The 57,554-nt window shown below is 47.7% G+C and carries 45 protein-coding genes (1 of these 45 only partly in view); 21 read left to right on the forward strand and 24 right to left on the reverse strand.

All coding sequences use genetic code 11. From position 1 onward, the window contains the following. The 6 genes from tsaA to CUJ83_RS10575 all read right to left on the reverse strand — a co-directional run. Nucleotides 1-450, reverse strand: partial view of a tRNA (N6-threonylcarbamoyladenosine(37)-N6)-methyltransferase TrmO gene (gene tsaA / locus CUJ83_RS10550; protein ID WP_230742274.1) — the 5' portion only. The gene continues 123 nt to the left of window position 1, outside the view; 450 of the gene's 573 nt are visible here — the first part of the coding sequence; its start codon is at nucleotides 448-450; its stop codon lies beyond the left edge, outside the window. A 230-nt stretch (nucleotides 451-680) separates the two neighbouring features. Beyond that, nucleotides 681-2,399, reverse strand: coding sequence for an ABC transporter ATP-binding protein (locus CUJ83_RS10555; protein ID WP_369424168.1), 1,719 nt, complete (start codon nucleotides 2,397-2,399; stop codon nucleotides 681-683). Beyond that, nucleotides 2,399-3,328 carry an ABC transporter permease gene (locus CUJ83_RS10560; RefSeq protein ID WP_230742276.1) on the reverse strand — a complete coding sequence of 310 codons (930 nt, stop codon included), beginning with the start codon at nucleotides 3,326-3,328 and terminating at the stop codon, nucleotides 2,399-2,401. Before CUJ83_RS10560 ends, CUJ83_RS10555 begins: the two co-directional genes overlap by 1 nt. A 3-nt stretch (nucleotides 3,329-3,331) precedes the next feature. Further along, a complete protein-coding gene (locus CUJ83_RS10565) occupies nucleotides 3,332-4,327 on the reverse strand; it encodes an ABC transporter permease (RefSeq protein ID WP_230742277.1) in 996 nt (331 codons plus the stop codon). Further along, nucleotides 4,324-5,169 carry a class I SAM-dependent methyltransferase gene (locus CUJ83_RS10570; RefSeq protein ID WP_230742278.1) on the reverse strand — a complete coding sequence of 282 codons (846 nt, stop codon included), beginning with the start codon at nucleotides 5,167-5,169 and terminating at the stop codon, nucleotides 4,324-4,326. Before CUJ83_RS10570 ends, CUJ83_RS10565 begins: the two co-directional genes overlap by 4 nt. Nucleotides 5,170-5,174: 5 nt before the next feature. After that, nucleotides 5,175-6,812 (reverse strand): ABC transporter substrate-binding protein, encoded by a 1,638-nt coding sequence (locus CUJ83_RS10575; protein ID WP_230742279.1) that lies wholly within the window; start codon nucleotides 6,810-6,812, stop codon nucleotides 5,175-5,177. A 405-nt stretch (nucleotides 6,813-7,217) separates the two neighbouring features. On the opposite strand from CUJ83_RS10575, the gene CUJ83_RS10580 reads away from it, so the two are divergent. Further along, a complete protein-coding gene (locus tag CUJ83_RS10580) occupies nucleotides 7,218-7,973 on the forward strand; it encodes an ATP-binding protein (RefSeq protein ID WP_230742280.1) in 756 nt (251 codons plus the stop codon). 479 nt (nucleotides 7,974-8,452) lie between these two features. Here CUJ83_RS10580 and CUJ83_RS10585 read toward each other — a convergent pair whose 3' ends face one another. The 5 genes from CUJ83_RS10585 to CUJ83_RS10605 form a co-directional block, all read right to left on the reverse strand. Then, on the reverse strand, nucleotides 8,453-9,181 hold the full coding sequence (locus tag CUJ83_RS10585) for an FmdE family protein (protein WP_230742281.1): 729 nt from the start codon (nucleotides 9,179-9,181) through the stop codon (nucleotides 8,453-8,455). A 39-nt stretch (nucleotides 9,182-9,220) separates the two neighbouring features. Further along, nucleotides 9,221-10,081, reverse strand: coding sequence for a class I SAM-dependent methyltransferase (locus CUJ83_RS10590; protein WP_230742282.1), 861 nt, complete (start codon nucleotides 10,079-10,081; stop codon nucleotides 9,221-9,223). Between the two features lie 481 nt (nucleotides 10,082-10,562). Next, a complete protein-coding gene (locus tag CUJ83_RS10595) occupies nucleotides 10,563-11,702 on the reverse strand; it encodes an isocitrate/isopropylmalate dehydrogenase family protein (protein WP_230742283.1) in 1,140 nt (379 codons plus the stop codon). A gap of 14 nt (nucleotides 11,703-11,716) precedes the next feature. Continuing rightward, nucleotides 11,717-12,214 (reverse strand): 3-isopropylmalate dehydratase small subunit, encoded by a 498-nt coding sequence (locus CUJ83_RS10600; protein WP_230742284.1) that lies wholly within the window; start codon nucleotides 12,212-12,214, stop codon nucleotides 11,717-11,719. Nucleotide 12,215: 1 nt separating this feature from the next. Then, entirely contained in the window at nucleotides 12,216-13,493 is a 1,278-nt protein-coding gene (locus CUJ83_RS10605) for a 3-isopropylmalate dehydratase large subunit (RefSeq protein ID WP_230742285.1), read from the reverse strand. A gap of 539 nt (nucleotides 13,494-14,032) precedes the next feature. Between CUJ83_RS10605 and CUJ83_RS10610 the strand changes: the two genes are divergently transcribed. Further along, the gene (locus tag CUJ83_RS10610; RefSeq protein ID WP_230742286.1) at nucleotides 14,033-15,154 is read left to right on the forward strand and encodes an OB-fold nucleic acid binding domain-containing protein; all 1,122 of its coding nucleotides are present in this window, start codon (nucleotides 14,033-14,035) and stop codon (nucleotides 15,152-15,154) included. Nucleotides 15,155-15,222: 68 nt separating this feature from the next. Then, entirely contained in the window at nucleotides 15,223-15,654 is a 432-nt protein-coding gene (locus CUJ83_RS10615; protein ID WP_230742287.1) for a hypothetical protein, read from the forward strand. A gap of 13 nt (nucleotides 15,655-15,667) precedes the next feature. On the opposite strand, the gene CUJ83_RS10620 is transcribed toward CUJ83_RS10615, so the two are convergent. Then, nucleotides 15,668-18,133 carry a CHASE4 domain-containing protein gene (locus tag CUJ83_RS10620; protein WP_230742288.1) on the reverse strand — a complete coding sequence of 822 codons (2,466 nt, stop codon included), beginning with the start codon at nucleotides 18,131-18,133 and terminating at the stop codon, nucleotides 15,668-15,670. Between the two features lie 527 nt (nucleotides 18,134-18,660). Here CUJ83_RS10620 and CUJ83_RS10625 point away from each other — a divergent pair. The 8 genes from CUJ83_RS10625 (at nucleotide 18,661) to CUJ83_RS10660 (ending at nucleotide 27,253) form a co-directional block, all read left to right on the forward strand. Continuing rightward, a complete protein-coding gene (locus CUJ83_RS10625; protein WP_255668508.1) occupies nucleotides 18,661-19,344 on the forward strand; it encodes an ABC transporter ATP-binding protein in 684 nt (227 codons plus the stop codon). 42 nt (nucleotides 19,345-19,386) lie between these two features. Continuing rightward, nucleotides 19,387-20,370 (forward strand): COG1361 family protein, encoded by a 984-nt coding sequence (locus tag CUJ83_RS10630; protein WP_230742289.1) that lies wholly within the window; start codon nucleotides 19,387-19,389, stop codon nucleotides 20,368-20,370. After that, the gene (locus tag CUJ83_RS10635) at nucleotides 20,367-21,575 is read left to right on the forward strand and encodes an ABC transporter permease (RefSeq protein WP_230742290.1); all 1,209 of its coding nucleotides are present in this window, start codon (nucleotides 20,367-20,369) and stop codon (nucleotides 21,573-21,575) included. The genes CUJ83_RS10630 and CUJ83_RS10635 overlap by 4 nt, the downstream gene beginning before the upstream one ends. 811 nt (nucleotides 21,576-22,386) lie before the next feature. Further along, nucleotides 22,387-23,358 (forward strand): DNA repair and recombination protein RadA, encoded by a 972-nt coding sequence (radA, locus tag CUJ83_RS10640; RefSeq protein WP_230742291.1) that lies wholly within the window; start codon nucleotides 22,387-22,389, stop codon nucleotides 23,356-23,358. 625 nt (nucleotides 23,359-23,983) lie between these two features. Next, nucleotides 23,984-24,592, forward strand: coding sequence for a flavodoxin family protein (locus tag CUJ83_RS10645; protein ID WP_230742292.1), 609 nt, complete (start codon nucleotides 23,984-23,986; stop codon nucleotides 24,590-24,592). Between the two features lie 8 nt (nucleotides 24,593-24,600). Further along, nucleotides 24,601-25,173 (forward strand): archaeoflavoprotein AfpA, encoded by a 573-nt coding sequence (gene afpA / locus CUJ83_RS10650; protein WP_230742293.1) that lies wholly within the window; start codon nucleotides 24,601-24,603, stop codon nucleotides 25,171-25,173. A 63-nt stretch (nucleotides 25,174-25,236) separates the two neighbouring features. Then, nucleotides 25,237-25,899 carry a phosphoglycolate phosphatase gene (locus CUJ83_RS10655; protein WP_369424170.1) on the forward strand — a complete coding sequence of 221 codons (663 nt, stop codon included), beginning with the start codon at nucleotides 25,237-25,239 and terminating at the stop codon, nucleotides 25,897-25,899. A 187-nt stretch (nucleotides 25,900-26,086) separates the two neighbouring features. Next, the gene (locus CUJ83_RS10660) at nucleotides 26,087-27,253 is read left to right on the forward strand and encodes a PAS domain-containing protein (RefSeq protein WP_230742295.1); all 1,167 of its coding nucleotides are present in this window, start codon (nucleotides 26,087-26,089) and stop codon (nucleotides 27,251-27,253) included. Nucleotides 27,254-27,368: 115 nt separating this feature from the next. Here CUJ83_RS10660 and CUJ83_RS10665 read toward each other — a convergent pair whose 3' ends face one another. The 3 genes from CUJ83_RS10665 to CUJ83_RS10675 all read right to left on the reverse strand — a co-directional run bounded on the left by CUJ83_RS10665 (nucleotide 27,369) and on the right by CUJ83_RS10675 (nucleotide 32,078). Beyond that, complete coding sequence (locus CUJ83_RS10665) at nucleotides 27,369-27,857, reverse strand: carboxypeptidase regulatory-like domain-containing protein (RefSeq protein WP_230742318.1); 489 nt, start codon at nucleotides 27,855-27,857, stop codon at nucleotides 27,369-27,371. Between the two features lie 64 nt (nucleotides 27,858-27,921). Next, entirely contained in the window at nucleotides 27,922-29,808 is a 1,887-nt protein-coding gene (locus tag CUJ83_RS10670; RefSeq protein ID WP_230742296.1) for a hypothetical protein, read from the reverse strand. 2 nt (nucleotides 29,809-29,810) lie between these two features. After that, nucleotides 29,811-32,078 (reverse strand): type II/IV secretion system ATPase subunit, encoded by a 2,268-nt coding sequence (locus CUJ83_RS10675; RefSeq protein ID WP_230742297.1) that lies wholly within the window; start codon nucleotides 32,076-32,078, stop codon nucleotides 29,811-29,813. 218 nt (nucleotides 32,079-32,296) lie between these two features. Here CUJ83_RS10675 and CUJ83_RS10680 point away from each other — a divergent pair, with 218 nt between their 5' ends. From CUJ83_RS10680 to CUJ83_RS10700, 5 genes are all read left to right on the forward strand, one after another. Continuing rightward, on the forward strand, nucleotides 32,297-32,869 hold the full coding sequence (locus CUJ83_RS10680) for a type 1 glutamine amidotransferase domain-containing protein (RefSeq protein ID WP_230742298.1): 573 nt from the start codon (nucleotides 32,297-32,299) through the stop codon (nucleotides 32,867-32,869). A 2-nt stretch (nucleotides 32,870-32,871) separates the two neighbouring features. Continuing rightward, nucleotides 32,872-33,522 carry a phosphoribosyltransferase gene (locus CUJ83_RS10685; protein ID WP_230742299.1) on the forward strand — a complete coding sequence of 217 codons (651 nt, stop codon included), beginning with the start codon at nucleotides 32,872-32,874 and terminating at the stop codon, nucleotides 33,520-33,522. A 147-nt stretch (nucleotides 33,523-33,669) separates the two neighbouring features. Further along, nucleotides 33,670-34,869, forward strand: a complete 1,200-nt coding sequence (locus CUJ83_RS10690) for an ATP-binding protein (protein ID WP_230742300.1) — start codon at nucleotides 33,670-33,672, stop codon at nucleotides 34,867-34,869. Next, entirely contained in the window at nucleotides 34,850-35,737 is an 888-nt protein-coding gene (locus tag CUJ83_RS10695) for a prepilin peptidase (RefSeq protein WP_230742301.1), read from the forward strand. Before CUJ83_RS10690 ends, CUJ83_RS10695 begins: the two co-directional genes overlap by 20 nt. Nucleotides 35,738-35,766: 29 nt before the next feature. Further along, complete coding sequence (locus CUJ83_RS10700) at nucleotides 35,767-36,255, forward strand: hypothetical protein (protein ID WP_230742302.1); 489 nt, start codon at nucleotides 35,767-35,769, stop codon at nucleotides 36,253-36,255. Between the two features lie 8 nt (nucleotides 36,256-36,263). On the opposite strand, the gene CUJ83_RS10705 is transcribed toward CUJ83_RS10700, so the two are convergent. From CUJ83_RS10705 to CUJ83_RS10725, 5 genes are all read right to left on the reverse strand, one after another. Then, nucleotides 36,264-38,417: a histidine kinase dimerization/phosphoacceptor domain -containing protein gene (locus CUJ83_RS10705; RefSeq protein ID WP_230742303.1), complete on the reverse strand. Its 2,154-nt coding sequence runs from the start codon at nucleotides 38,415-38,417 to the stop codon at nucleotides 36,264-36,266. A 165-nt stretch (nucleotides 38,418-38,582) separates the two neighbouring features. Continuing rightward, the gene (glnA, locus tag CUJ83_RS10710) at nucleotides 38,583-39,914 is read right to left on the reverse strand and encodes a type I glutamate--ammonia ligase (protein WP_230742304.1); all 1,332 of its coding nucleotides are present in this window, start codon (nucleotides 39,912-39,914) and stop codon (nucleotides 38,583-38,585) included. Nucleotides 39,915-40,227: 313 nt separating this feature from the next. Continuing rightward, complete coding sequence (locus CUJ83_RS10715; protein ID WP_230742305.1) at nucleotides 40,228-40,923, reverse strand: hypothetical protein; 696 nt, start codon at nucleotides 40,921-40,923, stop codon at nucleotides 40,228-40,230. Nucleotides 40,924-41,117: 194 nt separating this feature from the next. After that, nucleotides 41,118-41,990, reverse strand: coding sequence for a hypothetical protein (locus CUJ83_RS10720; RefSeq protein ID WP_230742306.1), 873 nt, complete (start codon nucleotides 41,988-41,990; stop codon nucleotides 41,118-41,120). 17 nt (nucleotides 41,991-42,007) lie between these two features. Further along, nucleotides 42,008-45,376: a Calx-beta domain-containing protein gene (locus tag CUJ83_RS10725; RefSeq protein WP_230742307.1), complete on the reverse strand. Its 3,369-nt coding sequence runs from the start codon at nucleotides 45,374-45,376 to the stop codon at nucleotides 42,008-42,010. A gap of 420 nt (nucleotides 45,377-45,796) precedes the next feature. On the opposite strand from CUJ83_RS10725, the gene alaS reads away from it, so the two are divergent. Both alaS and CUJ83_RS10735 read left to right on the forward strand, forming a co-directional pair. Then, nucleotides 45,797-48,424 (forward strand): alanine--tRNA ligase, encoded by a 2,628-nt coding sequence (alaS, locus tag CUJ83_RS10730; protein WP_230742308.1) that lies wholly within the window; start codon nucleotides 45,797-45,799, stop codon nucleotides 48,422-48,424. Nucleotides 48,425-48,830: 406 nt separating this feature from the next. After that, a complete protein-coding gene (locus CUJ83_RS10735; RefSeq protein ID WP_230742309.1) occupies nucleotides 48,831-49,226 on the forward strand; it encodes a roadblock/LC7 domain-containing protein in 396 nt (131 codons plus the stop codon). 81 nt (nucleotides 49,227-49,307) lie between these two features. Here the strand turns inward: CUJ83_RS10735 and CUJ83_RS10740 are convergent, their stop codons facing one another. Then, on the reverse strand, nucleotides 49,308-49,805 hold the full coding sequence (locus CUJ83_RS10740; RefSeq protein ID WP_230742310.1) for a hypothetical protein: 498 nt from the start codon (nucleotides 49,803-49,805) through the stop codon (nucleotides 49,308-49,310). A gap of 195 nt (nucleotides 49,806-50,000) precedes the next feature. On the opposite strand from CUJ83_RS10740, the gene CUJ83_RS10745 reads away from it, so the two are divergent. The 3 genes from CUJ83_RS10745 (at nucleotide 50,001) to CUJ83_RS10755 (ending at nucleotide 53,377) form a co-directional block, all read left to right on the forward strand. Then, the gene (locus CUJ83_RS10745) at nucleotides 50,001-50,435 is read left to right on the forward strand and encodes a nuclear transport factor 2 family protein (protein WP_230742311.1); all 435 of its coding nucleotides are present in this window, start codon (nucleotides 50,001-50,003) and stop codon (nucleotides 50,433-50,435) included. Then, the gene (locus CUJ83_RS10750) at nucleotides 50,414-52,201 is read left to right on the forward strand and encodes a phospholipase C/P1 nuclease family protein (protein WP_230742312.1); all 1,788 of its coding nucleotides are present in this window, start codon (nucleotides 50,414-50,416) and stop codon (nucleotides 52,199-52,201) included. Before CUJ83_RS10745 ends, CUJ83_RS10750 begins: the two co-directional genes overlap by 22 nt. 132 nt (nucleotides 52,202-52,333) lie before the next feature. Further along, nucleotides 52,334-53,377: an EF-Tu/IF-2/RF-3 family GTPase gene (locus CUJ83_RS10755; protein ID WP_230742313.1), complete on the forward strand. Its 1,044-nt coding sequence runs from the start codon at nucleotides 52,334-52,336 to the stop codon at nucleotides 53,375-53,377. A gap of 1,115 nt (nucleotides 53,378-54,492) precedes the next feature. Here the strand turns inward: CUJ83_RS10755 and rnhB are convergent. Genes rnhB through CUJ83_RS10770 form a run of 3 tightly spaced genes read right to left on the reverse strand, consistent with a single transcriptional unit; the run spans nucleotide 54,493 to nucleotide 57,112 of the window. Beyond that, nucleotides 54,493-55,152 (reverse strand): ribonuclease HII, encoded by a 660-nt coding sequence (gene rnhB, locus CUJ83_RS10760; RefSeq protein ID WP_230742314.1) that lies wholly within the window; start codon nucleotides 55,150-55,152, stop codon nucleotides 54,493-54,495. A gap of 15 nt (nucleotides 55,153-55,167) precedes the next feature. Continuing rightward, on the reverse strand, nucleotides 55,168-56,277 hold the full coding sequence (locus tag CUJ83_RS10765; protein WP_255668511.1) for a DUF2117 domain-containing protein: 1,110 nt from the start codon (nucleotides 56,275-56,277) through the stop codon (nucleotides 55,168-55,170). Next, complete coding sequence (locus tag CUJ83_RS10770) at nucleotides 56,252-57,112, reverse strand: endonuclease III domain-containing protein (protein WP_230742315.1); 861 nt, start codon at nucleotides 57,110-57,112, stop codon at nucleotides 56,252-56,254. The genes CUJ83_RS10765 and CUJ83_RS10770 overlap by 26 nt, the downstream gene beginning before the upstream one ends. Between the last annotated feature and the right edge of the window lie 442 nt (nucleotides 57,113-57,554).

Consider the following 57,554-nt stretch of genomic DNA (forward strand, 5'->3'; position numbering starts at 1 on the left):
CGCGTCCAGCCCCGCGACTTCAAGCACGTTCCCTTTTCTACTTAAAAGCCTGACAACGGTCATGAGCACCGGGTTGGGCCTGGCAGGGCTGCAGGTCGAGAATATCCCTGTCAACGGGAACTCTTTTCTGCCCATTGGATGTACCCTGGTCAGGGAGCGGCTTTTTTCCGGGACTTTATGCGCCCAGTATAATACGACAAGGTGAGAGTATTTTTCTATGCCATAAAGGATGTCTGCCAGGTCTTCGTTGATAATGATCTCAGAAATATTCTCATGTGTTTTACGGATATTCTCCTGTGAAGTGTCTGTCTGTCCCTGCATGCTGATGCCATCGTCATCGGCGACCAGAATCGGTTCTTTAACACTGTTCTTTACAAATCCGACTGGTCTCAGGACTATGTTAAAGGGCGGCTTATTGCTGGAATCGGGTGACTGCTTCCATGTCTCCATAATATTTCTCCATTTTATCCGTATACTGGTGTAGCCAGTCTATTAATACAGGCAATATCATCTGTTTCACGAAATAATATCTGGCTGAATTTTTTTACTCTCTCACTTCATAAATGACGCCTCAAAAACCTGACGGATAGACTGTATTGTTTAGAAGCCATATCTGATGCAGGTATGTGAAATATCATTGCAGTGGCGTAACCACGGCTTTGCTGGTCTTATGATATACACTAATGACGATCATGGCAGCACAGCCCTATCCTTGAACCCACCAGCCTCTTTGTATAGTCTTCGTGCGGGCTGAGCATCACATCATGGGCGTTCCCGGTCTCTATTATCTTTCCTGTATCCATGACTGCTATCCTGTCCGCTATCTTTAGCGTTAGCGTCAGGTCATGCGAGATGTATATCATCGCAAAGCCTCTCCTGTTTTGGAGCCCTTTAAGGAGGCGAAGCACGTTCGCTGCTGTGGAGACATCAAGGGCGGAGGTTATCTCGTCCGCTATGAGCAGTTTCGGCCTCATGATAAGGGCCCGCGCCAGCGCGACCCGCTGTCTCTGGCCGCCGCTCAGCTCGCCGCAATACTTGTTGAGAAATTCCCCGGTCGACGGTAATCTGACCAGGGAAAGGACATCCATGGCCATTTCTATCCTTTCTTCGTGAGTACCGATGTTATTGATGTCCAGCGGCTCCTTTACGGCGTCCAGAACGGTGAACCTGCTGCTGGTGGAATTGAACGGGTCCTGGAAGACGATCTGTACGCCTCCGAACTTTGAGCTATGGCCATTTCCGTTCAATTTTGCATCCTTAAAAAAGACGTCCCCGTTTTCAGGTTTCATAACGCCTGCAAGTATGTGCGCGAGAGTGGATTTTCCGGAGCCTGTCTGCCCCACAATTGCCAATACCTCTCCTTCCCTGACTTCCATGTGCACGTCGTCAACCGCGCTGATCTTCCTGCCATCGGGCATATAATAATTAAACGCGAGGCACGAGGCCTTTAAAAGTGTGGCTATGCCGCCCCTGTGGCATGCGACCTCCCTGCCGCCATAGCCCTTTAGCTCTGGCGGAGCTTCCAGACATATGTCTATAGGCTGTGTGCACCTTGAATAAAAGGGGCATCCTTTATGTTTACCGGATGAAGACTCTCCTGGTATACCCCACATGTCCTTATAAATGAATATATCAGGCGTTGAATTTATCAGGCCCCTGGTATATGGATGCCTTGGAGAGTTGACCACGTCCCTGGTGGGGCCTCTTTCCACTATCCTGCCAGAATATAGCACCATCAGCCTCGACGCCATCGAGGAGACGAAAGTGATGTCATGCGATATCATTACCATGCTGTAGCCATGCTTTTTTTGCAGGTCCAGTAGCAGATCCCTGATTTCTTTCCTTGCGAAAGCGTCCAGGGCAGAGGTGACCTCGTCCAGTATCAATAGCTCCGGTTCGCACGATAGCGCCATAGCTATCAGCACTCTTTGCCTCATACCTCCGGATAGTTGATGCGGGTATGCGCCCATCCATACGGGGTCCAGTCCCACCATGCCGAACAGTTCGACGCACCTTGCCTCAGCATCTTTTTTGCTCAGCCTCAAATGTTTTATCATTGGCTCGCATACCTGCTGTCCAACCTTCATGACGGGGTTTAATACTTCCAGGCCGTTCTGGAAGACCATAGCTATTTCCTTCCATCTTACCCTGTCCTTCTCATATTCCTGCATCGAGGCGATGTCCTTCCCTTCGAACAATATTTTCCCCGAGATCTTCGTATTTCCAGGCAGGAGCCCTATGATGCCCAATGCTAAGGTCGTCTTACCGCTACCTGATTCACCCACTATGCCAAGGATCTCTCCCTTCTCTAACGTGAAGCTCACATGGTCTACGGCTATGACAGAGCTTTTATCCGACATGTATTCGCATTTTAGGTCTTTAAAGTCAAGCTGAGGCATCATCTATCACTCTTCTTTCTAAGTTTGGGGTCTATGATACGTTCCATGTCCCTTCCGATGAAGGCGAGGCACAGCAGTAAAAATATCAGCGCCACCAGGGGAGGTATAAGCCACCACTGCCAGTATGGCGTGAAATATATCGACCTGAAATGGGTCGCATAATACAGCAGCATCCCCCAGCTCTTGGAGGTAGGGTCGCCCAGCCCCAGGAAAGCCAGGCCGGATTCCGCAACTATCGCGTATGAGGACAGGTTCACTATGCTGACGAATATCAAAGGCAGCACTTCGGGCACTATATGCTTCCGTATGACGTATATCGGTCCTCCTCCATGCAGCCTTGCTGATATGACGTACTTTTGCTTTTTCATAGAAAGGGTCTGCGACCTTGCTATCCTTGCGGGCTTCGCCCATGAAAAAAGGACCAGTATCATTATCACGTTCACTATGCTGGGTCCCATGAAGGCGGCTATTACTATCAATAGTGGAAAGTTGGGCAGCGCCAGGGTGATGTCGATAGCCCTTAATAATAGCTTATCCCATATCCCCCCAATATATCCGGCAAGAATTCCGAGCACTCCGCCGCCCAGTCCGGATACCATAGCTACTGCGAGCCCTATTACAAGGCTCATCCTCGCGCCGTAACATATCTGAGACCATATATCCATTCCAAGCTCGTCTGTCCCGAGGATATGTTCCGGTCCCGGGGCCTCCAGGGATTTTCCCGATATTGCGGAGGGTTCGTAAAAAGTGATAAACGGGGCAAAGACGGCCATCAAGAATATCAGGAGTAAACCGACCACACCGATCTTTCCCGGTATGGTGAATTTATTTATTATATCCTGTATTGACGATATCTTTTTAATGGACCTGGAGCCGGCGTTTTTTAGGACGACTGCTTGCTTATTCGCTACAGGGTGCATCCCGGGCATTTTTTACACCTCTGCCGATTCTGTTCTCGGGTCGAGGCGCTTATACAGCGCATCCACAAGATAATTAGCGGTCAGTATGCTTATCGCCATGACCAGCATGATCCCCTGTATGAGCGGGTAGTCCCTAGCTATCACGGCATTTCTTAACAGTGTGCCGATGCCGGGATAGTTGAACACGTTCTCGACAAGCACTGCGCCTCCGACAAGCATGCCGAGCTGGAAGCCGACTCTTGTCACTACGGGCAGCAAAGCGTTCCGGAGCGCGTGCCTGTTCCAGACAAGCCGTTCGCCGATGCCCTTTGCTCGTGCAGTCCTTATATAGTCCCTTGTCATGACCGTGACGAGAGTATTTCTCGTGAGAAGGTATACGCCCGTAAGCTGCGTAAATGCGAGGGTTATCATCGGTAAAAACGCATGGTAAGCTATGTCCCATATCTGGTCCGGCAGGCCCGCATATCGTGCGAACGGGGTGATCGCGCCCGCCAGCGGGAAGATTTTCAGATAAACGGCAAATGTGAGCAGCAGAACAATGCCTAACAGGAATGACGGGATCTCGGCGAAACTTATCAGGCCGACGATCATGAGCTTGTCAGCGGCACCTTCTCTTCTTTTAGCGGAAAATATGCCTAAGGATATCCCTGCCAGAGTACTTATTATCGTGGCCCCGAGCACTATCAGCACTGTCCAGGGCAAATGGGTCCATATAGCCTGCAGCACAGAGACCTTATAATAAATGCTCATCCCGAAGTCGCCGGTGAACAGTGACATGACATAACTGATGAACTGCTCATAGACCGGCCTGTCAAGGCCGTAATAGCTAATATAGTACAGCCGCTGCTCTTCCGTGAGTATCGAGACCACTTCACCCTCCGCATCCCCCGAAAGGAGTAAGAACGGGTCTCCGGGCATCATCCGGGGGAGGAAAAAGTTAAGGATGAGTATAATGGAAAGGGTGATAGCGTATTGTACTATCATGCCCTTCCTGTCGCTTTTTTTCATTTGTTGTTTTTCTCCCAGACCATCATTCCCGTGACAGCGATCGTCTCGGATCGATATTTTCCATCATTGGACCGTTCCTGGAAGTATTCTCTCATGCGGCCTTTCATTTCCTCGTCTATGTCCTTCGTGCTGCTGAAGAACCCTGAGACGGTCTCGACCATGTCCTCTACGGTCTCATCGCTATTCCATATGTCCCTCTTAATCTTTATCTCGGGCCTGTATCCCATTGTGTAAAGGTACATGAACGGCAGGTAGAACCCATGAGTAATTTCCCTGAACTCCTCGTTGAAGAGCATTTTGTATAGTTCATTGTACGAGCTGTCCCATTTCCTGTTCACCCAGCCGCTGTAGTAGCATACTCCTTTCGAGGCATCGAGCATCATGTCGAACGTCTCCGGGCCGTTAATCCCGGGTGTCATTGACGCGATGACGAGGTCGAACTTACCCTTGAAGCCCATGGAATCGAGGTCGATGTCCTTCCATGCGCTGTGGATCGTCTTGATGTTAGATATGCCATCTTCTGCCGCGCTTTTTTCGAGCCTTTTTAGCATCTCTGCGGATATGTCCACTGCCGTGACCTTCGCTCCCATCTTTGCGAGAGGGAGGGCGAAGGTGCCCGGGCCCGAACCTATATCGAGTACCTCCGCATCTTCTATCTTCAAGCCGGTGCTCTGGATAAAATCCAGTACGGTCCTTAGTTTACCTTCTTTTCTGTCGCTGGAGACGTAGTCGCCATATTTTTCCGCTCTTTTATCCCAGAAGGATGCCTGTCTCGGTCCCCGGCCGATAGCTGGCGTCGCCTGATGCCAGTACTCAAACCAATTTTTTGTGTTCTCATCCATTATCGTCACACCCATGCGATCTCTGTACGGTCGAGATACGAGAGTTTGCTGTGTGTCACCTCATGGTGGTCGAACATGTTCATCCAGCCGTCATACACCGTCGGGCGGTATGCTTCATAGCTGGCTGTATAATACAGCGGCACGCTGGGTACATCTTCCGCCAGGACTTCCTGCAATTTGTAGATTATCTGTTTACGCTTCTCGGTATCAGTCTCTTTAAGCTGCTCGAGCGCCAGTTTGTCGACCTCGTCGTTCTGGTATCCGATAAGAGGCCTTCCATGGCTCGCTCCCTGCATACCGAAATTAGTGCCGCAGAACTTAGTCCTCAGATAGTCTGCGTCTCCGCCCCATCCTCCGTAGCCGTTTATGGCTATCTCGAAGTCGCCCTGCTTCAGTTTCGTGTCACGTGATTTGCTTTCCACTGCCTGGATCGTGACATCTATTCCTGCCTCCTTAAGGCGCTCTTTAACGAGTTCTCCTATTCTTGCCTCGCCACTCGCTAATATCAGGGTGAAGGATAGTTTCTTGCCATTCTTGTCCATTATGCCGTCGCCATCGCTATCCTTCCAGCCAGCGTCAGCCAGTACCTGTTTTGCCTTATTGGCGTCATGCTCGTACTGCGGTATGTTTTCGTTGTACCAGATATGGTCCTGCGGGAGTATTCCCATGCTTCCGGGCTTTCCTGCTCCCCTGCCGACCTTCTCGACAAGTTCATCTCTGTCGATCGCGTATGCGAACGCCTGCCTTACAGCCTTATCCTTAAGGATGGAGTTCTTGTTCTCGTTAAAGGACAGTTCGTATCCCCATATAGCCGGCTGCTGGAATACGTATACGCCCGGGTCACTCTTGAACATGTCAATAGTATCGGGGGATAGTCCCGTGAAGTCTATTTCGTTCTGCTGGAACGAGACCAGCGAATCACTAACGGGTACGAACTCGATGTTCTTCACTCTGGGCGTTGGCCCCCAGAAGTTCTCGTTCGCCACAAACTTGTATGTGCCGTGCTCCTTGCTGTACTCGGCAAGCTTGTACGGGCCGGTACCGATAACAGCCTCGGGTGCGCTGTAAGTGTTCGGGTCAGAGACATCACTCCAGATATGCTCCGGGATTATCTTGAATGAATAAAGCTGGTATATGAACGGTGCGATGGGCTGGGAAAGGGTCATCTTGATCGTATGGTCATCGATGACGGTGACGCTCTCTATGGCAGACAGGTCAGCTCCGGACACCGGGGGGTGCGCCGTGACATATTCTATACTAAATTTGACGTCATCTGCAGTGAAGTCCTCTCTGTCCTGCCATTTTACGTTCTTTCTCAGGTAGAACGTGTACTCTTTACCATCTGCGCCAATATCCCATTTCTCGGCAAGCCATGGCACAATGCCCTTATCGTCCTTCTCTACAAGGGCATCAAAGATAAGGTTCATCTTGAAACTTCCCGGACCCCTGGGATAGTGCTGGAACGGTGTAGGATATCCATAATCCCCGCCCGCCAGATGAATGGTATCCACTATCCCTGGCGAAACGAACTGGCTTCCTGTGCCCGGGTTCTGCGTCGGGGTGCCTGAAGGATCTGGCTGTGACCGGGTCACGCATCCGGAAAATATCATCGTTAAACATAGACAGGCCGCTATAAGGCCCATAAAAAAATTATTCCTACGAATTTTTACAAAACCTTTCAAATTTGGTCTCATCGAACTACCTCTGTCTAAAGGGCTGACAATCGCTAGTTGTCGGTAATTTATGATAATTAGTAATAATATTTAAAAATATCGTAACACTAAAAGAGTAAAAATATTAATTATTTAAGTGAGTAAATAATCTTTATAAAATTTATTTTTAGAAAATCTCTCATAATTATCGCTTTACATTAAGATTATTTAATAAATTTTCATGTTATAGGTGATGTCTTAATGACATTAAATATACATAAAATTCTTAAATTAATGAAAAGTATTTTGTATAATAATAGTTATTACATTTTTTAAAGTTTGTAATACAAATTTAGAAACATTACAAATTTTCTAAAATGACAACGGGCGTTAAACATGAAGATAGCAGTTTGCGGAAAAGGCGGTTGCGGGAAGAGCACCGTGTCGGCATTGTTGGCTAAATGTATGGCGAAAAAGGGGAATAAAGTCCTTGTAGTGGATATCGACGAGTCCAACTATGGGCTTCACAGTCATCTAGGGCTTGATATGCCTGAAACCCTCATTGACCATTTCGGCGGTAAAAAGGAGTACGGCAAAAAGATGCAGGCGGCCAGGGAGGAGCAGAGGAATAGCATCTTTGACCGGAAATGGAAGATAGGGGACATACCTTCTGATCTCATAGCGTCAAAGGGCGGTATTAAACTCATTTCAGTGGGCAAGATCCAGGATTTCGGCGAGGGCTGTGCATGCCCGCTGGGATCTTTATCCAGGCAGTTTTTCGAGAATCTCGAGCTAAATGACAATGAGGTCGTAATAGCCGATACCGAGGCCGGTATCGAACACCTGGGCAGGTCTATTGAGCGCGGATTTGATTTCATCCTTATTATCGTCGATCCTTCCTACGAGTCCCTGAGGCTTTCGAAGAAGATAGAGGATATCACGAAGGATAATGTGGGCAAGGCCTATATTGTTCTTAACAGGGTCGAAGACGGTGTAAAGGACATTATGATGGGATCACTGGACAAAGATAAGGTAGCAGCGATCATACCGGTAAACAAGGATCTTTTCAAGGCGTCTCTTGCCGGGAAAGAGTTCGATTCCGATATTAGGGAGATAGATGGCCTGGCCGAATTCTTGATAAATAACAATTAAAATATTAAGGCAAAAAGAATGCTTATTTTTGCCATTTACTTTTTATTATCATCTAAGATAACTTAATCATTACATTAATGAATCGATGAATAACCTTTAAAAATTTTACATTTTTTATTTATTTATCAGTAATATATATTAATTAGTAACACTTTTTTTGTTATTGATAAGAATGTGAAAAGGGGATATTGTCGCAGGTTTCCCCGGTTACCTGTTAAAATGTGGCAAAGGATGGTTTCCGGTTTAATGCATTCTTAGAAAACCGAAGACCCCTCTTCAGGGGTCTTTATCTTTTATGGTCTTGATCATGGATCGATGCCTTTTTATCATATCGTTCGCCAGGGGCAGTTTTATCGTAAAAGATATGAACGGGATAAAAGGCCTTTAGATGACTTCGTGTTACCGGATCAATAATTTATATTACTAATTATATATTATTTTTCAAAAAACAGGATCATGACGATAATAAAAAAGAAGGTTTACCATCCTCTGGTGTATTCCTCAAAGCATGGTATGCAGACAAATCCGCCGTCCTGTACCCTTGCGCGGGACTCCGAGACCATCTCGCCGCACTTTGAACATTTGACGGACCTGAATATCATGGCCTTTTTTGGCACTTCAGCTTCGACATGCCTGATGTCGAACAATCTTTCCGCAGGAAGCCCCATTATCCTGCTGCAAACGCCCTCCTTACGGCGATCGAACTGGTACTTTTCGCTCTCGTCGGCCTCTCCGGACATGACCTTGCTCCTGAGCCTGCCCATTTCCGGGTCGATCTCGTCGATGCTGAACGTATCCTTCAAGGCTATCCTGACGGCCTTATCGTTCTTCCTGTCTATGAAAGTATATACGTTCTTGCCGTGATCCTTGAATATCAGGTTTCCTTTTCCGACAGTGCATCCAGTGACCACCTGGATTGCGTCAACTCCGCACGCGTCATTCTCGACGATGGCCACAAGGTCCTCATCGATATCTCGTTCCGCGGAAAGCTCTTTAATTGCGGTCTCAGCTGCCCTATAGCCTATGGTGAGGCCGGGGCAAGTGTGTCCATGGAACTCTACGACTTCATGAAAAGACTTTATTTTCGGCCCATGGTGATGATGTTCATGTTCATGTTCATGTTCATGTTCATGCTCATGGCTATGTTCATGGCTGTGATCGTGATCGTGATGATGGTGCTCGTGTTCATGTGAATGTTCTTTATGCATATTTTCACCAGCTTTTTTCATCCATTATTTATTAAATATCTATGAGGCATTATAGCCGATATTCTTTTCCCGGCTGACATCCCAGTGAAGGACGCATACAGTCCTTACCTTGCCGAGCTCATATTTTCCGTTAACCGAGCGGGAATGGATGAAGTCCCGCACTTTATTCACTTTTTCAGCGTCCATGAGTGTGAACGCACCGAAATACCTGACGAACTCCTCCGTCACTTCCTCTGCCGGGGCTCGAGAGCCCGACCTGTACCTGAATACCTTCAGCTTCGGATCCCTTCCGGAGTCGCACAGGACATTATAAGGATAAAGGATACGGAAAGCGTCGATGGTATAGCTTTTTTCCATGACCTCATTCCATAATCCGACCAGAAGCTCGAACTGAGTAAAGTCACCCGCGACATAGCAGCAACTTCTTCTTGAGAACTTTTCCATCCTGAAAAGAGAATACGTATCGTTAATACCCGGGCAAAATGCTGAAAAAACAAGATCATACTTCTTTTCCAGATCAAAAGTTTCCCATCTTGACTGGACCGGGCTAATATTCGTGAGACCGTTAACGTAAGCGGCCGATAACAGCTTTGAGATCATCATGCCGGACGGATCGAGTCCCGTAACATGGCTCGCATCCCGCGCAAAAGGAATTGCGTAAGTCCCGGTGCCGCATCCAATGTCCAGGACGGTATCACGAGGCTTGAACATCCCTTCTTCGTAAAGATAACGAATGACATCGTCGTTCATCGGGTCGCCGCACATGACCGGCTCGCAACACATTTCTGCGATATAGTCCCAGTATGCGTTCCATCCTGCTCCGATATCCCTATAATGTACGGCCGGAGATATCGTTAATGCGTTATCCCAGGCTTTTTTCCAGTCGGTCAGTTCAAGCATGCAGCTCATCCTGAATTTTTAAATTGAAGTAAAATTGAATATGTCGTGTTACTATTTAAAATTTGTTTAACACTTATTATTCAAAATAATTTTAAATATTATATAATATTAAATGCCGGGCATAATAATATACAAGAGGTGAACACTGATATTGATGATAATGCCCGGCTTTTAAAGGCGGTTACTTTACCACGTTTTTAGTGCATGCGTTTTGATAGGAGGGTTAAATTTGTCTTTTACGCATGTTTTTTACGTTTTAGTGGTTTGCTTTGTACTATTGGATCTCTCTGAGGATTCTTATGCATCATATTCTGATGCAATACAATAATTATCATATATAGTATTAATATTTTTCTTAAATGTAACACTAAATTTTAAAAATTTAATTATTCGTATAAAATTTGTTATGTACAATACAACAAGTATACTTTTAATGATAAAAATTTGTGATCAGAATAAATAAAAAAAGAATGGCCGGGGCTTATATCTGCCCCTGTACCTTCACTATCCTGGCGATGTCCGATCCGACATCGGAAGTTCCCGCTGTGCCGCCCAGGTCGTATGTCCTGACCTTTCCTTGCTTCAGGTTGGCCTCTATCGCCTTGACAATGGCATCAGCTGCCTGCTTCTCGCCGAGATGGTCGAGCAATAACGCGCCTGCCCATATCGTAGCTATCGGGTTGACCTTGTTCAGGCCCTTATACTTCGGCGCCGAGCCTCCCATGGGCTCGAACATGCTCGTGCCTTTCGGGTTGACGTTGCCGCCCGGGGCAAGTCCCAGGCCGCCCTGTATCATGGCGCCAAGGTCTGTGATTATATCGCCGAACATGTTGGGCGTGACCACTACGTCGAAGAACTCCGGGTTCTTGACGAACCACATGGTGACCGCGTCCACGAAATTAAAGTCGGTCTGCACGTCCGGGTAATTCTTCGCGGTCTCGGTGAACACGTCCCTCCAGAGGCCATAGCATTCCGTCATTACATTCGCCTTGTCCACGCTTGAAAGATGCTTGCGCCTCTGCCTGGCCAGGTCGAACGAGTATTCCATGATGCGCTTGGCGCCTTCCCTGCTAACAACGCCTATCTGGTAACCTATCTCGTCGCTGTCCGTCTCGATGTCGAGATTGAACTTTACGGCATAGATATCTCTCTTCAGCTCAAGCTCCTGCTTCTCCGCTCCCTTCTTCACGCGGCCGCCAAGGCCGACATAGAAGTCCTCGGTGTTCTCCCTGACCACCATGAAGTCTATGTCCTTTGAGGTCTTGTTCTTCAGCGGCGTCTCGACGCCATCGAGAAGCTTCACCGGCCTGAGATTGATGTACTGGTCATAGTAGAACCTCATCTTCAGCAGGACGCCTTTCTCAAGTATGCCTGCCTTGACCTTTCTCTCGTCGCCGAGCGAGCCGAGATATATTGCCCTGTATCTTCCAAGCTCTTTCAGCGACTCCTCGGAGATCGTCTCCCCTGTCGCGACATAGTGGTCTGCGCCGAAAGGCATGTGTATCCAGTCTACGTTAAAGCCGTATACTTCCCCGGCCGCCTCTATTACCTTTTTACCCTCGGCTATGACTTCCGGTCCTATGCCGTCGCCCGATATCACCGGTACTTTGTAAGTTGCCATTAATGATCCTCCCTTTAACCCCTGTTTTTCCTCTCCACAATCTTCCTGGTAAACTCTATGAGCCCGCCGCTCCTGACTATGTCCATCAGGAAATCGGGTATGGGAGTGGAACTGTATATCTCGTTCTTTGTGACGTTCTTTATGATACCTTTCTCCATGTCGACCTCGAGCATGTCGCCTTCGGCTATCCTGTCAGCGTCCTTGCATTCAAGCAGCGGTACGCCTATGTTCACAGAATTCCTGAAGAATATGCGCGCGAAGGATTTTGCTATTACGCACTTCACTCCTGCTCCCTTAATGGCTAAAGGCGCATGCTCTCTGCTCGAGCCGCAGCCGAAGTTCTCCCCGGCAACGATGAAGTCCCCTTCCTTTACGTTATCCTTGAACTCGGGCCTTACGCCTTCAAAGGCGTGCTTCGCCAGGTCCTTCGCGTCATTCAGTATAAGGAATCTGCCCGGTATCACCGCGTCAGTGTCGACGTCGTCGCCGAACTTCCATGCTTTTCCTGCCATCTTAAACACTCCTCGGGTCAGTTATCTTTCCTTTTATCGCGGACGCGGCAGCCGTCGCAGGCGAGCTAAGATATACGAACGCATCGGCGCTACCCTGCCTTCCCTTGAAGTTCCTGTTGGACGTCGCGATACAGACCTCTCCCGGTCCCAGCAGGCCGAAAGATCCGCCCATGCATGGTCCGCAGCACGGCGATTCCACCAGAGCGCCAGCGTTCATGAACTGCTCAACAAGGCCGGCCTTCAACGCCTTCATATATTCAGTCCTGGACGCGGGGATCACCAGCAGGCGGACGCCTTTAGCGACAGGCCTGTCGCCCATGATATCCGCTGCGATCTTTAGGTCCTCGAACCTCCCGTTCGTACAAGATCCCAGCAGCACCTGGTCGATCTTCTTACCCTCGACCTCTGTGACGTCCACGACGTTGTCCACATTATGGGGGCACGCTACCTGCGGCGGCATGTCGCTCACGTCATATTTCCTTATATCAGAGTAATTCGCGCCATCGTCGCTCTTAAGGTCCGTGTCCAGCTTATATCCCGGCACGCGTTCCTTTATGTACTCTTCCGTGATGCTGTCGGGCTCGATGATGCCGGCTTTTCCGCCCATCTCGATCGCCATGTTCGAGATGGTCATGCGCTGCGAGACATCCAGCGATTTTACGGCATCTCCCGCATATTCGCACGCCTTATATCTAGCTCCGTCAGCTCCGATGTCCCCGATTAGCTTTAAAATAATGTCCTTGGAGTAAACGCGCTCACCTAAACGGCCGTTTACCTCAAACCTGATGGTCTCAGGCACTCTAAACCATAACTTCCCAATAGCGAATACAGCTGCCATATCGGTGGAACCAATTCCGGTTGCGAACGCACCAAGGGAACCGTATGCACATGTATGCGAGTCGGAGCCCACGACGAGCTGTCCCGGTAACACGTGACCTTTCTCGGGCATGACCTGGTGGCATACGCCCTCGAAGATGTCATAGAAGTTCTTGATATCCTGCTCGGCCACGAACTTCCTTAACATGATGTGGTTCTGCGCCGCGTTAAGCGAATCCGCGGGCACCTGGTGGTCGAATAAAATGACTATCTTATCCGGGTCCCACACCTTCTTTTCTTTCTCATTCCTCATTATTTCGTAAAAGCCTTCGACAGCCAGAGGCCCCGTTATGTCGTGGGTCATCGCGCGGTCTATGTTAGCCAGCACGAAGTCCCCCGCCTTAACGGGCCTCTCTGCAGCCCGGCTGAAAATTTTTTCTGTTATGGTTTGTTTATCGGACATATTTATTCCAACCCATAATCTGCAGAACTCCTTATAAAACTAACCGTGCTAACATATAGCTCGGTCCTGAAGAAAAAGAAAATTAAGTGCCTGTTTTTATATCAATCAGGACTCCAGGCAGTCATCCTTTAATTCTTTTTTGATCAAGCCCAACACAAAGGCAACAAAGGACACGGTTTTCTTCACCACGAAGCGCTCGATGGGCTCAAGGGTACGCCATTTTTCACCACGAAGCGCGCAAAGGCGAGTAAGGTATACTAATTTTTAAAGTATATGATGATCTTCTAAAAAAGTCCTTTGTGAACCCTCGAGCCCTTAGCGCCCTTCGTGGTGGAAACTGGTGGTCCTTATTCGCCTTCGTGCGCTTTGTGGTTAAGAAAACCGTGTCCTTTGTTACCTTTGTGTCAAACTTGACCAAAGATGAACCAACATATATATCAAAAAATTACAGGACAGAGTGATTTGTAGATCCTTTAAAGTTTTCATGTCCCAAACTTTTAATATGGTTTAAGCATTAACTCTGGAAGAGCGTGCTAAGTATGTCTGACATTCTTGATATATACGAAAAAATAGGCGGAAAGGTCACCCAGAAGGAATTTAATAAGCTAATAGATGAAAAGATGGAGATAATGGGCGGCCTGTGCGATGAGCGCACGGCGGCGCTGCTCGTTGCCCATGACCTGGGTGTGGAAGGCGTCAACGCCATAAAGATCATCGACATTTCACTCGACAAGAAAAACGTGGAATTTTTAGGCAAGATCATAAGCGCATTCGAGCCCCGCGAGTTCAACAGAAATGACGGCACGGTCGGAAAAGTATGCACCATAACCGTCGGGGACGAAACGGGCGATGTACGGGTAACGCTCTGGGACGAGCTTGCAGAGGCCGTGAAGACCGGCGACCTGAAAGAGGGCGACGTAATAAGAGTAAAAGGATATGTCAAGGAAGGCCAGCAGGGGCTGGAAGTTCATTTAGGCAGGGGAGGCGGGATCTCTAAGGAAGAAGGTGAGACCGTCAACGTCAAGGACCCCATGATAAGCATCGGAGAAGTGCAGCTGGGAATGGGTAACATGTGCACCCGCGGCGTACTGCTCTCGAAGCAGGATATACGCACGTTCAACCGCAAGGACGGCTCCACCGGCTGCGTGACAGGCATCATCATAGGGGACGAGACGGGTAAGATAAAGGTCACCCTGTGGGACAATAAAGCCAAAGAGATCGACGGGTTCGAACCAGGGGACTCTATAGAGCTGCTGCACGGCTACACAAGGGAGTCCTTTGACGGCAGCGTAGAGATACAGGTCGGCAACAGGGGCATGATCAGGATGTCCGAGATACCCGTGAGATATGAAGAAAAGGTCACAAAGATCGGTGAGATAGAGCCTGACAAATTTTACAATATAAAGGGCATTGTGACGGGGATCGACGGAGTAAGGGAGTTCACTACCAGGGACGGAAAGCCCGGAAGGCTCTGCAGCGTTCATATCTCCGACGATAGCGGCCGTATAAGGGTCGTGTTCTGGGGAGAGCACGCAAACTTCGCAGAAGCGCTTTCAATAGGCGACGAGATACTCGTCACGGACGTCCAGTCAAGAGTGGGCTTCAGGGACGAGATGGAATTATCCGCGAACTGGCGCAGCACCGTAAGAAGGCTGAAGTGAATATGTTGCCCGGGCATATCGGGCTCTCATTTTTTCTGTAGAACAAACTATTTATTTTCAGTCGATCGATGAATAGTGTCATGATCGAGTCCCTGCCCTCATGGTCCGTTTACCTGTTCATCATACTCATATTGATAATAGACGTCATATCGTTCCTCGGCATAGTCCTGACCGGCGTGATACTGGTAGGACTGTTCACGGGCAAGATAGCATACGGCGTTCTGGAAAAGACTATATATTCGGCTTTGAACTTCGCCCTTTGCACGCTTGAGGACGCTCTTGAGGATTCCAGATATGGCGGTCTATCGATCTTTATCGTGCCGGTCGTTGTGGCGATTAAGATCGCCTACGGGATAGTAAGCGCCATAAAGAACTTATTCGAGGGGCTTCTAGGGCTGGGAGCAGGCATCGCCGGGATCGCTTTTATCGTTATCAACATCCTGGTGCTCGTCGTTATAAACGGGGCTCTCGTATGGCTTATCCTCAACTATGCGATCTGACGCTTTCGGATGATCAACAGTCTTCATGTGGTTGATTTTTATATTTTGTCTCTTTGAACTCTATTCTGAACTCCGTACCTATGCCATTGAAGAATTCGATCTTCCCGTCAAGCTGGTCGGTAAGGGTATATACCAGTTGAAGCCCAAGCGACCGGGAATTTTGAATATTGATATCTTTAGGCAGGCCTATCCCATTGTCTTTTACCATAAGCCTGTAATGCTCCCCGTCAAAATGTAGCTTTACTGCGACATCGCCTTTTCTATCGTCGGGGAACGCATGTTTCAACGAGTTCGATACAAGCTCGTTTATTATAAGGCCGCATGGTATCGCCGTATCTATGCTTAGATAGACATCGTCCACATCTACGTTTATCGATATGTCCCCGGAGTTTATCTTATACGAACGGAACAGGTGTGATACCAGGCTTATCACATATTCTCTAAAGCTTATCTTTGACAGGTCCTTAGACTGGTAAAGCCTCTCATGTAAAAGGGCCATCGACTTGATCCTGTTCTGGCTCTCGATGAACATATCCCTTGTACTTTTATCGGCAATATTGTTTGACTGCAAGTTTAAAAGGCTGGAAATGATCTGCAGATTATTTTTTACACGGTGATGTATTTCCTTCAAAAGGACTTCTTTTTCAGTCAGGGATCTCTTTATATGTTCCTCGGCCCGCTTTCGCCCGGTTATATCTCTCACAATTATCTGGATCACGGGAATGTCCTGATAGTAGAATGGCGTGGCAGAGATCTCGACATCGATCGTACTCCCGTCGGCCCGCTCAAGCTTTTCTTCAATTGACTGGATAGGGGTCATGTCCTCTTTCAAATTTTTCATCATTACATTACATTTTATTTTATCTACCGGCCTGATGAAGTCAAACATTGACTTACCTATTATTTCATCCGGGGAAGAACAACCTAAAAGCTTAGCTCCGGCATGATTTATGAATTTTATTTTCTCTTCGCCGCATATGGCGATCATATCCGGCGACATCTCTACAAGACCGCGATACCTCTCCTCGCTTTCCATTATGGCAGTTTCCGATATCTTGCTGATGGTGATATCCTGGATTATGGTCACAAAATGATATAGCTCAGTGCTGTATGCAGTTACCGATAACCATCTTTCCAGGCTCTCGCTGTAAGCCGTAAAACTTATGCCCTTTCCTGTCAGCGCGACCTTGCCGTAAGTCCCTATCCAGTCAAAGGTCTCATCTTTTATCCCTGGAAAGACCTCTGACGCTTTTTTACCTATAATGTCCTGTTTATTTCTGCCCATAATTTTTTCAAAAGCTTCATTGGTGTCAATGAAAATCGAATCGTACGGGCGGCCTATCTCGTCCAGCAATATCCTGTTATAGGAGAATCCATTAAGCATGTTCTGGAATAGTGAACGGTACATGAGCTCGCTTTTTTGAAGACTGTCCTTAGACCTGTTCAACGAGCCAAGCATGCCGTTAATATTACCGGCAAGTTCCGATAGCTCATCATCGCCCGGGATAGATACCCTGGCAGAGTTATTGCCCCTGGCCGTGATTTCGTTCACGCTCTTACTCAGGGCGTCAAGCCTTGACAGTACGGTCTTTTCGATCATGAACATCATCACTAATCCTAATACGAGACATACTGAAGTTATAGTGATCAGGAAAAAGATATTCGCTTCCTGGCCTTGATCGTAGATAGGTCTGGACGCGTCTACACTCAGGACGATCGCAGGAAACCCGTGAATATCATCCATCACTTTATATCCGTAGACCCGATCCGATGAAGGTATGTTCACATGGATCGGTTTGTCATGATCGATACCGGATATAGCGTCTTTATAGTCTTCAGGCAAGTCCGATGCGCCGAGAGTGTACATATTTACTGACAGGTGGACGATCCTGGATAGATCATTGATCTTTTTATCATCGAAAAACCGTCCCATTATAAGGGTGCCGGCCGGGGGGCCGGTCATATCACTTTTCAGGATGGGTCTGGCGATGACCGATGTAGGCATATCCTGCAGGACGATAAAACCGGATACCCTGCTATCTTCATCATCGCAAAGAAGAGCATCGTCATTGTATATGCAATCGACAAGGCCTTTAGGCACAGGGATCTCTTCTTGTGCGTTTAAGTCATAGGCCTTACTATATACTATATGTCCAGAACTATTTACATATACCATGAAGTTGACTTTTAAAGACTCATAAGTCGTGTCCTCCATATTTGATTGTAAATAATCCAGGTTCCCGTCCTCCATGAATCTATGAGAATCATCCCAGAATGCCCAATCGCGAACGGTATTATCCATGTTTGAAATATCATTTTCAAACAAGCTTTCTGCCTGATTGACCTTTTGAGAAATATCATATTCTTCGAGTGCCGTGAAACTGCCCAGTAAAATATACGTGGTGAATACATGGACTAAAATGGTCAAAGCTATCAGTGTCAATGAGAAAATGATTAGGGTCTTTTTTCGCAATCTCATCGATAAGCCTCTCTTCTGACACCTCTGAAGACCAGTTTCCTGACATCGCTATTATTGCTCGTTTATCACTGTAGACCAGGATTACTAGAAGCTATGGCTTAAAACATCGAAAATTTCGCCGTTTTAAGTATTATTATGATTGATTTGTGGAATATTCTGAAAACTGTTAGTATTCATTATATCTTAAAAGTATCCTATAAAATTGGTAATCGCATGATTATTATAATAGTATCCTCCTGATAACTAAAGGCTGACTGATGAATGCCTGCAGCGCTTTATTATAGCCCGCTATGATGTCCGGTGATAACCGGCTTACACTATTCGGTCTTTTCACTCGGCAACGGTAATATCAGTCCCTGGCATTACCATTAATTGAATAAAACCTTCTAAACTGTAAACTATAAAGGTAAGGTATAAATTAGACAGATAAAAATAAATATATTAATAATTAATTTATGGCAGCATCGCTTTTAGCTCTTGAGCTTATCTCTCATGTATCGGTGCTAAAGAAAAGGGGGTCCCGGGTAATGAACTCGATCGTATCGCTAAAAGGTGTAAATAAAAGTTACCTGATGGGCAAGCATGAGCTCCAGGTGTTAAAGAACATCGATCTTGACATAATGAGGGGGGAGTTCGTGAGCATCATGGGCCCTTCAGGGAGCGGTAAAAGCACTCTCATGAACCTCATCGGACTTCTGGACCGCCCCGGAAGCGGCGAGATAGCCATTAACGGAAAGGTCATTAATGGCCTGAACGACGTCGAGCTGTCACTGTTGAGGGGTAAGGAGATCGGGTTCATATTCCAGTCCTTTAACCTTGTCTCAAGGATGACGGCGCTCAAGAACGTGGAACTGCCGATGATATTCCAGAACATCGACCGGGCGCACAGAATAGAGATAGCCGGTAAGATACTGAATGATGTGGGGCTTGGAGATCGTATGGCCCATCGCCCCAGTGAGCTGTCCGGCGGCCAGAGGCAGCGTGTGGCTATCGCCCGCGCCCTGGTGAACGATCCTGCCATTTTACTGGCGGACGAGCCCACCGGCAATCTTGACACGAAGACCGGCGAAGAGATCATGCAGCTATTTACAGAGTTGAATAAAAAAGGCAGGACCATTGTAATGGTCACGCATGATCCCGACGTAGCCTCGTTCAGTAACAGGATAGTGAGGCTGAAGGACGGAGAGGTAATAGGAGACGAAAAAAAGTAATGTGGATGTCATTAGCTGATCAATATCATGAAGGAGATCATTATGAAGTTTGGTTTGAAGTGTTTTAGTATTTTTGTATTATTAGCGGTTTTATTATCAGTCCCCGCATTCGCGGGATCGGTCAAGCCCACGCTTGCAATCGTGGGCGATCCTGTAGTCGATCCCGGGTCTCTCATGGCAGGGGATACCGGAGAAATAACATTTACGATCACCAACTCATTAAAAACTGTGACAGGGGGAGAAACCACTACTGTCACAGATACGTACAATTATGGCTCCGGCACTTCCAATGGCCTGACTACGCCGTCGCATACCCAGACGACAACGACGACAAACTCGGACCTGCCGGATCCGATAAAGATCGAAAAAGTGTCTTTGATATCGGAAGCTCCAGTACGGGTCATCTCAGCCCCGTTCGAGAACGTCGGCTGTCTCGGGGCCGGTGACATAGCAAAGTTCACATTCCTGGTAAAGGCCGATGACAACGCCCCTGACGGCGTTTACTTCCTGAAGCTCATGGTCACGACCGATAACAGTGATGTATTCTTGAATTATCCGGTTTATGTTAAGGTGGATAATTCGGGTGTCAAGATGGTTTTGAGCGAGTCTCCGAAGGCTTTCACCACGGTCAAGAAGAGCGTAGTGTTCGACGTTTTCAACCTGAGGTCCAACACTATCAAGTCTGTCAGTGTCGTACCGGTAGGTGACGAGTTCGCGTTCAAGCCTGTCCAGGAGTACATTATCGGGGATATTGGCGCCGGAGAGATGTACACCGTGCAGTTCGACGTGTCAAGCAAGAACTCCTCCTACAACGGAAACCCGCAGTTCAAGGTAGTATACAAGAACGGTAACAACTGGCACGAGTCAGAGCCGATGACAGTATACGCAGACTCAGTAGATACGCAGAGCACCGCATCAAACGCGAATGACCAGACACTGTTATACGTGCTCGGGTTCATCGCTGTGGCCGCTATCCTTTTAGGTCTTGTGTACTTCTTTATGAGAGGTAAGAGGTCTAAGAAGTGAAAGCGCTGGATATTCTGGGTTACGCGTTCGCGGATTTCGCGAGCAACAAGTTCAAGACGATGATGAGCAGCCTGGGTATCATCATAGGTGTCATGGCGATAGTGGTAATGCTGACTTTAGGGGACGGCCTGTACCAGGGCGTAAGCCAGCAGTTCGGCGACCTTGAGCTTGATACTATGGCAGTGATGCCGGGGTCGATGTTCATGGGGCAGGAAATGAGGGACGTCGTACAGAAGCCGCCGGCCAAGCTGACGGACAGGGATGTGAGCGTCCTTTTAAATACTCCCGGAGTGCTTGAAGTATCTCCTCTGATAAGCGCGAGCTCTGTCGCTACGTACAAAGAAGAGAACAGGACTGTGTCCGTATCTGCTGTGATCCCTCAGTATGAGACGCGGCTTGCAGATAGCGTCGATAAGGGCAGGTTCCTGTCGCCGTCGGATAAATATGTAGTCGTTCTGGGAAGCAAGGTCGCGAACGGCACGTTCGGCAAAGTGATTCGGCCGGGCTCGTACATGACACTTACAAACCCGTATACCGGTAAATCACAAGATTACGTCGTTGCCGGCGTCTTAAAGGAGCGTAACGCCTCCATTCTCGTAGGCGACCCTAACTCTGCCATTTACATGACAATGACAGGAGTAAAGGGAATATCGGACCAGAGCACCTATAGCTACATAGGCATACGTGCCGATAGTGTCGAAACCGCTGAAGAGACGGCGGACAACGTAAGGGATTCCATGAAGAGGCTGCACAGGAACGAGGACTACATGGTCATGACGCAAAAGATGTTCGCGGACGCGATCAATGAAATATTTAACCTGATTAAATACACCCTGGCGGGCATCGGAGCCGTATCGCTTCTCGTAGGCGGCATAGGCATCACTAACGTCATGATGCTCACCGTGAAAGAGCGAGTCAAGGAGATAGGCCTGATGAAGGCTGTCGGCGCGACCACGGCGAACGTCCGCATCATATTCCTGACAGAGGCCGGACTTCTCGGCTTTATCAGCGGCGTTATAGGGATAGCTCTTGCATGGGCTATATCCGCCATCGTCGGAAACCTTGCGCAGCTGCCGATGGACATGTCGATACAGAATATCCTTATCGGTATCGCTTTCGGCCTGTTCACTACGGTCATCGCAGGAGTATACCCGGCGAACCAGGCGTCTAAACTGGACCCGATAGAGGCGCTGAGAACAGAGTAAACGGATTTCGAACCTGATATTTTTCAGGTTCAATTTTTATATGGTTAAAAGGTATTGTGTTATTTTTTTATTCTTCGTTTTTAGAGTGATGCTCTTGCGTTGTTCCTGTCGGATGGCAGGTAGACACGTAACCTCACAAAAACACAGAACCACAAAATTTTTTTATATGATTTTTAAGTGCACGAAATCTCAAAGAGTTTACTCACTAAATCTCTAAGGGCTCTAGTATCACCGTCAATGCACAAACAACTCGAATGCACGGCTCAACGCACTAACCTCTCTAAGTCACCAACGCTAAAACAAGGCCCGAACATTCTCCAAATCACGAAAGTTTAATATCCCGGTTTGTGTTCCCCTTGACCTATAGCAGGGATATTTGTCGTGTAAGCGTCAACCGTGCAGTTAAAATTTAGTGTTTTTGGAGAATGTTCGGGGTCTTGTTTTAGCGTTAGTGACTTAGAGCACTTCGAGCATTAAGCCGTGCATTTGAGACTTTAGTGCGTTGACGGTGATACTAGAGCCTTTGTGATTTGGTGAGCGAACCTTTGGGTTTTTGTGCCCTTAAATTCTAAAAAAAATTTTGTGTTTCCGTGTTTCTGTGAGGTTACGTGTCTACCTGCCATCCGACAGGAACAACCTAAAGATCATAGAAAAATCAATTTTCATCTACGAACTGAAAAGATTTAATCTATTATGTTGAAATCAACATCTTAGTACAGCGTTTTTCTAATTCCGAATATTACTTTCAATCCGCTTCCGATAACGTTGTATATATACAGAACTATTATAAAATCAGCCGTGAGGTATCAAAATGGCAGAAAGATTAACAATAGAGGATCTACCAGGCGTGGGACCTGCTACCGCCGAAAAGCTCAAAGAGGCAGGATATACATCAGTCGAAGCGATCGCTGTCGCATCGCCAGCAGAGCTTGCAGCCGCAGCGGAGGTCGGTGAGAATACCGCATCCAAGATAGTGGCGGCCGCAAAGAAGTGCGCGAACATTGGAGGGTTCGAGACCGGGGACACGGTCTTCGAGAGACGCAAGGCAGTAGGAAAGCTCAGGACCAATAGCAGCTCGCTGGACGAGCTTCTCGGCGGAGGAGTCGAGACGCAGTCTATAACCGAGTTCTACGGAGAGTTCGGCTCCGGTAAGACACAGGTCGCCCATCAGCTAGCCGTTAACGTACAGCTTCCCCCCGAAGAGGGCGGACTGAATGGCTCGGTAATAATGATAGACACCGAGAACACATTCAGGCCCGAGCGTATAGCCCAGATGGTAAAGGGCATCAAGGGCGGAGAGGACCTCGATCCTGAGGATTTCCTGAAGAATATACACGTTGCGCGCGCATACAATTCCAATCACCAGATATTACTTGTCGAGAGCGCTTTAGAGCTTGCAGAAAAGATGAGGGACTCGGACAAGCCTGTCAGGCTCATGATCGTGGACTCGCTGACTGCGCATTTCAGGAGCGAGTACGTGGGCAGAGGTACGCTGGCAGACAGGCAGCAGAAGCTTAACAAGCACATGCACGACCTTATGAGGTTTGGAGACCTGAACAACGCCGCCATAGTCGTGACGAACCAGGTACAGGCGAAGCCGGACGCGTTCTTCGGCGACCCGACGAGGCCCGTAGGCGGACATATAGTCGGACACACAGCCACATTCCGTCTGTATCTCAGGAAATCCAAGGGCGAAAAGAGAATAGCGAGGCTTGTTGACTCGCCGAACCTGCCAGAGGGAGAGGCAATATTCTCGGTCACGACCGACGGGCTAAGGGATTAAATACTTTAAACCCTTCGTCCTTTTTATTATTTCTACATCATTCTGGCATATAAGTGCCTCTATCTCACTAAAAAGGTCACCAAGGACACGGCTTTTCACCACGAAATCTTTGATGAGCGGTGTTTTGCTCAGGTTTTAAGGATGAAAAGATCATTTTGTGGTCCATAGTCTATATTGTGTTTTTTGGCCGGTTTTAATCGAAACTTTAAAAAGTTTTTTCATGGAAGGTCACTAAGGCGAATAAGGATTACCAGTTTCCACCACGAAGCGCTCAAAGGCGAGTAAGGTACACAAATTTTTTCATATGATTAATCTTCTAAAAAAAGTCCTTTGTGAACCCTCGAGCCCTTAGCGCCCTTCGTGGTGGAAACTGGTGTACCCTTGTGCCCGTTGTGCGCTTTGTGGTGAAAGCTAGTGTACCTTGTTCGCCTTCGTGCGCTTTGTGGTGGAAAAAACCGTGTCCTGGGTGACCTTTGTGGTTAACAAAGAGATCGATTATATGGAGTAAACCAATATGCAATGATCAGTATGTTGACACCAGGATCCCGTCCTGCATCAGAATATTATATCATGAGTTTTTATACATATAGTGAGGCAAATTTTGCGCTTATCTAAGGGAGATAATATGAAGGTATTCGGCATAAGCGGAAGTCCAAGGGAGGGCGGTACGCATTTCGCGGTCAACTACGCTCTCGACATATTACAGGAAAAAGGGTGCGAGGTAAGGTATTTTTCGGCCAGGGCGAAGGACATTAAGTTTTGCATACACTGCGATTACTGCATCAGGAAAAAAGAGGGGTGTGTGCATAAAGACTCGCTGCTTGAGTTTTATGAAGGTATGATCTGGGCGGACGGCATCATCATGGGAACTCCTGCATACCAGGGTAACCTTTCAGGCCAGCTGAAGACGATGATGGACCGGTGCAGGGCAATACTCGCAAAGGATCCTCTCATACTAAAGGGCAAAGTAGGCATGGGGCTTGCGGTCGGAGGGGACCGTATGGGCGGACAGGAGCCCGCTATAAGGACTATCCATGATTTTTACATCATAAATGAAATGATACCTGTCGGCGGCGGCTCCTGGGGGGCTAACCTCGGGGGTACGCTGTGGTCAAAGGATAAGGGACAGGAAGGGGTATCGCAGGACGAGGAAGGGTTAAGGGCTTTAAGAAAGACTGTGAAAAAATTCTATGGTATGCTAAGCGAGTTAAAAAGTGACGATGCATCGGAATAGGTGATACTATGGTCAGGATAGCATGGGGAATAACCGGATGCGGCGATAAGATCGAGCAGATCGCTAAGATCATGATCGAGATGAAGAAAAAACATGACCTGCATGTCGATATCTATTGCTCTAAAAATGCGGTCATGGTGCTTAAGTGGTATAAGCTCTGGCAGCAATTGCAGGACGAGTTCTACGACCTTCGGGTGGAGGTCAATCCAAACGCGCCTTTCCTGGTAGGGAAGCTGCAGACGGGGCATTATGACATGTTCCTGGTGGCGCCGATGACGGCCAACACGACTGCAAAGATAGCCTATGGCATATCCGATACATTACTGTCTAACGCCGTGTCGCAGGGAGCAAAGGCCCGTGTCCCGATATATGTTTACCCGCCGGATAACAAGAAAGGCGAACTTGAGACGATCCTTCCGGGAGGAAAAAAACTGACGCTTTACATCAGGGACGTCGACGTCGAGAACGTCGATAAGCTCAGAAAGATGGAGAGTATCAGCGTGCTTGAGAACGTCGATGACATCCAGAAGGTAATAGAGGAGCATGTGGCTAAGGAAAAGGCCATGATGAAAACGGAATGATTTATTTATTTTGACCATGTTTTTTGTCTGGAGGCTTTTTCCATTAAATACGACATTAAAGCCATAGTTGTAGACATCGACGGTACGATAACGGATATGAAGAGGCACGTGAGCCTTGACGCGGTAAAGGCGATAAGAGCGCTTCCCATACCTGTCATTCTTGCCACCGGCAACGTGATATGTTTTGTCCGTGCGGCTGCAAAGCTCATCGGGGCCAGCGATACGATGATAGGGGAGAACGGCGGCGTCATACTGGTGGGATATGATTCCGAGCCCATGGTGCTGGCCGATATAGGGAGATGCAGGCAGGCAAGGGATCTGCTCATGAAAGAGTTCCCCGGCCTCACCCCGCTCGACGAGGCCTATCGTAAGTCTGAGCTGGCTTTTAGAAGAAATATCGATGTCGAAAGAGCAAAATCCCTGGTCTCGGAAAAGTTCAGCGACCTGGAGATCGTGGATACACAGTTCGCGCTCCACCTTAAGAACAAGAACGTGAATAAAGGCACAGGCCTTAAAAAGATAGCTTCGATCATGGGGCTAAAGCCGGAGAACTTTGCCGCCATGGGCGACTCGGAGAACGATCTGCCGATGCTTGAGACGGCAGGCGTAAGCATTTCGGTAGGCAACGCTGCACCGGAAATAAAGGGGATCTCTACATATGTATGCAGAGAAAAATACGGTGAAGGCGCAGCCGAAGGTTTTGAGTGGCTAAAAAGACAATTATGATCAGGCTCATCAAATTATGATGCTCGAACATTTTTAAGATTTTTACATTGTAATATGGAATGCAATAATCGACAAAATCCCTGTCAGGCTACTTATAATAAGGGGCGTTTTATTTATTAACTTATAATTTATTCTGTAAACGCCAAAATATTTATTACTTAGCCAACAAACCATATAAGCCGATATTATGGAAAACGTGCCTGAAAACCTAAAAACTTTTAAGAATGCCATACTCTTTTTGATAATATTTCAATGCCTGATAGTCATGGGCATGGTCACGTTCCTTCTATATTCTTTTGTCGGAGAGTATCTCAGTATAGTGACGGTAATATCCGCCATGCTTTTATTAATGGTCTGCCTTCCTGTCTCGATACACCTTTACCTGTCCGCAAAAGAAAAAGACCTGAAGACTTTATTCAAGTATATGGTACTCAATTTTCTCCTGCTTTCCATATCCGGGATAATATGGTACCTTGTTCCTGCGTCTTTTAACTGGCATCTATTACCCTATATTGGAAAAATGTTGATGCTGATAGCCTGCGGTATATTGCCTCTCAGCCTATTAATCATAATCAGGCATCCTCAGATCGACATAAGGCCCGTTCACAAGTATATCGCCGTCCTGCTCAATATAGCGGCAGGGATCGGGATATTGTATTTCATAATGGCGAATATCGGCGGGAGCGGGAATTATTATGACATTTTCATCTACGGCCTGTGCATATTTATCGATACAGGCATATTGATATATTCCGCTTTTTTAATAATGGCATACTCGACGCCAAAGTTCAGGTATGCGTTTTTCATCTGGTTCCTATTCTTCTTTTTCAGCATCATAGGGGATTCATTTAACTTACTGGGCTATATGGGGCTGTATGATACTTTAGAGTACTCTCAGATCTTTTATGACGTCATGCTTATCCTGGGCTCCGCCGGACTTATTTTATACTCTATGGCCTATGCTAGGCCCAGGGCGCTTGCATGCTTAAGCAGGAAACATGACCGATCCGCGGATATGGGCTATGAAAGGGTCTTAACAGTCCCGGGGTCAATGTGTGTATGTGACCATGGTGGAAATGCAGTGATGATGAGCGACTCTTTCATCGACATGTTAAAACTGTCCGGGAACCGCCGCCAGATGTTCAACATTCTCATGTACGCCGGAGCATCTATCGACGGCCAGAAGGCGATAAAAAGGATCAGAGAAGGAGATGCCGTAACGATTAACGGCATTAAATACTTTGATGAAAAAGACGGCTCAAGGATCCTATCATTGAAAGTATTTCCAATGTTCTCGAACGACGGAAAAATATCAAGCTACATAGCCGTGGCCGAAGAGAATAAAAAATCATAGGAAGGGACATATGATCGTTATGCTGCCCGAAAGCACTGTAAGACGGCTTTGGGGTTTTCAATATCGGATATAATGAATGTAAAATTAAAAAATAATATTTTATTGATCCGCAGCATCAATCCACTCGGATCACTGCAAGCGCATTCTCGTTCTTATAGTTATAGAACCCGGGCGCAGTGATCTCCATTGTCAGATACCCGGAATTCTGGTTCGCGTTCAGTTTTATGGCATTTGTATTGTTTATTTTTGCGATCCCGCTCTTATCGGTATCATCCGAACCCGCCCCCGACAGCCCGTGCAAGATGACGCTCGCGCCGCTGACCGGCGCTCCATCGCCGTCGGTCACCTTAACGACACAGCTCCATGTCTTTTCCACTACCCCCGCTCCCGATGACGATACGCGTAGAAGGTTGCCGTCCTTGCTGTTCACGCTTATCACCGATGCCGTCAATGTTTTTTGAGGCTTGAACCCGTTTATCGCGGAAACCATCGCCGCAAGGGCTACTACGCCGACAACAAGCACGACGATCAGGTGTACCGGTAATCCCTCTACGCCCCTTTCATCATCGAATAATCGTCTTCTGTCTTTCACCATAATGCTCACTTTCAATTTATTGAAAATAAGTAATCGCTTAACATATAAATAATTTTCACTAAAATGAAAAATACTATAGCATGCCTTGAAACAGCGTTCCAGCCATGGCAGTCGTCAGCGTGAATACGGTTATTGATATGGGCAGAGTGTTCCCCAGGCTATACATGAACTCATACCGGTCATCGCCATGCTCTATGCCGTTGACGAACCTGAGCAGTATTATGACTAAAAATATCAGGTATATGCCTACGATCAGGACGAATTCGTCCGGCGAAACCAGCGGTGCGCTAAATTCCGGCACCATGGGAAAATAGGACCTTGCGCTTTCCGGTATTCCCTGCATGTTCTTTATCGTGTCTTTTACTACGTTCGTCACAGCTTCGGATAAGGCGAGAGTGATCCCCCCTATGAACGGCGCGAAGATCACGCATGTGGTCTTTAACATGCCCGTCATGGTCATAAGCATCTTTTTGATCTCATCCTCTATTGACTGAAGCTCCTTCAGGTGATCAGCGAGCCTTATGACAGAGTTCCCGGCCACATAGCCGCTTTTTCCCGCGCTCTCAATAAGCATGCTTATCGTCGTTTTGATCCTGTCCGAATATATGCGGGAAAAAGCACCATACTCCGGGTCCAGCACCGCGCCATTCAGCGTCGTTCTCAGGCATCTTATGTTGAACGATGCCCCGAAATAAGCATTGCCTATGGCAGTGCCGGAAAATATCTTTGATGTATACGCAAATGCTTCTTCAGGAGATCTTCCCTCCGATATACGCCTTCCCAGGACAAAGAGCGAGTCAGCGAAATCGGCTTCCATCGCAGCTATATTGTCCCTTATCCTTTTATACGGCCCGTAAACGGCTATGCAATAAACGAATATCCCTGTGCCGATGCCCCATACGATGAATATCGAGTTAGGCAGGGGCAGCAGGCCTTGAGGTACGAGCAGGTACAAAATGCATACGCACGCTCCGCAAATGACTGAAACGATTCCCCATACTATACGGGGAAGCCTGGATATGTCAGGATGGCTGTCCGGTATTTCGGGCGGGGAAAATGCCGCAGGGCGTCCCATAAGGATGGAATGGGCGTACAGTAAAGTTATGAGGGGAAAGATAACATCATATAAAAGCACAAGCTGAACGGAATTCACACGAAAGCCGACGACAGCAGCCGCAGGAAGCATTGCGACCATTGCCAGCGGTATCATGACGAATATCGAATATAATATAAGCGTGGGCGAGTGAAGCGAACCTGAAAACTTTTCCATCAGCCCCTTTGTACCAGACAATACGACTTCAAGTGACCTGTTAAGCGATATTGTTCTCATCGCCTCGCTTTTTTCACATGTGGAGCTCTTTATCAGGAATATAGAACGCTTAAAATGCTCACTATAGCTGCCCCAGTTTCCCGCGAAGGCCGTGAGCGCATCATCGATACTGTCGTACGCCCTCATCTGGATATCCCACATTAGTTTTTTAACGTCTCTGGCAAGCTGTCTTTTTGAGTTACTTGCCGCGAAAGTAAGGGCAATTTCCAGGTTAGGGTTTAGTTTCATGGACATGACTATATAGCTTATCACCTCCGGAACGTCCCCCAGGGAGTGAACCTTCATGTATGCCGCTTTTCGCTTAGGGTACTCTCCCGTATATATGAATGCCAGCAAAGGCACGATGCCTGCGCACAGGGCCAGTACTATGGAGGTCATGCTGTCCATCATGCTAAGGAAAAACGCTCCGATCCCCGCGGCCACTACAAGTAAAAAAGCCATAACAGAGCAGATGAACGCGAAAGACAGAACCTCCCATGGCTCGGCCTCGATGCCGGCAAACCTGAGCGAAGCGCTCATTTTATCGCTCGTATTGTCCATAAAATACTTTTTTATTTTTTCCGGCTCGATCAGTTTGCACAATAATTTAAATGATGACCTGCAGGCGAGAGTGTAAGTATCCTCCGGCATGCTCACGCCCCGTTAAAAAATGTTCGGGAGAACCACTTTTTCCATTCTTCTTCAGCTTTAAAGTGATCGATATTTCCGTCCGCGTCTCTATTCCTGTCGCAGGACACCCTGAACATGTTCAAACATCTGGAATAGTTATGAGCTTCCATGACCTGCGGAAGCATGGAACCGGCTTCCGCTATATGGCTCTTCATCCTTCCTCTGTAAAGGATCTCTTTACCCGCCTCTTCGAGGCTTATTCCCCATTTTTTTGCGATCTTCTGTATAGACTCCGAGCGTCCCGTATCGATCCTGTCGCTTGACATCAGCTCATCCGAAGACGGATCGTACGTCATCAGATCATTGAAAACGCTTTCGGGATCATCATTTGACTGGCCTTTGATGACTTCCGCGACCTGCAAGACCCTTCTTTCTCGCGACATGCTTCCCCCCGGCCTTACCGTGGAACAGATCACCACAACGTCAGTGGACTTAAAAGATGCGGGCGGGACGCCTATATCATGCACGACTCTCTCATAAACGTCCCTGCATGAAGCTCCATGTATGGTGCCCATGACAGAGTTTCCCGAGGCCCCCACCCTCATTGCCTCATAAAGCGACTTTGCTTCCAGCCCTCGTACTTCGCCCAGTATCAGTGCCGACTCACCCAGCCTCAAAGCAGCTCTCAGGGCATCGGAGGCCTGAAACTCAGCTTCCGAGCCCGATACCGCAGCCCTCGTATTAATGCTTTGAGCCTTCCACCCGTGCCTTTGCATGTCCTCTACCGGGAGCTCCGGCGTATCCTCTATGACCAGTATGCGATAACACTGGGGTATTTCCAGCATGAGCGAGCTTAACAGCGAAGTCTTTCCGGCGCCTCTTGACCCTGTTACAAGCATGGAGGACTGCCCGTCCACAAGGAATGATAAAAGCCCTGCGGTATAGGGTGATAGCATTTTCAGGCTTATTAGCTGGGGAAGCGTCCAGGGCGTCTTCTTATGCCGCCTGAACGCATACGCAAGGCCCCTGGTCAGCGGGCTGCCTATGACCGACACTCTCGTATGAAAATCCCCGAGGTCCATATCGAGCACGGGATTAGCTTCCGAGAACGGCCTGCCCGATATGGCCCTCAGCCTGGATATCATAGACTCAACGTCGCTCTCGGATAAAAAAACGTTACTTGCGCACTCTTCGCCATCAACGACTACGTGAAGCGGGTTCAATCCGACCGGAGCGTTGACATATGCATCCTGTATATGGGGGTCGTTAAGGATGTCTTCCAGTATCCCCAGGCCGCTCGTATACTTGACCAGCACAGCAGTAAGGCTTTCAAGCCTCGAGACATCCATTTTGATATTCCTGGCCATTGCCTCTTTAGCCAGAGATGTCTTCGCATGCCTGGTAAAAAAAGGCCTGACATTAGAGCTGTCCAAAAAGTCGATAGTGTCAGGGCGATGTTTCAGAAGGCGGTCCCTGGCACCGACTATGAGGGCCAGGTCGTTTTCATCCATGGCATATTCCCATGGTACAACGAAATATAGCTTCTCCAGGCTTCCCGGGAGCTCATAGATCGACACATGAAGCGGATGCGCAAGGTTATCGCCTTCGACGTCGTATGATCTGATAAAGACGGATTCGGCCGGAGGCTCCATAAGTATTTTCGTGTTCGAGAAACGCGGCATGACATACGGTACGGGTTTCTCGCGGGGGAATGAACGATCCCGGCCCACAATACCGGATATCTTGATCAATTCTCTTATGAACGCGTTGTATCTTTCAACACAATGGCTGCAATGCCCGGATCCCTGGATGGGATCAATATCTCTTATCAGGGATCTTATAAGTCCCTGAAATTTTATCGGGTCGTCGCATGACGTTTCGAGGATATCCATAATGTTATGATGTCTGGAGGCATCGCATTTGCCGCACCCGTATTTTGACATGGTGGATAAATGAAGATCAAGATCGTCTTTGAACGAGACGATACTTAGAATAGTGTCAAGGGAATCTCCGCTATACTCCCTCACAAGGTTCCTTTTCAATAGCAGCCTGTCAACACCGCCTCTTCCTGAAAGGCTCTTGATCATTCCCCTCCTGCAATTATTGTCGTCAAAGGTGGACCTGTTTTTACATAATGAACAATCTATCGTGGCATCCATACCCCGATACCCTGCGTTAAACCGTACCGGACAATATGATTCACAGCGCTTATTTTGTCTATCAATTCCCAAAAGCCGCTCATATGTCCTTGCTATCCGCTCGTACGTCACTGCAGGGCTGATATGTAACATAATTACACCAAATTGCAACTAAGTAAATTAATGTCTTATGATAAATAATTTATCTTAAACAGCCCTAAAAGATGGATCAGAATATAAAATCATTAATATGCGGCCCATATTTACAAAAAATTGTTTAATATTTTAATATCGTTAATATATCTGTAAGTTTTAAAGTCCTCCGATAATGCAGTAATCTGTTTTCAATGGTCTCTAACGGAGGACGGTCCATGGATGAACTTAAAGGTGTAAAGATATGTTTCATAGCAGATGACGGGTTTGAGGATACCGAATTAATGTACCCGCTTTTAAGGCTAAAGTACGAATGCGGTGCTGACGTGACGATCGCCGGAGTGAATAAAGGCGAGACCATCAAAGGAAAAATGGGGCTCGTAGTAAATACAGATATGACCTTTAAAGAGCTAAAGCCGGAAAAATTTGACGCGCTAGTGATCCCCGGCGGTCAAAGCCCTGACCACATTCGAATCTATCCCGAATTGATCAAGTTCGTACAAAATTTTGATAAGACAGGAAAGCCTGTAGCGTCCATCTGTCACGGCATACAGGTATTGATAACGGCGAAGGTACTTGAAGGAAGGAAAGCTACGGGCTGGAAATCCCTTGTAGTGGACATTGAGAACGCCGGGGCAAAATATGTCGATAAGGCTCTTGTCATGGATGGCCAGTACATATTTTCCAGACAGCCATCAGACCTGGGATATTTCTGCGATGCTATTATCAGCTCGCTGGTGAAAGCGCCGAAACGTGAAACCGAGAAAAGAAAGATCGCGATAAAGAGATGATCATGTTCTTCATTGACCGGCGCGATGCAGGAAAAAAGCTGGCTGAAAAGCTATCGGTATACAGGGGCGAGAAAATTTTCGTAATGGCGATACCCAGGGGCGGAGTTCCCATAGGTTATGAGATATCCAGAAGACTGCAGGTCCCTCTCGATCTTATCGTGCCAAGAAAATTACCGATACCATGGAGCCCCGAGGCAGGATTCGGGGCAGTGGCACCTGACGGCACTGTCGTTTTAAATGAAGAGCTTTTAGCCGGCCTGGGACTGACCGATAGGGAGATCTCGGATATCGCCGAAGAGGTTCTTGGGGAGGTTCGAAGAAGGCTAAGGACTTACCGTGGGGACAGGCCTTTTCCGGACCTCTCCGGAAAGACTGTCATAGTCGTGGATGACGGCCTGGCGTCAGGATATACGATGATAGCGGCGGTAAGGGCTCTAAAGAAACAGGACCCGAAAAAAGTGATCGTAGCGGTGCCTGTAAGCCCGGCTTCCGCTGTAAAAAAATTGTCGCAGGAAGCAGATGAAGTCATCACTCTACATACTCAGCCATTCGGCCCGTTCGCCGTGGCCAGTTTTTATGAAAGCTTCCCGGACCTTACTGATGAGGAAGTGATGGACCTGATAAATGAAAGCCTCTCTATGGCACGATCCTGAACGCTATCTCGATCACTCTGTCACGAAGGCGGATATGAAGGACATTATTTTTTCACATCAAAGGCAAGTAATGGGCATAAAGTGAATTTATTGAATATTTGAATCTGATGGATAACTTTATTTATTTTCAATATAATGTAATTAAATATGCTGTACGGCGATAAAAGGTATCTTCTAGGACGAAGGGACGGAGGATCTGACGGACTGTTGTTCCTTGGAAGGTATCTGGCACTTGATGGCTCGTCAGGGTCTCCTGTATTTTTGGATGTTTTAAAGCCGCATGCCATTCTCATTTGCGGAAAAAGGGGTTATGGCAAGTCATATACCATGGGGACGATTATAGAGGAGTTCGCACGCCTTCCCGCAGGGATAAGAAATAACTTTTCTGTGATCGTGGTCGACACTATGGGAATTTTTACATGTATGGGTTCCCCGAACCTGGCAGAGAAAAAATACCTTGAGAGCGAAGGCTTATCCCCCGAAGGATTAAATATCAAGATCTTCGCCCCCGGTATACATACCGGACGATATGATGACGTCGATGCGCTTACTTTTAAGATACCATCATCTTCATTATCGCCATATGATTATTGTGAGCTACTGGGTGTCGACCCGCTTAGCCCGCATGGGGCTGTACTTGCAGGTGCCATATGTTCCAGAAATAAATTTTCGATAGAGGACCTGATCGCAGAGATAAATTCTTCCGATGCGACCGATGATGTCCGATCTTCTTTGAACGGGCTGCTGACGATGATCTCAGCGTGGGACATCTTTTCCGCAGATGCCGATTATTCTCAGATAATGGAACCGGGGTCGGTGAACATTATCGATCTTAGCGGATACGGGCACGAGCCGGGGATAAAGTCCTGCATAGTGGCATCATTGTCCAGGGCGCTGTATGACATCAGGGTGGAAGCGAGGAGAAAAGAAAACACGGGATATCGAAGGACTCCACTCGTGTGGATGTTCATCGACGAAGCCCATATGTTCATGGATACCGGTGCGGGCAATGTGCTGATAAACGAGTGGCTCAGGCAGGGAAGGCAGCCGGGTCTATCATTGGTGCTCGCGACGCAGAGGCCTTCCGCTTTAGGAAGGGATGTCCTGTCACAGGCGGATATGATCATTTGCCACCGCCTGACGTTAAGGGATGACATCGAAGCGCTGGAAAAAGCAAGGCCATCATATGTAAAAGAGCCTGTGAACGAAGCATTATCAAGGCTTGGGGCAATAAGGGGCGCAGCAGTGATCGTGGACGATACCACCGAGTCGTATCATGTAGTAAAGGTCCGTCCGAGAGTCAGCCTGCATGGAGGGGGAGAGCCAATTGTTCGCAACGTGGATTGACCTGCTTTCTATATCCCTGGCATTTTTTTGCATGGCTATAGCGGCTTATGTAGACTGCAGGACTATGAGAATACCGAACAGGCTTACATTGCCTTTCATATTATCTGGCATAGGGCTTCTGGCATTTAGATGCTTTTTCGGTTCGTCAATCATTGAGGCTTTCTTGACCTGCCTCATCTCTTATCTCTACGTATACGCGTTATGGAGATGCGGACTATGGGGAGGCGGCGACGCAAAGGCGACACTGGCGATATTCCTTTTACTATCCCCTGTGTATCCGCCTTTGATGTTCATGGCCGGATTTTCCGTATGCCTTTCAATAGCGCTGTTTACCAGACACTTCCTGATAGAGGCCATTTATGCGATGGTCCGTGGAAAGTTAAGGGCCATATTTATAGCATCGCTACCTGTCAGTATCTTTCTAATATCATTCATTCTCCTTTCACCGCATGGGTCATTCATTGCATTTATCGGGAGCTTTTTAGCGATCGCTATTATCTCCGACGTTATGTCAGCATATATCCCTTATTCGGAAAGAATAGTGTTAGATGCAGGGCATCCGGAACAGGCGTGCGGCAGGGTACTTGCCGAAGATATCTACCTTATCGGAGATACTATGACGAGAAAGTCAAGACCTCCGGGATTTTTTCACGCTGCCATTTGTCATATACTCGACAGGCGCAGCGAGCTAAAACCGCTATTGCCATGCAGGAAAACCGGCCTGACAAAGGACGATATATGCATGTTGAACAAATATACGGATAGCGTAGAGGTGATCATTCAGCGCCCGATGGGCCCTGCGTTATTATTCTCGCTCCTGCTTTCTCTTCCATTCACCTGTATTTTTCCGGGGTTGATATTATCCTGACCGATGAAACAGGGGTCGATTCATTTCCTGTGGAGATGGCGGGATGCCTGATATTGCTGGCGCTGATCATGAGCCTTACCCTATACGGTCTTAACAATGCCGTGATCCTGGCAAATACGGCATCGGTAGATGCCCAGCTACTTAAGTTAAAAGATGAATGCAAGTCAATGTTGTTGTCCCCTGCAGGAAATGTAATGGATACCACTTCAACTCCGGGCCTAACAAGGAAGGTATCCCTCACTCTCCCGGATAGTGTCGAATACGTCTCTTTCGGGTTCGATCCATGTTCGGGGAATTCGCATGAAGGGACTATATACTATAATGTCGCCGGCACGAAAAAAGCGGTGATAGTGGATGAAAGAGTATCTTTTAGAGAATCGTCCGAAGAAGGCAGTAAAATGCCATCGCAACGATATCTGATGATCACTTCCGGGGGCAGATATGAGATAATCTTTGAGCTTGTTTACGATCCAGCTTCAGGTAAAAAATATCTGGTCTCATACGATATGAGCTATTAGCGCCGCTATTATTTTTTCGTTTCCTGGAAAGTTATTATGAATTCCGTGCCATTTTCTCTATTCAGCTCTATGGTCCCGCCTAGCTGGCATGATAATGTATTTACGAGCTGAAGGCCAAGGGTCTCTGTGTTCTTGAAGTCCAGGCCGCCGGGGAACCCGATACCGTTGTCCCCGACTTTTAGTATAAATGTGATGCCTTCCTCGGTGTAATCACGGTTCAGCTCTATCCAGACTTCGCCGCTTCTTCCCCGGGGGAAAGCATATTTTAATGAATTGGACACAAGCTCGTTGATTATAAGCCCGCAAGGTATCGCGGTGTCAATGCCCAGGGATACTCTGTTTATTTTCGTTTTCAGGGTGATGTTGTTCTTGTATGCACCGTATGAATGGAATAAGTTATTTGTAAGGCTGCGGATATATTCGGCGAAATCTATCTTTGCCAGGTCTTTGGAAAGATATAGTTTTTCATGGATAAGGGCCATGGACTTGACGCGGTTCTGGCTTTCCCTGAACATGCCGAGAGCTTCCCTGTCCTTGACATATCCCGACTGGAGGTTGAGCAGGCTCGATATTATCTGCAGGTTATTTTTAACGCGGTGATGTATCTCTCTTAATAGCACCTCTTTTTCCTTCAGGGACTCCTTTATCATATCTTCCGCTTTTTTCTCGATCGTTATGTCGCGGAGCAGCTCTATCGCACCTATTATTTGCCCGTTAGCATCTCTTATCGGGGCGCTGCTGCCTCTTACGATGATGACATCGTTATCCTTCGTGGTGGCGGTCGTCTCATATCCCCTGACAATGTCGACCTTTTTCCAGCAATCGTCGCCCAGGCAATAGTTGTGGCAGATAGGCATCTTGAATATGTCATAGCACTTCCTTCCTATCGCCTCATCAAGCTGATATCCCGTCAGCTTGGCAGCGGGCTCGTTAAAAAATGTGATGTTCCGGTCGTTATCCACTACGAACATCGGATCGGAGATGCCTTTCAGGATAGACTCATTATAGTTTATACGGTACTTGATGTTATTCACCATGTAATGTACCATCTTTTTGATGGCGTTGCTGAGCTCTCCTATCTCGCCGCCTTTAGCGTCCGTCTCGACCTTGACATCCAGGTCTCCTGCGGCTATCTTGTTAGCGATGATCACAAGCTTGTCTATGGGTTTTGTGACCCTTGTGACTACGGCATAGCCTATGCCGACCGAAAGCATGGATGCGATTATCGCAATGGCCGCCGCCTGGACCTGCATGTTATTGAGCTCTACAAGCCCGGGCCCTATGTCATACCCTACGAAAAGCATTCCCACGATCTCGTCTTCGCCGTTTCTCAGCGGCTCGTAGTGGACGTAAAGGTCCCAGTAATCATAAACTTTTAAGGTACCTCTTACGACCTCTCCTTTATTAAGCACTCTATCGGCTACTTCCGGGCTTACTTTCGTACCGACTATCCTGTTACCCTGCGGGTCCATCAGTGTTGTCGCTATTCTCGTATCTCCCTGAAATATCGTACAATAGGCCCCTGACTCTTCGGTGATCGTGTCTACCAGGCCGAAATTGTTGTTTTGCACCTGCGCGGTGTAGACGACGCCCAGGATAGTATTGTTGTCATCGCATATCGGCAGGGCATTGATTATAGCAAGCCCTTCATTATTGACCATGCCTCCGAGCTTGTTCTCAAGGTCGTTCATACGGATGACCTGTTCAGGTACTATGTCGGTGACGGACGACTCTTTTCCATCAAGCGCGTCCCTGACCTGCGAGTTTATATTGTAGTCCCCGCTCTTGTTTGTCGTGGATCTTGCCACGACTATGGAATTATTGTCATAGACTGTGATAATGTCAAAAAAGCTGTACTTCTTAGAGTATTCGCCGAGAAGGCACTTTACTGTATGGTTATCCCTGGATCTCATGGCGGAGATCAGTTTGGGGTCCATGCTAATTCTCGCAGCGGCGTTGTTGTCCCTGTCCATCTGCGTCTTATAGTCTCTTTCCACCATCGCTGAGACGTCTTTTATTTTATCGTTGAACTGAGCATACTTATCCTGTGATATGGTGGTATAGTTATTGTATGTCAGGATGACCACGGGGACGATGGCGACTATGAACACTAATAGTAGGAGCTGAATAAAAATGCTGTTTAGATCTAGCTTTAAACCCATCCTCTCCCCGCCATACTATAGATAGTAATTGTCTATATTAGTGTCTTCACAATTTATAAATTATGTTTCAGAAAGGTAATTATTTGCTTTTTATGATTTTATAAAGTATTTATTTGTAATAATAAAAAAGTTGAGAATTTAACCCCGAAGGGTTAAACTCGCTTATTAATATATGCTAAGATAGTTCTCTATCTCCCATTTATGGACCTGGCTCCTGTACTCGTCCCATTCGATGCGCTTCGCGACCATATAGTTCTCATAGATGTGCGGTCCGAGGGCGCTCTTTATTATTTCGTCCGCTTCGAGCTCGTCGAGAGCTTCAGAAAGGTTCGCAGGAAGGCTCTTTATGCCCATATCGGATTTCTGCTGTTCCGTCAGGTGGTAAATGTTAAGGTTCACAGGCTCTCCGGGGTCTGTCTTCTTACGAATGCCGTCAATTCCTGCCTTTAAGGTCACGGCCAGGGCGAGATACGGGTTGCATGACGGGTCAGGGCACCTTAGCTCGGCGCGGGTGCCGACGCCTCTGCGAGCGGGGATCCTTACCAGCGGTGACCTGTTCTTCTCGGACCATGCGATATATACCGGAGCCTCATAGCCGGGGACAAGCCTCTTATACGAGTTGACCAGGGGGTTCGTCACTGCCGCATATCCTCTGGCGTGGCTGAGAAGCCCTCCGATATAGTATAATGCCGTCTTGCTTAGCTGGTATTTCGCGTTAGCGTCGTAGAATGCGTTCTTGTTCTTTTTGAACAGCGACTGGTGTACATGCATCCCCGAGCCGGCTTTCGCGAAGATGGGCTTTGGCATGAATGTGGCGTGAAGCCCGTACTGCATGGCTATCTTTCTTACGACGAATTTGAACGTGAGTATGTTGTCGGCCGTGGTCACAGCGTCAGCATACTTAAAGTCTATCTCGTGCTGCCCTTCTCCGACCTCGTGGTGAGAAGCCTCTATCTCGAATCCCATGCCCTGGAGGCTGGTGACCATCGCACGCCTTACCTCGTCGCCCAGATCGATGGGTGAAAGGTCAAAGTAGCCGCCCTTGTCCTTGGAGTTTAAGGTCGGGAACCCGTTCTCGTCGCGCTCGAAAAGGTAGAATTCCGCCTCGGGTCCGGCATTCATTGTGAAGCCCATCTCTTCAGCCTCTTTTATCACCCTCTTCAGGTTGCACCTGGGGCATCCTGCGAAAGGCTTTCCGTTAGAGTCATATACGTCACAGATGAGCCTTGCTACGTTACCGTACTCGCTTTTCCACGGGATCAATGAAAATGTAGTAAGGTCCGGCTTAAGATACATGTCGGATTCTTCTATCCTGACAAAGCCCTCTATCGATGAGCCATCGAACATTATGTCCCCGTCGAGCGCTTTTTCCAGCTGCTCCACAGGAATGGCGACGTTCTTAGTCGTGCCAAAAACATCGGTGAATTGAAGTTTTACGAACTTGACATTAAGCTCTTTGGCTTTTTCAAGTATGGCATCCTTAGTGATTTTGCTCATGTGATAGAATAACATCTTTTTGGATATTATTTTAATGTAGGAACTTTTTTTCCTACAATTTCATATTTAAATATTACGAATGATTATGAATTTTTATGAAAAGTTGCCAGTGTATGCCTTTTTATGGCATTCATAACATTTCATAACTTTTTATCGGAAATAATGATCATCAAAAAATTTCCCGAATGATTTTCTTACTTAATAGAATATATGTCCTCATTTTAAGTAAAGGCGGCTTAAAACGAGTCATAAAATGAAAATAAGGTTATTCGACTGGTTTTTATGATATTCGTTTAAGGACGGGCTAAGAATTTTACAGGTCGTATAATTTCGCAGTCCTTTTCTTTCGTGGCGGCTGAGGATTGTCGGAATACGGGTCATGCGAATCCGCGCCATCATCACCATATACCTCATTTACCGGCTCTTCCACTCCTTTGTGCCCTCTCTGAAGACGCTTGAAAATGGTTGCAACATCCTCATCTTCGGGAGTGTCTTCCTTAATATTATATACGGGCTCGTGGGCCTTTTGCACGATGGGCTTTACCGGGGCGCATTCTATGCTTTTGACAGTCGATTTGGTCTCTTCGATCACCTTAGTAAGCTCTTCGACCTTTGATGAAAGCTCTTTGATCTTCAGTTCCTTATCCTTGCTTTCGAACTTGAGGTTCATTATTTCGTTGTTGAGCCTCAGTATTTCCGCGTTCTTCTGGTCGATCTCTGCGTTTTTCTGATCGATGTCATATAATAGCTTTGAAACAAAAGCATTGTCCTGCGTCTTTTCGACGGGCACAGGCTTGTTCTGCCCGAACGGAACGAGGGCGGTGGAGGTCTCTGCAGGCTCCGCGAGCACAGACGTACCCGTGTTATTATCACTCTCAGAAGTCATGACTTCCCTGAAGGAATCGACGACCTTAAGCACCTGGTCCGTTGACTCGTCCTCTAATATCGACATTATGTCGCTCAGGTCAAAAAGCGACTTTCCCTTATTTGATTTGTCCGCACCGGTCATTTACTTGAACCGCAACCTACCCCTACCCTAGGCGTCTTAATGTTTAATGCTTCTATACAATAAACCTTTCTGTATGCAAAAATGAAAACTGTCTATCTTCCCGTGTTACATTTTGCCGGTTTTTATGGCGAGTTCGCAGGCGACAATAATAGCTAAAGGTCGCGGGATCAGACAATTCCGCGACCATACCCCTTCTACTTTCTGGTTATAATGAACAGTATCGCTGCGCCTGCCAGAGCGCCAGTCGCGAACATCGCTGCGAACATGGCGATATTGCCTATACCGTCAGATGGTTCGGGTGTCGGCTCCGGTGTCGGCGTCGGTGTCACGGTCGGCATAGGTGTCGGCGTGGCTGCAGGCTCTGCTTCGACCGGGGCAGACCTTACAAGAGTGAAAAGCCCGATATCCGATGGAGGCGAGACCTCTATTCTGCTCATGTTAATGTCCGTGCCGTCGATCAGTTTTGCCGTGTTTACCTGATAATTCGTACCGTCGTATCTGACAAGATAATATACATCTTCCGGCGTGGACTCATTTATAGCAGGAATGTCGAAGGTGAATTTCAGGGTCTCCTGGTTCAGGCTCCATCCGTAATTACAGAATCTTTCGATGCTGACCATTCCCAGGACATCGGTGCTGCACATCCCCAAAGGAAGGCCTTCGAAGCCGGCCGGCTTAAAGTCGATATTATATTTCAGGCCGTCCGGTTTTCCGCCCAGTTCCGCATTGATGGTAAGAGTGAATGTCTCGTTTTCGATCTCATCGCTTTTCTGCACGAGCATGACGGCGCTGAAGAAGCTCTTGCCGGTGACGTTCCCTATTACTGTGCCATTGGACGTCGTGACGTCTATGACGTACTGCTGGAAGGTTGGCTGGCTATAGGCCGGGGATGAACCGCCGCCGGATGGAGGGCTGGGTGTAGGTGTTGCTATCACGTCTCCTCCTCCCGGCGCATCAGGCGGTGTGATCTGTGCCAGTGCATACGAAGAAGAGATACAAACCGTTCCCATAATAAAAGTTAATAATATTGCTGTAGCCAGAATCATATTACATTTTTTGCTAGTCATTTATGCCCTCCGTATATTCATTCTATGTACACCCAGTACCCATAACATGGTTTCAGTGTTGTCAAATTACCCTGGTAATATATGTCTGTCCTTGGAGTATAGTAACCCCAGCCGTTTTTGGACTTATAATTAGTGTTATACCTGTCATATTCCCAGACAATGTGGCTGTTATAGTATACATCACTTACATTACGTTCCATAAAAGTCGGGTTACCTATAAGGTTCCAGCCCTGTTTTAATGGTATTTCAGTTGTCGGGGGGATCGAACCGAAAACTTCCAGGGATGTATTGTTCTCGCTATACACCCAGATACCCATCTTTTCGTTTACCTTTTCAAGCTTACCCTGATAATAGATATCTGTGCGCGGCGTATAATATGCCCAGCCATTTTTATTTGAATAGTCTGGGTCCGATAGGTTATATATCCATACTATGTGTATGTCGTCCTTTATCGAAGCGAACAGGTTTTCTACGCTTGAATTATATTCGTCCAGCACGACCGGTATCGATATGAGATTCCATCCCTTGGGAAGATCTATGGTCACATGTGACTTCTCATCATCGATAACATTGATAATGACACTATCAGGCTCATCTAAGACGGCGTTGCTCGATGCATTACTTAAGCTAAGGTAAAATGTCTCATTTCCCTCGCACCCGTCATCGTCCAGTATCTCCACCGTGAATGACCCTGTCGTATTCCCCGGGCTAAATGTCAGAGTGCCGCTAGCCTGCGTAAAATCGTCCCCCACGGTCGCAGTACCGTTCGATGTGGAATAGTCAACGGTCACTGCAGATGCAGCTGTCCCTGTCATTATTACTGTGATATTCAGGTTCCCGCCGCTTTCGTTGACATTATACGAAGGAGCCGTAAAACCGATGGATGGCCGGGACTCGTTATCGATTATCGTCAGGTTCGCGGTACTGTTGCCGCCGAACATGGCTTTTGACGACAGGTCGCTCAGGGTCAGGCTCAGTCTCTTATCTCCATCGTATGTGGCATCATCAATTATGGGTACTGAGAAAGTCTGTGTAGTGTTTCCGGGAACAAACGACAGTATTCCGCTCACATGTATATAATCTATCCCCGCCATTGCCGTATCGTTAGACGTGGCATATCTTACCGATACAACAGTGTCCGTCCTGTCTGTCAATGTCACCGCTATCGTCTTTGACCCCGAGTTCTCGTTGACCGTATACGCAGACGACGAGAATTGCATGACCGGCTTCGGATCGTCATTAAGGATCGTCAGGACCGACGTGTTCACAGGCCCCAATATCGAACCGTTCGTCGCGTTGCTTAAGGCCAACAGCACTGTCTCATTATTCTCGTAGACCGCATCGTTAAGCAGCGGTATATTAAAAGTCTTTGCAGTCTCGCCGTTATTGAATGTAAGGATACCGTTCGCGGCTGTATAGTCCTGGCCTGCCACTGCCGTTACGCCTGAAGTGGCATAGTTCACTTTAATGATGCCCTCGTCACCGTTCAGGCGATTCACCGTTATGACGGCGTTGCCGGCATTTTCATTGAACTGGTACTGGGCCGCAGAAAAAACCAGCTCGCCTGTAGCGTCATTTTCAACTATGTTGACCGTGACGTTCGAAATGCTGAGCCCGTTAAATTTCAGATCGCCGCTCGAAGATGAGTGGGTTATGACCGATACAGGGTCATCATTGAACATGTCATCATCTATTGCAGTGACTTCTATACACTCAGGTGTTTCCCATCCTGCTGGCGTGAACGTGACCGATGTCCTGTTAAGTGCGACTTTATCGTCGTTTCCGATGCTGATGACAACATCGCCGGCAGGCTCTGATCTCAAGGATATCATATAAACGCCGGAATCCCCTTCATCCAGGTTCATGGATAACGGGGATATGTCTATAATGCTGGACGTGAACGCTTTCAGGCATACGTTGGCCTCATCGAAAGTACCTGAGACGCTCCCGCTGGTCATATCTGTCCAGCTGACCCCGTTCGAACTTATGTAGCTCTCTCCCGGGTTAGAGGATGCATCGCTGCTATAGCCATACCATTTGTCCTCTATAGGGATCGGGTAATTGGTGCCCGGTGTCGTAAGCCTGACGACCACGGAGAACTTATTGCCGGTATGGAGTGCCATCTCGTCATTGAATTTCACCGTATGGTATCCCGCATCGGCTATAACACCCGACTTGTTCCCTAAAAGTGTCGAAGAGACCGGGCCGGATACGACATTATCATAAACGTATATCTCATAGCTTGACCCGGATACCGGCGTGTAGAAGCTTACCGCGGACAGCATTTCCTCGGCTTCGCACGTGAAGACGTTAGCGAACCATGCTGTATTAGAGCCAAATCCTCCAGTTGAAACCCATCCTAGCGGGTCGTACAGGTATGCCCGGTCATAGTTAGTGACGGGTTCCGCTGTGAATACTGCATTCTCTCTGCATATGCGAGTATCGTAGTACGAGATATAGAAATATCCATTCTCCCCCCAGTCCTCGCCCCAGCTGTTCTTTATTATGAAAGCCCCGTTGCCTGCAGGCGCGGTCTTAAAGTTATTTTTATCAAAATCATCATCCCAGCCTACTATCGCTACTGCATGATTGGGCGATGAAGTGCTTGTATAACGGTATGAGTTGCTGGTATAGTTCATGTATGTGGGTGACCAGTACATTACTGTGTAGACAGCGCCATAAGTCATCACTGCGGACTTGATAGCGTCATTATCCGTATAGCCTGACCTACCCGGTATGAATATGACGTCCTGGACATGTTTTTGCACGGGGAGCCCCGGCGGCGAATATCCTGACGTATCGCTGTACGGGTCGTCCGATTCATTCACCGGACCGCTCCATCTGGCCAGATACGCAGTAGATATATACTGGTTACCTCCATCATCCCAGTCCCTGTCAAAGCCGTCCAGGTTTTTCATGTTGTTCTCGGAGAAGTCCCATAGTTCACCGGGCAACAGGAATGACTCTAAAGAGGCGTATGTAGCTTGCGCCCAGCAACTGCCGGCGCTGCCCTGGTCCCTTATCCCTGTCAATTTTCCAAGGGTACGAAGGTCATAATATACAGGGTAGCTAACGGTGTCAGACCCATACATTACCATATGATCATAATTCAAGCCTGGTAGATCATACGGAGATGGTATAAGCCCCGTAACACGCTCTACACCGGATCCTTCCATGAGCATGAAGGATGGGGGGTCTTGTAGATACGCTAAGAACTCCGGGTTAACAGGGCCTTTTTGGAACTCGCAGGACGAAGATCCGTTCAGGATCCTTATAGTGTCAATTTGTTGCGGGTCGCTGTACTGCGCTCCTGTAGGAGTTACGGCTGAAAACATCAGTAAAAATATGATGGCTAACGTTATTGTACCTCTTATACATCCCCTCATTTGTTACCCCCGTTAAAGCTCTAAAAATCTAGTGACGATCGTTATTTAACCTGTAAATTTGTATGTTTTCACCGAGTTCATGCAGATTGTCGATTTTTAAGCAAGCCTATATATATTGTTTATTAGCAAGCTAACCGTTTATAAATCTTTCTTGATTATAACAAGTAATTATAATTTTCAGGCGACTAAAACGTAAATGAAATCGAATAGAATAAAAAGCTTCAAATTATCTACGTTCAGGAATAAGGCATGTCATATCCCTTAAAACCGATAAATATATACACATCACAAAACATAAGGCGAAGGGTATATCCAAACATTAAATTCACAGGATACCAGGCGGTTACGCTCCCATGATATCAGGGAATGTGAAATTCGCCTGTTGTCATCGATGCATCAACTTAACCTCGAGGAAAGGAAATGGACGACAAACAGATAAAAAAGATGATGAAGCCGGAGTTCGCGAAGAACTATGAGAAATACTATCCGGTCAAGACATTAACTTCATTAGGCTACTCAAGGCACGTATGTAAGCACTGCGGCAGGGGCTTCTGGAGCCAGGACGAGAGGGATTTCTGCGAGGAGGCGGAATGCAGCGGCGGTTACCGGTTCATCGGGGAACAGCTTACGAAAAAGCCGTTCGGGTACAAGGAAGCGTGGGACGTTTACGTTAAGACGTTCGAAGAGTGGGGCTATGTGCCTCTCGAAAGGTACCCGACCGTTTGCAGGTGGTACGAGGACCTGTACTTTGTGGCGGCAGGCATTAACGACTTCCAGCCGTACGTCGTTTCAGGCGAGATCGAGCCTCCCGCGAGAGCCGTCCTCGAGCCTCAGTTTTGCTTAAGGTTTAACGACATCGACAATGTAGGTATCACCGGCAGGCACTACACCGGCTTTATCATGGTTGGCCAGCATGTCTTTAACTCGCCCGAGCATTTCGTCTACTTCAAGGAAGAGGGCATAGCTCAGATCCATCATTTCCTTACACAGGGATTGGGCATCCCGGCACATGAGATCGTCTTCCACGAGGACGTATGGGCCGGCGGAGGCAACTTCGGCCCTTCCATCGAATATTTCTCAAGAGGACTGGAGCTCGGTAACCAGGTCTATATGCAGTTTGAGCAGTTGCCGGACGGCAGTTTCCGCGAGCTCAGGACAAAGGTCATCGACATGGGCGCTGGACTTGAGAGATGGGCATGGTTCAGCCAGGGCAAACCGATGTCGTACGACGCGACCTTCCCGAGGACCATGGAATTCATATATGAAAAGACCGGCTACCGGCCTGACCAGGAATTTCTCGCAAAGTTCGCAAGATATGCGGGCATACTTAACGTCGATGACATAGAGGACATGGGCTCAGTGTGGAACGATGTCGCCAGGCAGATGGGCATGGACATCAACGAGCTCAAGAATATCGTCTATAAGAACAGGGCGCTATACGCGATAGCTGACCACACAAGAAGCCTTCTCGTGGCCATACATGACGGTGCGCTGCCGTCCAACGTCGGCGGCGGGTATAACCTGCGTAACCTTCTCAGGAGATGCTGGACTCTCATCGACCAGTACGGTTTCGACCTCGACCTGAACGACGTATTCCGGTCACACATAGACGAGTTCGGCTCGTGGTACACAGAGCTGCGAGATTACGGCTCGCTCTTTGACATCCTTGAAGTAGAGCGCAAGAGGTACGAGGAGTCAAAGCGCAAGAGCAGGGATATCATTAAGAGAATGGTCAAGAGCAAAGAGGAATTTACGCCCGAAAAGCTCGTCGAATTATATGACTCGCAGGGAATATCCCCGGAACTTATCAAGGAAGCGAAGCCGGATGTCCATATCCCCGAAGACTTTTACGTAAAGGTGCAGGCAAGGCATGAGTCAAAGCAGGCCCGCAAGATCGAGGCGAATGAGGCCCAGGGCCTCCCGAAGACCAGGGCATTATACTACGAGCGTCCTCAGGAGTTCGAGTTCGATGCAGAGGTCGTAAAAATGCTGTCCCCGGTCAAAGTCGTGCTCGACCAGACCCTGTTCTATCCGCTCGGAGGCGGACAGGCGAGCGATACCGGCCTAATCAACGGGATTCCCGTAAAGGACGTCTACAAGCAGGACGGAGTCATCGTCCATGTTCTTGAGTCGGCTCTGCCGGAGGGAACTAAAACTGTCAGATGCCTTGTGGATAAGGCGAGAAGAAGGATCCTGGCTGCCCACCACAGCGCGACCCATATCGTGAACTATGCCGCAAGGAAAGTCCTCGGCGACCACGTATGGCAGGCAGGCGCGGAAAAGACGCCCGATAAGGCAAGGCTCGACATCACCCATTACGAATCACTGACCTTCGAACAGCTTCAGGAAATAGAGCGCGTGGCGAACGATATCGTGATGCAGCACATCCCGATCACTGTCAGGGAAATGTCCAGGTCGGAGGCTGAAAGGGAGTATTCGATGCGTATATACCAGGGAGGAGCAGTGCCCGGAAAAGTCCTGAGGATAGTCAACGTTCACGGCTTCGACGTAGAGGCGTGCGGAGGCATTCACGTCGATAATACCTCAAAGGTAGGATTCATCAAGATGATGTCCAGCGAGAGGATCCAGGATGGAGTTGTACGACTCGAGTTTAAAGCCCTTGAGAACTCTCTTAAGGAGATACAGCACCAGGAGAGCATCCTGAAGGAGGTATCCGACCTCTGGGGAGTCGGCTATGACGACATACCAAAGACCGCGTCAAGGTTCTTCAACGAATGGAAGGAGCTTTCAAAGAAGAACAAGGAGCTTGAGACCGAGTTCGCAAAGAGGCTCGTTGAGACCTCTATAAAATGCGGCGATACGGTGATCGAGCTGGATCTTCCGGTGAGCGATTTCGGCACGCTGATGAAAGCCGTAGGCTCCATGAAGAAAGAGTTCAAGGGCAAGACCGTCATATTAAAAGGCGACAACTTCGCCTACGGTTATTCGGATAACATTGACGTAAAAGAAAAGCTTGGAGAGAGCTTCATGAACGTTGACGGCAGCGAGCATGAGGCCAGGGCTTTCAAGGCTAAAGCAAAGGCATGAAAGCCTCTTCAATCTATTTTTTCATAAAGGGCTGAAGAACTGTTTCTATTTCAAAGGCTAAACTTACAACTGGATGGACATGTTTTTTTTAAACATCCAGTTATAAGAGAAAAGTGATGTTCTCGAGTTTCTTGCGGGCCGTTGAATTAAATATCATTTCTTTTAATTCTGTTAAGCTATATTACATCGATATAACGGGGCTTATTCGTCTTTGATTTTGAGTTATTTTAGTTTTATTTCTATTAAAATAACCATATGATCTTTCAAAAATCATAAATAAAATCCGAAATACGGGCTTTTAAGAAGCTACCGGATATTCGACATAATTATATAATATACTGTGATTTATTATTAGTATATATACGAGCTAGGAAAGCCATTAAAATGTTTATTCTGGAGAGTTTATATGCTTGAAGAATCGATGTCCGAACGAAACAATGAACTCAAGCTCGTACTATCTAGACTTAAAGGAATGGGCGTTGAATCTTCGGCGATTGTGAGGCGCGACGGTGTCATGATCACTGCGGAGATGACGCTCGGGGAAGAGCAGAGAGAGACTTTTGCCGCGATGTCCGCCGCTATGCTCGGGGCGGCCGAGACCGCCGTTTCTGAAATGAAACAGGGAATACCCAGGCGGATCGTGCTTGAGATCGGGGGTAAAAAGCTTATTGCACAAGGGGCAGGACCTGTTGTGTTACTCGTCGCTCTCGTTGGGCCAAAAGCGGATGTTCCCCGGATATATGGCGAGATAGATAAGGCGGCCATAGAGGTCAGAAAAATAATAAAGCAAGAAGGACGTTAGGCTCGAAGAGTCATTTTCTAAGATAAAGTAATCACGAGCGTTGTCATGATAGTTTAAAAAAGATTTAAATGGGATTCAATTTCAACTGCTCTTTGCCATGCCTGTCAGGAAGTCCTTTAAAATATTCAGGCCTTTTAACAACAACAGGAACGCTCCGCATGAGCCAAGGATCAGGCTTACGCCGTCTAAGGCAAGCAGGAACCATGTGATATAGTTTTCCGGGACCCTGTCGAGCACCGATACGAATTGTCCGCCCCAGAGGACCGTACATGCTACCTTATCGAACTGGTAGAATATCGCTATGAAGATCAATATCAGTACGAATGATGCGGCCAGGTTTTTTATGTTGTTCAGGTTTATCTTGTTCAAGCCGAGCAGCAGCAGGAACACAGCCGCGGCAAGTATGTAAGTATTATTGATCAACTGGTAGAATAGAACGTCCGCCGGCATGAAATATTTAAGTATCTCGCCTATCACCAGAATTATCGCTGCGCCAATGATCACCATTGCTACGTGGACAAGCACATTGCGTGTATCCCCGTTTAGAAAGTCCAAGTTTTTCCCTGGCAAATCTGACATATGTACTAATCAAGCGTCTAATGTAAAAAAGCTTTTTTCTCAGTGAAATTAATTGTATAAATCCTATTTTTCATGAATTATAGTTATTTGTGGGCATCGTGAAAAAGTATATATTGCGTTTATCATACACTTAAAGATAAATCGATGTTTACACAGGGGCTTATTTTGCCGACGGGTGTAGGGTAGTGTGGGTATATGAAAAAACTGTTCGTATCTGTATTACTGTTATCGTCGTTCCTGGCAATAAGCGGCTGCTGCTGCTTAACGGATATACCTATCTATGTACCAGTGGATGATAACGGCGGAGAGGATGTTAAAATATCATATGAACAGGTCAGCAAGGCAGAAATGGACGCGAGCAACAAGTCGGTGACAGATGCCGCCGGGGCTATTGATGCTCAAGATAAACAGGCGTTCCTGAGCCTTATGTCCGCGGATGTTCTTGGCAGCGTCAGCGGCGAGCCGGACCTTTCGACACCTGAGGCTGCAAAGATCGCAGAGGGATTCAGGAACGCGAAACTTGTCCGGACAGGGTCTTACATGATGGACTATGAGATGACCATAGACGGCGTCACATATTCTTTTAGCACCGTAAAGGAGGACGGCAAATGGAAAATAACCGGGCTATAAAGGTCATGGCCGCACTGGTATTGATATTCGTGCTGCTGATCCCGGCCAACGCGCTGGCATATAATAACGTGGGCGTTCATCCGCGGATTAATGAGTATGCCTTTGACCAGTTCGAGAGCACCTGGATGAAAAACGACCAGTACCTGAAACAGGCATCGCTGGACGGCCGCAGCGTTTACGGGGAAGCATGGGACCCGTCGGACGGGACGACCTGGACAGACAAGGTCGGTAATGGCATAATCTCCGTGAAGCGGAGTAAAAGCATGGAGCAGTGGGTGATCGACGGAGGATTCTCGGCGGATGAACCCGAAGCAGATATGGCGATGGTACATTTCTACGACCCGGTGAGGTCGCCGCATTATCTCACAGATCAGCTTAACGACATCCCTGGCGGAAAATATGTCAACCCGCAGATAAGCGCATATGAATGGGCTTTCGGTAACTCGCCATACAAGTATAATTTCCTGATGGCGAGAAAATACTACAGGGACGCGCTGTCCAGCACGGACCCCGATAATATAAACTACGGCAACGCCTGGAGGGCTGTCGGTGAGACGATGCACCTCATGTCAGATATGACCGTGCCAGCACATGTAAGGAATGACGGCCATGTGCCTTTTAGAGATTATGTCGACCCTTACGAATATTTCACGACGGTGTCCCATATCGATAAATACCGCAGCAGCGTAGCTTCCAGCTCCGTCGGGCCATACAAGCGAACATATCCGGGACAGGGCGACATTCAGTCGCTGATGCATGACGTAGCTTACTGGACTAACACGAATTTCTTCTCCCGGGACACTATTCCCCTTTATGGAAAAACCATCACTGCCAACGACGAGCCCGCATATCCGTCCCCGAAATTGACGATAAGCCCGACTTTCACAGGCTACTATAACGGGACAGTGGACGGTAAGACAGTGCCGATGGCAAGGCAGTCGTTAAAAGGCTGGATATGGAAGACACCCGCGGTCACGGTAGACCAGACCATATGCGACGCTCAGCGTGAGATATTGATACCTGTGGCGATCAAGTCTTCGGCCGCGGTCCTGGACGCTTTCCTGCCCCGGTTCGAGGTCAAGATCGATGAGGTGACCCCCGAGCCTGAAAAGGCGAACATGCGTAAGGTAGAAGGAAGCATAAAGCTCATCCCCACCAGCGTATGGCCAAAACAGGATGAGCTCGTCATCAGGAACGGGGCTTATCTTACCGTTACCAACAAGACCACCGGAAAATCCTCGACCGTCCCGATAGTCAGCAAGGGCGGACAGGCCCTTAATAACATAGAGATGACAGTGGAGGCGTATCCCGGTGACAGCATACAGCTCTTGTATGATCTTGGCGGATATGTCGTATACTCTAATCCCTACAGGCTGCCCGTTCCGTCAGTGACGCCTACGCCCGTCCCTACAGAGGAACCGGACACCGGATCAAGGATAGTCCATGTCAGGGTATATGACAGCGAAGGCAAGATATTCAGTGAAGAGACCTACCTGTACGAGGATGGTTTGTTCGTCAAGCACGGGCTTGAAGCGATGTATATGTGGTACTATGATGAACTGGCCACGCAGGCGAAGAAGGAATGGGATCACGGCACCCTTATCCAGGGCACGGAAAAGATACTGGAATGGGAGGGCGCGTCTAACATCTACCCGTACCGCATTGAAAATAACCCGAAGCCTAGATTTAACCCCGACGATAACTCGGTCATATTAAGGCTGGGGTCCGACGAGATGCCTAAGAACCTGCCGTCATGGCTTAAGTAGGCTTTCGCTACCGGAGGGGTCCAACCCCCTCCTTCTCATTTTTTGTTACTAGAATAGAGTAATTTATTTAAGCCTCTTTTTGTATTCATATACCATCTATCATATAACACAAAAACTCATCAGGCGATCATAATGGTAAAAGTAGCATTAGTGGGCGGCGAAAAGTCCGGAAAGACGACACTGGCCTCGAAGCTGGGAAAGAAAGGCACCGAATCCGACATAGTCCTGTATGACTTTGTCAAGGGAGATAACATAATCTCGATCGTGGACCCGATCGGATACCCGAAGTCGCCGAAACCTCTCGTGAACGCGGTCAACATGGCTGACGTAGTGGTCTTCTGCGTGGACGCGGCCGGGCTCGACGCCAGGGCTGGCGAGTGTATCATACTGATGGACCTCGTTAAGCCAAAACACGGCATCATCACTATCACAAAGACCGATACATCGAACCCGTACGCCGTGGAGGAACTAAAGAATAAGATAAAGATGATCGCAAAGGGCACTGTGGTGGAGAACTGGGAGGTAATACCAACATCCACGAACGTCAAAGCTATGGAAGGCATTGACAAACTAAAGGACGTGCTATTTGAATATGATAACAAGCTCAAGGAGGAGCACAAGACCTTACTCGATAAGCCAGTGCGTATTCCTATCGACCACCACTTCAACGTTACCGGCATAGGCTGCGTCATACTGGGATACGTGGACCAGGGAGTTGTAAATGCCAAGGAAAAGCTTACCGTGTTCCCGATTAAGCATGAGGTCGAGATACGCTCCATCCAGATGCACGACGTTGACGTGAAGCAGGCACCTGCCGGCGCCCGCGTCGGACTGGCAATTAAGGGCATACAGAGCAAAGACCTTGACAGGGGCCACATAATATCCGCTTCAGAGAACGTCGCAGAAGATTTCAGCTTAAAATGCGTCACTGCCAAGTTCAAGGGAGAGTTTAAGAAAGGCGACAAGGTACATGTCTATACGGGGCTTCAGTCGACACCGGGCAACATCGTAAAGATCATTGCTAACGGAAACGAGGTCGAGGAAACAAAATCCTCATCCGCATACGAGGTCGTCTTGAAGACCGATAAGGAAGTGGCTTACTCACCGGGAGACCGGTTCATCCTTTCCAAGCTCGACGATCCAAAACAGAGGTTCCTGGCGACAGGAACTATCTAATTTTTTTATACATGATAGCAAACCAATATTAGCAAGTTAACCGTTAAGTGCTCTATTCTTAGAATTTTTTATGCATTTTTAATTCTTCTTTGATTGAGTCTAACACAAAGGCAACTAAGGGCACTGGCTTTCACCACGGAGCGCGCAAAGGCGAGTAAGGAACACAAATTTTTTTAAGATACTAATTATCTTCTAAAAAAGTCCTTTGTGAACCCTTGCGCCCTTAGCGCCCTTTGTGGTGGAAACTGGTGTGCCCTTGTGCCCGTTGTGCGCTTTGTGGTGGAAACTAGTGGTCCCTTGAGCCCGTTGTGCGCTCCTATGAAAAACTTTTTGATGGTCTCTGTAAAGACCTGCATGTAACATTCATTATGGGATCGATGTTCTGCCGTTGTGCCTGTCGGATGGCAGGCAGGCACGTAACCTCACAGAAACACAGAAACACAAATTTTTTTATATGATTTTTTAAGGTCACGAAAACCCAAAGGTTCACTCACCAAACCACAAATGCTCCAGTATCACCGTCAACGCGCTAAAGTCTCAAATGCACGGCTTAATGCTCGAAGCGCTCTAATTCACTAACGCTAAAACAAGACCCCGAACATTCTCCAAAAACACTAAATTTTAACTGCACGGTTGACGCTTACACGACTAATATCCCTGCTATAGGTCAAGGGGAACACAAACCGGGATATTGAACTTTTGTGGTTTGGAGAATGTTCGGGTCTTGTTTTAGCGTTGGTGAATTAGGGCAGGTTGGTGCGTTGAGCCGAGCGTTTGGGCTGTTGGTGCGTTGACGGTGATACTAGGGCCCTTTGTGGTTTGGTGAGTAAATCTTTGAGATTTCGTGACCTTAAATTCTAAAAAAAATTTGTGTTTCTGTGTTTCTGTGAGGTTACGTGTCTACCTGCCATCCAACAGGCACAACCATAAAAACCATATCCTGGAAACCAGGAAGTGATTATATGTTTTTTTCATTTTTAAAACCTGAGCAAGAACCCGCTCATCAAAGATTTCGTGGTGAAAAATAGTGTTCTTTAGTTGCCTTTGTGTTAGACTCTATCAAAAATTTCACAGTGACATAAAAAGGATCAAAACTTTCATGCATATCTCACGGCCTAAAAATATTCCGTGAGCCTTGCCTGCGATAACTCATTTATGATGTTGGCCGTTGTCTTCCAGGACTTTCTTACGAACTCCGGCATCTTCTTATTTTTCATGTAATATCTTTTCAGGAATTCGATAGTGACCTCGTCGCCGGGGTAACCGCTGCCCACGTCCTCGCCTATGGACTCGGATATCTTTCGCACCAGGGAATCCCTGTGAACTTTGGCGATTATCGACGCCGCCGAAACTATGGGATATTTCGAGTCGGCCTGGTGGGCCGATATGATCTCCGCCTCAAAATCAAGCAGCTTTTTAACGTTAAGGCCAAACCTTCCGGGGTTCACGTCACAGGAATCTATGTAGACAATGTCGGGCCTGGACTTGAGGATCACTTTTGAGAAGCACTCCACTTCGAGCATGTTCAGGCTCTCTTCGTTCGGTATCCTCAGGTCTATCTGCGAAGGCTCGACCACCAGTAACTCAAACTTGCAGACGTCCTTCAATCTTATGGAAAACTCTTCACGTTTTTTCGGTGTAAGTTTTTTAGAGTCCTTCAGACCCATCGACTCTATCTCATGCAGATCATCTTCGCTGATAGCCGCGCCGCAGACCACCATCGGGCCTATCACCGGGCCCCTTCCTGCTTCGTCCACTCCCATTATCAAGACCAAAAGAACAACCCTTCCTTAATACCTTGTAATCGTATATGATATTTTGCGCCCCTCCAGAAATGATATGACCTTTTGGGAGAACCCCTCGAACGTGTCGTTATTACCGGCAACGCATGAGTATGCGTCGACGCCTGCCTCATCGTCGGTGATGCCGGAGACCCTGATTATCACCGAGCCTTTTGGAACTACCGTATCCTTTAGTATGGAGTCTTTATCACCGTCAGTTATCCCTATAGCCCTGATACCCAGCCTTGCAAGGATATCGCATGCCACTTCCGTAGTATCGTCCCCGACAGTGATTGCGCATACCGTATCCGGTTTCACCGTATCCATCGACAGGAAAGCAGTGTGGTCTATCATGACTGCCTTTCCGGGGCCTTCTTTAACGGTCATGATCCTGGGGAAGGTAATATCGTCTCTCAGCCAGCCCGACTTGATCATAACATTATCCAGATCGACAGGGCCGATCTTTGCGAGCCCCGAGTCTTTAATTTTCACCCCTTCAATACCGCATATCAAACCACGTTTTGCCTTGATACGCACTTCCCGCCCGACGACGGTCCCTACAAAGGTCCCGCCAACAAAAAGAGGCTCTCCGGGAAGGACGCCTGATATTTTTCTATAGTTAAACCCCTCTATTTCCACTGCAGGAACATATTTTGGTTTTATCTGCCTGATCCGTGATTTGAAATGCCCTGCGATAACCGAAGCTACTTCCGATGCGATACGGTCGTCTTCATCATTTCCCCATATTATGACAGTGCCATCCGCTTCAAAAATTCGCTCTGCGTGGATAATGCTCTTTACATTATTCACCCTGCCGGCAACTATCTCTCCGAAATTGATGCCGGACTCAAGTGTCTTGCCATGGTTAATGACCACAAGAGCGTCAGCGTCCCTGAAAGATAAAAGGGCGATGCTCGGGGGATCACAACTGGATATGTCAATGACGTCCCGAAGCCCCTCGTCTATTATGGCTGTCCTGCACATAGTGCCGCCGGCGACGGCACTGACGTTCCCGATAGAGCTAAGAAGGTCGATGATATTTTTCGCTTCTTTTGAGTATACGGGTGCAGGACCATGGACTACGATCCCGATCTCAAGAGGTCTCGAGAGGCTTTTCAGCTCTCTCCACCCCCCTCTTTGGACAGATGTCCTCTACGGGGCAAATATGATGGAGAGGTATCACAGCCTTACAATAATCCCTCCCGAGGTTGATTATGAGCAGGTGCGCCATCCCGGGGATCATTTCCTTACGCTCAAGATCCTCCTTAACCCGCCTCTTGGCTGCCTCGGAGTCACCCGACGCGCAGCTAAGGCCGAGCCGCTGTGTCACTCTGCATATATGTGTATCGACAGGGACCACATCATGTCCCAGTGAAAATAAAAGCACACAATCCGCTGTCTTAGGCCCGACGCCGGTCAGCGATAACAGCGCCTCACGCGCCTCCCTTGTAGGCACATCCCTCATCCATTCCAGGCTGCCTTTATATCGTTCGATAATCTCCTTCGACGACCTGATGATATAATCTGCCTTATAAGGGCCCGATGTCTTGATCAGCCTCTCCAGCTCTCCCTTATCCGCGCCTGCCATCTTGTACACGTCGATGCCTTTATAGTGGTGCTGCAGGCGGTGGAAAGTCTTTCTGGCACTATCCGCCGTCTTATTCTGGGTGAGTATGGTAACGATAAGCGAAATATACGGGTCCTGAAGCTTAAGCACCCAGCATCTTTTATAAAACTCCTGCAGTCTCAATAAAATGGGGCTCTTTCCGCTGTAAACCCTGTCAAGAGAATAGTCAAACTCATCCATTACCCTGCCATAATATTTTTCCGGCGTGACTTTCAACGTGCCGTCAGGCAATTGTTCCAGGCAGGCATCCTCATCGGCATCCGGATAATACTTATAATATTTATCGTCCTTCAACATCCATTCGAGAGCCGTGATTTGAATGTCCATCGTGGACCGCAGATCAATATCCATCATAAAACGTCATTTTGAGTTACGATCTTTGCATTTATTTACTTTCTCCGGACCGATTCTTCGTAGCTAACATAAAAGCTATTTTCGTTATTGAATGCTCCATCAATAGTCCTATGTACAAAGGCAACAAAGGGCACCGGCTTTCACCACGAAATCTTTGATGAGCGGGGTCTTGCTCAGGTTTTAAGAATGAAAGAACGTGTCGTACTTACCCGGTCTTTGAGATGAAGTTTTTTATGGTTGTTCCTGTCGGATGGCAGGTAGACACATAACCTCACAGAAACACGGAAACCAGTGTTCCCGTGCTTGTGTTTTTTGGGTTTGGTTGGTAGTGGTCGTGTTTTTTGGTGGTTGGTATGCGGATGGTTGTGGGGTTTGTTGGTTTTTTTGTGATTTTTTGTCTGAAAACGGTCTTTTT

It is taken from the genome of Methanooceanicella nereidis (assembly GCF_021023085.1).
GTDB lineage: Archaea > Halobacteriota > Methanocellia > Methanocellales > Methanocellaceae > Methanooceanicella > Methanooceanicella nereidis.

Bases quoted from the DNA above. Each gene is read 5' to 3' on its own strand.
- CUJ83_RS10720 (WP_230742306.1), bottom strand. From the start codon at position 41,990: ATGACTAGCAAAAAATGTAATATGATTCTGGCTACAGCAATATTATTA.
- CUJ83_RS10675 (WP_230742297.1), bottom strand. From the start codon at position 32,078: ATGTTACATATCAGCCCTGCAGTGACGTACGAGCGGATAGCAAGGACA.
- CUJ83_RS10580 (WP_230742280.1), top strand. From the start codon at position 7,218: ATGAAGATAGCAGTTTGCGGAAAAGGCGGTTGCGGGAAGAGCACCGTG.
- CUJ83_RS10615 (WP_230742287.1), top strand. From the start codon at position 15,223: ATGAATAGTGTCATGATCGAGTCCCTGCCCTCATGGTCCGTTTACCTG.
- radA (WP_230742291.1), top strand. From the start codon at position 22,387: ATGGCAGAAAGATTAACAATAGAGGATCTACCAGGCGTGGGACCTGCT.
- CUJ83_RS10610 (WP_230742286.1), top strand. From the start codon at position 14,033: ATGTCTGACATTCTTGATATATACGAAAAAATAGGCGGAAAGGTCACC.
- CUJ83_RS10735 (WP_230742309.1), top strand. From the start codon at position 48,831: ATGCTTGAAGAATCGATGTCCGAACGAAACAATGAACTCAAGCTCGTA.
- CUJ83_RS10560 (WP_230742276.1), bottom strand. From the start codon at position 3,328: ATGCCCGGGATGCACCCTGTAGCGAATAAGCAAGCAGTCGTCCTAAAA.
- CUJ83_RS10755 (WP_230742313.1), top strand. From the start codon at position 52,334: ATGGTAAAAGTAGCATTAGTGGGCGGCGAAAAGTCCGGAAAGACGACA.
- CUJ83_RS10565 (WP_230742277.1), bottom strand. From the start codon at position 4,327: ATGAAAAAAAGCGACAGGAAGGGCATGATAGTACAATACGCTATCACC.
- alaS (WP_230742308.1), top strand. From the start codon at position 45,797: ATGGACGACAAACAGATAAAAAAGATGATGAAGCCGGAGTTCGCGAAG.
- CUJ83_RS10575 (WP_230742279.1), bottom strand. From the start codon at position 6,812: ATGGGCCTTATAGCGGCCTGTCTATGTTTAACGATGATATTTTCCGGA.
- CUJ83_RS10570 (WP_230742278.1), bottom strand. From the start codon at position 5,169: ATGGATGAGAACACAAAAAATTGGTTTGAGTACTGGCATCAGGCGACG.
- CUJ83_RS10670 (WP_230742296.1), bottom strand. From the start codon at position 29,808: ATGCCGGAGGATACTTACACTCTCGCCTGCAGGTCATCATTTAAATTA.
- glnA (WP_230742304.1), bottom strand. From the start codon at position 39,914: ATGAGCAAAATCACTAAGGATGCCATACTTGAAAAAGCCAAAGAGCTT.
- CUJ83_RS10630 (WP_230742289.1), top strand. From the start codon at position 19,387: ATGAAGTTTGGTTTGAAGTGTTTTAGTATTTTTGTATTATTAGCGGTT.
- CUJ83_RS10770 (WP_230742315.1), bottom strand. From the start codon at position 57,112: ATGGACATTCAAATCACGGCTCTCGAATGGATGTTGAAGGACGATAAA.
- CUJ83_RS10595 (WP_230742283.1), bottom strand. From the start codon at position 11,702: ATGGCAACTTACAAAGTACCGGTGATATCGGGCGACGGCATAGGACCG.
- CUJ83_RS10690 (WP_230742300.1), top strand. From the start codon at position 33,670: ATGCTGTACGGCGATAAAAGGTATCTTCTAGGACGAAGGGACGGAGGA.
- CUJ83_RS10740 (WP_230742310.1), bottom strand. From the start codon at position 49,805: ATGTCAGATTTGCCAGGGAAAAACTTGGACTTTCTAAACGGGGATACA.
- CUJ83_RS10620 (WP_230742288.1), bottom strand. From the start codon at position 18,133: ATGAGATTGCGAAAAAAGACCCTAATCATTTTCTCATTGACACTGATA.
- CUJ83_RS10590 (WP_230742282.1), bottom strand. From the start codon at position 10,081: ATGCTTGAACTGACCGACTGGAAAAAAGCCTGGGATAACGCATTAACG.
- CUJ83_RS10705 (WP_230742303.1), bottom strand. From the start codon at position 38,417: ATGGGTTTAAAGCTAGATCTAAACAGCATTTTTATTCAGCTCCTACTA.
- CUJ83_RS10585 (WP_230742281.1), bottom strand. From the start codon at position 9,181: ATGCATAAAGAACATTCACATGAACACGAGCACCATCATCACGATCAC.
- CUJ83_RS10715 (WP_230742305.1), bottom strand. From the start codon at position 40,923: ATGACCGGTGCGGACAAATCAAATAAGGGAAAGTCGCTTTTTGACCTG.
- CUJ83_RS10725 (WP_230742307.1), bottom strand. From the start codon at position 45,376: ATGAGGGGATGTATAAGAGGTACAATAACGTTAGCCATCATATTTTTA.
- CUJ83_RS10605 (WP_230742285.1), bottom strand. From the start codon at position 13,493: ATGTCCGATAAACAAACCATAACAGAAAAAATTTTCAGCCGGGCTGCA.
- CUJ83_RS10555 (WP_369424168.1), bottom strand. From the start codon at position 2,399: ATGCCTCAGCTTGACTTTAAAGACCTAAAATGCGAATACATGTCGGAT.
- CUJ83_RS10625 (WP_255668508.1), top strand. From the start codon at position 18,661: ATGAACTCGATCGTATCGCTAAAAGGTGTAAATAAAAGTTACCTGATG.
- CUJ83_RS10685 (WP_230742299.1), top strand. From the start codon at position 32,872: ATGTTCTTCATTGACCGGCGCGATGCAGGAAAAAAGCTGGCTGAAAAG.
- CUJ83_RS10660 (WP_230742295.1), top strand. From the start codon at position 26,087: ATGGAAAACGTGCCTGAAAACCTAAAAACTTTTAAGAATGCCATACTC.
- CUJ83_RS10750 (WP_230742312.1), top strand. From the start codon at position 50,414: ATGGAAAATAACCGGGCTATAAAGGTCATGGCCGCACTGGTATTGATA.
- CUJ83_RS10645 (WP_230742292.1), top strand. From the start codon at position 23,984: ATGAAGGTATTCGGCATAAGCGGAAGTCCAAGGGAGGGCGGTACGCAT.
- CUJ83_RS10680 (WP_230742298.1), top strand. From the start codon at position 32,297: ATGGATGAACTTAAAGGTGTAAAGATATGTTTCATAGCAGATGACGGG.
- CUJ83_RS10600 (WP_230742284.1), bottom strand. From the start codon at position 12,214: ATGGCAGGAAAAGCATGGAAGTTCGGCGACGACGTCGACACTGACGCG.
- CUJ83_RS10745 (WP_230742311.1), top strand. From the start codon at position 50,001: ATGAAAAAACTGTTCGTATCTGTATTACTGTTATCGTCGTTCCTGGCA.
- afpA (WP_230742293.1), top strand. From the start codon at position 24,601: ATGGTCAGGATAGCATGGGGAATAACCGGATGCGGCGATAAGATCGAG.